Genomic DNA, 57,671 nt, shown 5'->3' on the forward strand with positions numbered 1-57,671 from the left:
CCTTCGCCATCTCGGGATGCAGCCGCTTGATTCCCAAATCCGAAATCCGTCGCCCCTCGTAGTCGGGCCGAAGCTCTTCCGCCCGCAAATCGGGTGAGGCTCGGTTGCCGTCGTGGCAGTCAACGCAATAGGCGTCGAGCACGGGTTGAACCTCGCGGGCAAAGTCGAAGCCGCGCGGGGGACCTCGCCACGGCGTAATCGGCACCGGGTCGCGCAACGCCGCCCGGGCGATGCGCTGGCGGCCTGTTTGGGCGGGCGTTTCGTGGCAGCCCACGCATGAGATCTTTTCGCCCGGCATGGCCGTGTACCAACTGCGCATCAATTGAACGGCTTTGCCTTCGGCGTCCAACGGTTGAATGGCCAAGGGAGTATTCGCGGGCACGCGGAAACAAGCCGAACCGTCTTCTTCCACCGGAACCGTGCCCAATATACGCATCACCTCCCACGGGCCGCCGAAACCGACCTTGTCGGGACCGGCCAGTCCCGGATAGCCGAAGTCGTAGGCGACGATGCGCAAGTTCTTGATCGTTCCCCGCGGCACGCCCGCCAAACCGGGGCCGTTGTACACGTCGTGAAGGTACACGACGGCGTCTTTCTGCGCGAGATCGACCCGATCGGGAATCACGGGCGGTTTCGGTTGCGGACGAATCGGAATCGGCTCGAACAGGCCCCAATCCTGTTCAATACGGATAGGAACCAGGTTGTCGAACACGTCGGCGAGGTAGATTCCCCACGGCGCGTTTGGAGCTTCCTGGCAGGCGACCAAAAAGAACTTCTCGGAAAGCGGATAGGGGTGGAGGAACTTGGGCCAGTCCTTCTGAACCAGATTGTCGCGAACGTCGGGACGGATGGGCTCCCCGCGCCCGCTGATCCGCTGCACGATGCCTTGCGCCTCGAACCAACCCTTGGTCAAATCGAGAAGGACCAGTTGCCCCATGCGGTGCGGCCCGTGGTAGCCCGACAAAATCGCGATCAAACGATTCGACGAACCGGGCAACGGTCGCGGGAAGTAAAGGGCATTGGGGTACCACGAGTTGCTGCCGTAGACCGCCCGCTGGTTCGTGCCGTCGGGGTTCATCACCATCAGTTGACGCATGAAGATGTGATTGATGCCCGTGTAATCCCAGCGGTGATAAAGTACCTGCCCGTTGGGCAGCACGACCGGGTGGAAGTTGTGATCCTGGTCGTAGCATAACCGGCGGACGCCGTTGCCGTCGGGCTCGGCGCGGTACAGGTTGGTGACCAGCTTCTGGCCATGCCAGCAGGGGACCGATTGCAGGCAGGCGGTCGAGCCGAAGACGATTCGACCGTCGGGCAAATAGCAGGGGTCCATGCAATCGACATCTTCAGGCATCGAAACGGCGACACGAGGTCGGCCGCCGTCGAGCCGCATTTCGTAGATCTTCCAGCTTTGGGCGTCGGACTTTGTGAACAAAATGCGGTCGCCGTCGAAATGCAGATCGACTTCGCCCACGTAACCGCCGTCGTCGGGGCGATAGACCGTCTGCGATTCGCCGCTTCTCGGTCGAAAGCGAATCAGGGCGTTGTCGTATCCGGTTTTCGGCAACGAGCTGTTGCACTCGTGATTCGAGGGGAAGCCGTACTCCAACCCCGGTGCGGCGGAGTAACCGATTTTCTTGTCTTTCGCGTCGGGATCGTATCGGGCACTCCGACGACGGACGGCTAGGATTTCCATGCCGCTCAGCAACGGATTGTCGAGCAACGCCTCACGTTGGAGCTGGGTCAATCGCGAGGCGGTATCCGGCTTTCCGGCCGCGTGATCGTCCTCCAGTCGGTCCAGTGCAGCGAGATATTCCTTTCCCCGGGGATAGGCATCGCCGTAACGGGCCATCAAGTCGGTGACGGCCGCCTTGGTGGTGCGAATGCGATAGGCCGTCAACGCCCGGCCTTGGTACGGTCCTGCGTCGGTGTTGGCCTGTACGTGTGTGGGAGTCGGCGTCGCCGCGAGCGATTTCATTTCTGAAGCGACGGCTATGGACAAACCGACCGCCACGGCGATCAGCATGCATGCGCGGAATACATGCGGCTTTCGACGAACCGCGCCTTCCGGCGTGGGAACGATTCGGCAAACCATGCTCGACACCTCGCGGGGATGGTGTTTCGTGCGCAAGACCGTCTCTTCTTGTGTGAGACGAATGTGAATGCGGCTGTGCTCGATTTTATCACGCTCGGCGGTTGTGTCGCCAGTTTCCGAACAGTGATCCGCGAGCCCCCGCGCGATGGATCAATGGATCAATCGGGTGCCGATTCAGCGTTTTTCGAATCGAGAGCGGTAGACCGGAAGCCCGGCCAACCGCATGCGGCGTTCGAAGTGCGTTCGGTAATCGAGATCGTGTTCCGGCTGTGCTTCCGGGACTTCGAACGGCCCGGCCAGCGACGTATGTGCGGCGATGATCTCCAGCGACTCGTGGAAGTATTCTTCGACGTCCGTCCAAAAGTGGAACTCGCCGCCGGGAACCAGCACCCGCTCGACGTCGCGAACGAACGTGTCCTTCATCACGCGGCGCTTGCGGTGCCGCTTTTTCCACCACGGGTCGGGGAAGTACACGTGAACGGCGTGCAGCGACGCGTCGGGAATGTATTCGGCGACGATCCGCAAGGCGTCACCGTGAATGACGATCGCGTTCTTCAGATCACGTTTGGCGAGGTTGGCCGCGGCAAATCTCGCGTATTTGAAGGCAACTTCGATCCCCAGAAAATCGCGGTCGGGGAACGTGGTTGCCGCACGCCGCAAGAACAGGCCCTTGCCCGATCCGACTTCGAGTTCAATCGGCGATTCACGTCCGAACAAGGCCGCTGGATTCCACGGTTGCGGAAGCTGCTCCACTGTCCGCAAGTGATACGAGAGGTCGAGGTTCGGATCGATTTTGCGGACGGCTCTGCGACCCATTGATGCTCTCGGCGAAAGAAGCGACACTCGCCCCCGGTTCCGAAGACTGCCCGTCGGCGAACGATCACGCGTCGTTCTTTTTGAGTTCGGCCGTTGCCGCGTCGACCATTTCTTTCGACAGCGGGATACCCTTGAGGACGCCTTCGCAGACCAAATTGTTGCGGACGAAGCACTCGAAGCGGCAGGTCAAAATCATCCGCTTGGCCTTCAGAAGCTGAGCGACGATGACGAACCGTTCACCGGGCGGCACGACACCGCGAAAACGGACGTCTTCCAGCCCGCCGAAGCCGATCATCTCGGCCTTGATGACCTGGTGCTTCAGCGCAAAGTAACTGGCCAGTTGAGCCGAGGCCTCGCACATGATGACACCGGGCATCAAAGGCATACCCGGCATGTGCCCGCGAATCCAGAACTCGTCGGGCGTCAAATCCTTGTAACCGACGCAAATCCCTCGCTCGACGTCTTCGTAGCAGACCGCCGTGAGTTGCTCCATCTCGAACCGTTGAGGATTGTACTTGTGAATTTCTTCGATGTCGGCGATCACGTGGTCGAGATCGATTTGCGAAGGATCGAGAATCAGCTCTTTCTTGGCCACGCCACGGTCCTCAACTGGATTGCCTTGGATTGTCGACAATACAAAGATTCACCCGTCTGTCATTCACGGCATGCAACGATCGATCGCCGCACGGTTCGATCTTCCCGGCACACGTTATGCGGGCAGAGACGGGGGAGCAAACGACGATCAGGTGCGCACCAGACGTCGTTTGGCGCGGCGCCCCTTGGCATTGGCCGGTCGCTTCCCGTGATTCGCTTTCTTGACCTTTCGATGCGGTTTGGCCATGGATCGGATTTCCTTCGAAATGGGTAGCTTCACGGTACGTAAAGGCGCGGCACGATAACGGTGCCCGCCGATGCGGTCGGTGGAAAACTACCACTATACCAATCCCCCCTTCGATTGGAAAGCCGTTCTCAGTGCAGCGCATCCCTCGGAACGGGGGTCACATGGCGTCGTCGAACAGGTCGGAGAAGAGATCGTCGTCGGGAGTCTCCGCGGGCGAGTCGCGCCACGATTCCTGCGTGACACGGCATTCGGGAAGCGATTCGAGGAAGAAACGGCCGTAGGGTTTGGTCACCACCCGCGGATCGAGGATGACCACGATTCCTCGATCGGTTCGCGAGCGGATGAGGCGACCGAATCCCTGCTTGAGTTTGATGGCCGCTTCGGGCATTTGGTAGTCGCGGAAGGGGTTGCCGCCGGCGGCCCGGATGGCTTCGAGGCGGGCTTCGGTCAACGGCCGATCGGGAACGGCAAACGGCAGTTTCGTGATGATCACGTTCTGTAGTTGATCTCCCGGTACGTCGACGCCTTGCCAAAAGCTGTCGGTTCCGAACAGCACGCCGTGCGGACTTTGTTTGAAGCGGGCAAGCAACCGCGTGCGCGGAATGCCGTCGGCTTGCGAGAACAAGTCGAAGCCGCGTTCCATCAACCAGTCGTTCAATGCGGCCGCCGTGCGCCGCATCAAATCGTAGCTGGTGAACAATACGAAGGCGCGGCCTTGCGTGCGATCGAGGTAGCGCCGGATCATCTGCACCAAGGCCTCTTCGAAACGATGCGACTCGGCGGCCGGGTCGGGCATATCGCCGACGACGATCAATTCGGCCTGACGCCGGTAGTCGAAGGGGCTGCCCAGGGCGAGCGTTTGTGCGGGCGGAGAGCCGATCCGCTTCCGGAAGTAGTCGAAATTCCCGCCGCCGACGCTCAGCGTGGCGCTGGTAAGAACGACCGTTCCGACCTCGTCGAACAACGTTTCGCGCAACAACGGACCCACGTCGATCGGCGAAGCCGCCAGCGAGACCCGCTCACCGCGGCGCTGCGGGGAAACCTCGACCCAGTAGACCATTTCGCGGTCGCGTTGGTCGAGCCACACGTTCAACTGGCCGGCCAGTTGCAACAAGCGGTCACGTGCAGCGATCAGGTCTTGGCGACGGTCGACGTCGTCGGTTTGCGAGATGAGCGCGGCCAGCGATTTGGCCGTGTTTTCAAGGCCCTCGACCAGGCTCTTGTCGAACAGTCCCGGTTCGTGAACCCGCCCGTTCCCTTTCTGCGTGTGGTACCACTCGGCGACCTTGCCGAAGAAATCATCGGCGCGAAAGGCGCAGTCCACCACGACCGACTGCTGACGGCTGCACTCGCGGTCGGCCACGAGACCGCGATGGGTTCGCTCGTTGTACAGTTTGGTTAGCACATAGCGAACCTGTCCGGCCGAAAGGTGAATGCCGAAATGCTCGGCGGCGACGGCCTCGGCGGTGTGCGCCTCGTCGATGACGACCAGATCGTAGTCGGGCAGCAGACTGGCTCCTTGGCGGCGCAACGCGAGATCGCTGAACAGCAACGCATGGTTGACGATCAGCAATTGCGCATGTTGCATGCGTCGCCGTGCCCGATAGTAGAAACAGTCGTCGTAGTGGAGGCACTTGCGGCCCAGGCAATTGCTTTGGTCGCTGGCGACTTCGTCCCACACGCGGTAGTGCGGTCGGAAGTCGAGATCCGACAGGGTGCCGTCGGTGGTTTCGGCGGCCCAGGCGGCAATGCGGGCAAACTCTTCGTCGAATTCGTCCTCGAATAAGCGTTTGCGGTTCTTCTGAGCGTTCGCCAGTCGGCGCTTGCTCAGGTAGTTGCTGCGGCCTTTCACCAACACAGCGGTGAATTCGAGCGGAATGACGCTGTTGAGAAAAGGGATGTCTTTGTGCAAGAGTTGCTCTTGCAGACTGATCGTGTGGGTGGCCACGACGGCGCGGCGGTGCCCCGCGCCTCCTTCCCCGGCGGTAGCCAAGATGAGGGGAACGAGATAGGCGAAGCTCTTCCCGACGCCCGTTCCCGCCTCGACGATCAAGTGTGTTTCCGACTCGATGGCCTGCTCGACCGCTTCGGCCATCTGGAGTTGTTCGGGGCGGTGCTCGTAGCCGGCGAGTCGACGGGCGATCGCCCCTTCGGGACCAAGGATTTCGGAAACGTGCAGCATGGATCGGTCGATTTCTGCCGAAGATTTGCCGGGTCGAGACGAATCGTGTCGACAGGGGGGCTGCCGACTCCTTTGAGGGGAGAAAAACATCACAAAAAAGATTTACCGGCCGCGTCGTTCGGGTATCATGGGGGAGGAAATTACCCCCGGGCGCGGGCCATGTGCCCCACGGTTCCATCGACGACGTGCCGAATCCTACTGTACCCGATGGTTTGAAGGCTGCCCATTGGGCAGTAAAGGAACCGGCCGATGCGAGTGTAATAGGACAGGCATCATGGCGATCGAATTCTTGTGTACGCGATGCGGTAGCAAATTGCGGGTGCCCGACGAAGCGACCGGCAAGCAGGCGCGATGTCCAAAGTGTGGAAGCGTCGAAAACGTGCCCGGCAGTTCGGCAGCCGACGCGAAACCTGACTCGGAGCCGCAAGCCGGGCCGGCGATGGACGACACTTCCCCGTTTGCGCCGGGATGGCAACCACCGCCGCGCAACGAAAATCCCTTTGCCGCACCCCAAACCGAGGCGTTCGACCGTTCCGGCGGCGGGCACGCCGTGTATCCACTGGACTATCGGAAGGTGTCTTTCGAACAGCTTTTCTCGGATACGTTCGCCGCGTTCGGTAAGACGTGGGGGCTGTTGTTGTTGGCTTGGCTGGCAATAGGAGTCGTGGGCTTCGGGATCGGGATACTGTTTCTGCCGCTCCAGATCGCAGCCGCACAGGTGGGCGAACGCGTGGTGTTGTTGGTTGACGGGATTCACCAGCTCGTGTCATTGGCCTGGACTTTCGTCAGTGTGCCTGTTTTCGCACGGTTTGCCGTACACGTCGTGCGCGGCGATCCGAACCCCGAGCGCGGGATCCTACCACCGCTCGCCGTGTTCCTGCACACTTTCTTAGCGTCGATCCTGTATTCGGTTTGCGTAACCTTGGGGTTGATCCTATTGATCGTGCCCGGGATCGTCGTTTCGTTGATGTTCCTCTTCGCCATGTGGATCACCGCCGATCGGGAGGTGAACGCGATCGACGCCTTTTCTATCTCGTACCGGGCAACCGAGGGAAACAAGCTGACGTTGTTGGCCGCGTTCCTGGTCGCCGGTTTGGCAGGGATCGTGTTGGTCGTACTGACCTGCGGTTTAGGGGCGCTCGTGGTGATGCCCTTTAACAGCCCGTTGCAAAACCTCGTTGCGACCCGCGGACAATTGTAGCGAATAGCCGCACGAAACGGCGAGAAACAACCTTTTTGTCGGCACGATGCTCGGACGTAGGAAAAGGATTTGTCCGCTGACGTTTCTCGCTTGAATGGCACAATTTCGGCTTGGGCGGCCCAAACCGCCGCCGGACCTTATTCGACCTCACACGATGCCCAAAACCCGCTTGTGCAACGGGCTGATAACGGTGGTTTTTCCTGAACGGGAGCAACTATTCTTCCTTGCGCTCTACCGTGCTGTCGTCAGATGAGGACAGTCGTTTGGCACACACGGTAGATTCCGGCTGGCGTTGATTGTTGGTTTCTAGAATGGCAAGAACCGCATTGAGCACTCGACTTTCCACATAAGCTGCTCCGAACCCCGAAAGATGGATGCGGTCGTGGAAGAGCTGGTGGCCGTGTTCGTCGCAAAAGCGGATATTTCTTTGTTCGTCCAGGAACAAATCATCCACGTGTACGACATGAACGCGCTTGGATTCCAAAGAATCGAGAAATCGGCGTGCTTTTTCTCGCTTCTCGGTGTTTCGCTCCTCCTCGCAAACCGGATGCATACCGGTTTTGCGAAAAGATGCTCGCGAAGCGTCCTTTGGAAGAATTGGTGGTTGCGAAATTAGGATGACGTGAGAGGAATACTTTAGAATCTCTTCTACAGCAACTTTTACGTTGTCTTCGAATCCAGCCGTGTCGACCCTGCTGGCCCATGCCGCAACAAACACGGTTACATCCGGTCGCGTTTCAGCGAGAAAACGAATTGATTCCTCATATTGTCGGTTTCCCGGGAATGGATTTCCACCGGCGACGCTGATGACATTCACGTTAATCCCGTACAGTGTCGCCAGTTTCTTCATGATGATGCCGTACATTGATGCTTCACTGTCGCCCATTAACACGACATGTGGCGCACGATGGGAAGTTGAAAAAGTTCGACCACCATGTGCAATTGTGTCTACGGAAGCGTTGATGTAGTTATCCATACGAACCGAATACCCTACGAGCGTGAGTGTAATTGTGGCGACAGCAAAACCGGCATATGCGAACGATCGCATGTGTGGTCGATTCAATAGCCGACGTGCTGGTTGCTCTAGGACATAATACGAGGTGGTTGAAACTAGCAGCATGAGGCAGATCTTGAGTGCCCATCGAACAGGAGGGCTTGCTGCAAATAGGTGGTAGTCCACGAAGCAAAAGATGGGCCAATGCCAGAGGTAAAGGGAGTACGACAACTTGCCGACGTAGACTAGAGCAGGGTGGGCAAGTACGCGTTCGGTGAATGGCGAGGAATCAGGATTCCAGCCGATCAGCAATACTGTGCCAATCACCGGTAGAGCGGCTACAAATCCGGGAAAAGAATTTGACTCGCGCAAGAAAGCGAAAGAAAGCAAAATCATGGCGAGCCCAAGCAGTGCCACAGAACTGTGATACCTGAGGGGAGTCTTTCTTTCAGCAACAAAAACGGCCAAGGCGGCGCCAGCCAGCAATTCCCAGGCTCGTGTCGGCAACAAGTAAAACGCCCAGGTTGGGTTGGTTTGAGTTAGCAATACGCAACCGAGAAAGCTGGCCAAGGAGATTGCGAGTAGGCTGCCTAGTACTTGTTTGGCCGTAAGCCGTGATTTCGTAGTGAGTACCAGAAAGAGCGGCAAGAATACGTAAAACTGCTCTTCGACGGAAAGCGACCAGAAGTGCAAGAACGGTTGCGCGTCGGGAGATAGCTCAAAGTAGTTGCCTTGGAGCATAAACTTGACGTTGGCGAGAGACAGGCTAGCCGCCGTGGCGACGGCGCCTGCAGAAGCAAAGTCCTGCGGGGAGTAGATGTAAGAAGCAGCAGCCAATGTGACGGCAATTGTTGCCAGTAAAACAGGAAAAATACGGGTAATTCGGCGTTGGTAAAATCTGGCTAATGAGAAAACGCCAGATTGGCACTCGCGATAAACGATGGAGGTTATCAAATAGCCGGAAATTACAAAGAAGACGTCGACGCCGACGAAGCCGCCCGGCAGGAAGGCTTTGTTGAAATGGAATAGAAGCACTCCCAGTACGGCGATGCATCGCATTCCGTCAATCGAGGGTCGATAACAGCCCGTTGTAAAACCTCTTTGCAGCCAGTGGCTGATTGTAGAAAATAGCGGCACGAACCGACAAGGAATAAGCCTCTGGGACCAAGATTCTGACGGCACGATGCTCGGACGCAGAAAAAGGCTTCGACAGCCGACGCTGTTTATCCGCCGGGATGAAATCCCCGAACCGCCGGGTGCCGCGTTCTATCGCAAGCTGAACGCGCTTCTGGCGAAACACGACTTCGACCGACGAGCAGAAGCACTGTGTGCCCCGTACTATGCCCGAACCGGCCGCCCCTCGACACCGATCGGCGTGGTAATCCGGATGCTCCTGTTCGGCTTTCTGGAAGGCATCGGCTCGCAACGCGGGATCGCCGCCCGCTGTGCCGACAGCCTCTCGGCCAGAATCTTTTTGGGCTGCGAGATCACGGAACCGACGCCGTGCCACAGCACGCTCAGCCGCACGCGGCAACGCCTGCCGCTGGAGGTCTTTTTCGAGCTGTTCGCCATGGTCGTCGAGATCGCCCGCAAAGAAGGCCTGTTGCGCGGCAAGACCTTGGGCGTCGACGCGACCTTCCTGGAAGGCAATGCGGCCTTGAAGTCGCTGCAACATAAAGAGGAAGGAGAAAGCTGGAAGGAGTTTGTCCGCAAGATCTACATGGAAGAGAACCCCGAGGCTGACGAACCGACCGACGACGAGCTGCGTCGTTTCGACCGACAGCGGCAAGACAAGAGGCTTTCGAACCGGGACTGGGAATCGCCGGTCGATCCGGACGCGAGGATCGCCAAGCTGAAAGACGGCCGGACCCACATGGCCTACAAGGCGGAGCACGCGGTCGAACTCGGATCGGGGATGATCCTGGCGGCGGAGGTGTACACGGCCGACACGCCCGACACGACAAGCATCGAACAGACGCTGCAGGCGGCGGACAAGGTCGCGATCAAGGCGGACACCGAACCGGCCGAGGAAGTCGTTGCCGACAAGGGCTATCACAAGGCGGAAACACTTTCGCGGCTGCAACACGTAAAGGGTTGGCGGACGTACATTCCGGAAAAACGTCTTCGACACAAGCGTCGTTGGACGGACAAGCCGAGCGAGCACGAGGAAGCGTATCGCGCGAACCGTCGACGTTGCCTGGGAGCCCGCGGGAAACGGCTTCAGCGGAAGCGCTCGGTGGTCTGCGAGCGGACGTTCGCGCACGTCTGCGATACCGGCGGTAGTCGGCGGGTATGGCTGCGGGGCCTGACGGAAGTCAGGAAATGGTACCTGGTGCGGGTGATGGGCTACAACCTGGCGGTGATCCTGCGCTTGCTGTTCGGCCTTGCCTCGCCGCGGAGCCTGACTCGCGTCGTCTGTCTTTTCTATTTTGTCATTGTGACTGTTTATCTTCACACCACGTCGCTATTCGGCCGATTGGGCCGCATGCTCGGCTTTGTGACGCCGGTTTGTCGATATTCCGCCTTGCGCGGTCCAAACTACCGCCGGACCTTATTCGACCTCAAACCATGCCCAAAACCGGCTTGTGCAACGGGCTGTTAACATCACGCTGTACACGATGGCGTATCTCCGGTGTACCGGGCAGCCCACCGTACTTGAGAGACAATCGGCACCGACTGCCGGATACACCGTGTAAATGGCCGGTGTGCCGTCGACGCAAGCAAACCGCGTAACAAGAGCAAAGACCGACAAGCCCGATACGAAGCCGAAGGCCGGCGTCGAGCGTACCAGGCGGCGATCGAAGCAATGAGACCGAGGGACAGGGGAGACATTCAGCAATGCCGATCGAGTTCCTTTGCCCGAGTTGCCGGAAGCAATTGCGATGCCCCGATTCCGCAGCGGGAAAGAAAGCGCGATGTCCCGCGTGCGGAACGATCGTGACGATCACCCCGGGGGGCGGTCGACCCGACGGGTCGCAAGCCGAAGCGAAAGTGCCCGTCCCGCCGATGTTGAACAGCGGCCCTCCGACCCTCCCCAAGGCAGAGGCGGGCGGGGCCTCGCCGTTCGCCGGCCCGCAAACGCCTGCCGGAGCGGTGCCGCCGCTGGGTACACCGACTGCCGGGGAGGGCCAGGCGGGCAGTCTGAACACGCCGACAGCTTATCCGACGCAACCCGCCAACCCGTATGCGGCACCGCATACGACGCCCGCCGCACCGAAGGCTTCCGAGGGGACGGGCAGCGAAGGGATGGCGATCGCTTCGTTCGTGCTGGGGTTGTTCGGGTTGTTGGCGTGGCTTTGTCCGATTATCGGATACGCCGTCGGCGGCTGTGCGCTGGGGTTCGGCATCAAGGGACGCAACAGCAATCAAAGCACGCTGGCGATCATTGGAATCATCTTAGGCTCGATTACTTTGTTTTTGAGTTTGGTCAACTCGATTCTGGGAGTCATCCTCACCGTACAGGGCGGAGGTTTTTGACTCACCACGACACCGGTTTTCCAGGCGACAATCGCGTGCAAAGGGCTGAAGAAAAGCGAAACGCGACGAAAAGACGGGGAAGCCGTCTCGGTACCGATAATCATTTAATCATTCCCGACGCGCCAAGTCCCTTTGCGGGGGGCTGTTTCAGCGGTCCGGAGAGGTGCGACCATGCGACACGTCATTTTGTTCTGCCTTGCAGGGGCGGTGATCATCGGGCATGCACGATGGGCGAACGCGGCGGAGCCGGCCCGCGGACCGTTGGTCGTCCATCCCGACAATCCCCGTTATTTCGCCGACGGATCGGGCAGGGCGATTCTTTTGACCGGGGCACACACGTGGAACAACCTGGTCGATATGGGACCGACCGATCCGCCCGTGCCGTTCGATTTCGATGCCTATCTCGATTGGCTCGAATCGCACCACCACAATTTCATTCGGCTGTGGCGGTGGGAAACGACCTCGTGGAACACCGCCGGGAATCGTGACCTCGAGCCGGTGGAGCACTACGTGGCGCCTCATCCGTGGAAGCGGACCGGGCCCGGCAAGGCGCTCGACGGTAAACCGAAGTTCGATCTGGAAACCTTCGACGAGGCGTACTTTGCGCGGCTGCGCGAGCGGGTCGAAGCGGCCGGCAAGCGCGGCATCTACGTTTCCATCATGTTGTTCGAAGGCTGGGCCTTGCAGTTTTCGCCCGGCGCTTGGGAACATCATCCCTTCCACAAAGCGAACAACATCAACGGAATCGACGGGGACGTCGATGACGACGGCAACGGCTTGGAGATCCACGAGAACAAAATTCCCGCGGTTACCGAGATTCAAAAGGCATACGTTCGCAAGGTGATCGACACGGTGAACGATCTGGACAACGTGTTGTACGAGATCTCGAACGAGAATCATCCGGCATCGACGGCGTGGCAATACGCGATGATTCGCTACATCAAGGAGTACGAAAAGACCAAGCCCAAACAACATCCGGTCGGCATGACCTTCCAATACAAAGGCGGCAGCAATGCCGTGTTGATGGAAAGCCCGGCCGATTGGATTTCGCCGAACCACGAAGGCGGGTATCGCGACAATCCTCCGCCCGCCGACGGTCGCAAGGTGATCCTCAGCGATACGGATCACCTGTGGGGGATCGGTGGAAACGTCGCCTGGGCCTGGAAGACGTTCTTGCGCGGCGGCAATCCCCTTTTCATGGACCCTTACCAAGGGAAGGTCCTCAAGAAGCGGATGAACGAACCGTGGGTCGAACCGTTGCGACGGAACCTCGGATACATACGCGACTGGTCCGAGAAGGTCGATCTCGCGGCGATGGTGCCGCGGCCGCGGCTTGCGTCGAGCGGATACTGCCTGGCCGCCGAGGGCCGCGAGTATCTCGTGTATGCGCCGGCCGAGGCCGAATCGCTGTCGGTCGAACTGCCGCCGGAAATGTACGCCATTACGCGTTGGAACATCGATGCGGAGAAAGCCGAGAAGCCGGTCGTTCTCCGCTTTGCGGGCGGTCGATGGCAACTCGACACCTCGCGGTCGGGCCAAGTTCTGGTCCATATCAAACGAGTCCGTTGATTCTTGAGGGAAACGAACGCACGGAGCGACGAAATTTCTCTTGAAATGAGACGGGAGCACGAATTCGAGCGGGTGCAGGTGCATCCGAGCGGTCGATATCGTACGCCCGACGGGGGCGACGATCGCGGAATACGTCGCGGCACACGGCAGCCGACGATGTTCGCACGGCGATCCACATTCCCAGGAGAGGTTCCTCATGCCGATCGAGTTTCGTTGTCCCGGATGTAACAAGCTTTTGCGTACGCCCGATACCAGTGCAGGCAAGCGGGCGAAATGTCCGTCGTGCGGTGGTGTGGTGACGATTCCGAGTGCGTCTCAATCGCCACGGCCGGCAGGCGGGGGACAGCCTTCGCCCGGGCTGCAAACGAAGCCGTCGCAGGCAGCCCCGTCGCCGCCGCAGGGAATGCAGCCCTTTGTCGGAACCGCAGCGGGTGGGGGGCAGGTCGCTCCACAGCAACCGGCACCCGGCAGCGTGCCCGGTTCCGGTGTCGCGGCCCCAAGTGGTGCGACACCGGGAAATCCCTTCGGCGGACCATCGCAGCCGGCGGCACCGACTGCCCCCCAATCGGCAACGCCGCAGTTTCCTCAGCCCGGCATGCAGCCGCCGCTCGCCCAACCGGTGCCCGGCATGCCGTTTCCCCAGCCGGGTGCGCCGCCGGGCACGGTCGGTTCGGCGCCTGGTTTTCCTGCGATGCCGCTTCCCAGCGGGCCGTTGCCGCAGGCCCCGGCACCGAAGGCTCCGCCCCCCAAGGCACCGAAACCGAAACCAACCAACCTGTACGCGCCACCACGCACCCGGTCGTACCAGGAAAGAGCTCGGCGACGCAGCTACGGCGGTATGGGACGGTTGCAATACTTCTTGGCGGGCTTGGGGGCAAGCTTCGGAATCGGGTTTGTTGGCGGACTGGCGGGGTCGATGATGGAAAATCCGGCACCGGCCATCTTGGGGGCGCAAATCTTGGCCGTGTTGGTACAGCTCGTTTTGGCATCGCAACGGCTTCAGAATATCGGGTGGTCTCCCGGGTTTGCGTTCCTTTTGCTTGTGCCCGTGGCGAACTTCGTGATCGGCATGTGTTTGTTGATCTTGCCCGAGGGCTACGCCGACACGAAGCGGCTGGACACCGCCGGGAAGATCGTCGGCGGTATTCTGTTGGGGGTGATCGGGCTATTTTTCTTGTTCATCGTGTTTGCGATGCTGGCTGCGTTGGGAGGCGGCTGACCGAGGCGTGCCGCTTGTGAAACGGCAAGGTGTCGGATACGCTACCCGAACAGGAAGGAAAACCGCCGGCGCCGACCGTCGCAACGACCGAGGCGCTCTTCGGTAGGTTGCACTTCGGGCGAACGAAGGAGTTTCCGACATGCTGACGACGTTGGTCAACGGTGTCGAAATGGCTGTGCGTTGCGGCGGAGAGGGGACGCCCCTGGTCTTCGTGCACGGATTTCCGCTCGATCATCGTATGTGGGATGCCCAGTTCGAGGTGTTCTCGTTACAAGCGAGGGTGGTCGTGCCCGATTTGCGCGGGTTCGGACGCAGCGAGCCCGCCGACGAGCTGGTGACGATGCCGCAATTCGCCGACGATATCGCCGCCCTCCTGCCGGCGATCGAAATCCAAGAGCCCGTCGTCCTATGCGGTTTGTCGATGGGCGGATATATCGCGCTGGAGTTCGCCCGCCGTCATCCAGGCATGCTCCGCGGTCTGATCCTGTGCGATACCCATGCGCGAGGCGACACGCCCGAAGCGGCCGAAAACCGTCGAAAAACGGCCGAGCGTGTGTTGCGAGAAGGCCCCGCGTTCTTGGCCGACGAGATGCTTTCCAAGCTGGTCGCACCCGCGACGATCGAAGAGAAACCGCACATCGTCGAAAAGATCCGCGATATGATCACCGAGAATCACGCGAAGGGGGTTGCCGCCGCCCTGCGGGGCATGGCCGAACGCGAAAAAGCCGAAGCGTGGCTCGACCAAATCGAATGTCCCTGCCGCGTGATCGTGGGCGCCGAGGATGTCATCACGCCGCCGGAGGTCATGCGCGACCTGGCCGATCGACTTCCCAACGCGGGATATGCCGAAATCGAAAACGCCGGACACATGGCGCCCATGGAGCAGCCGAAAGCGGTCAACGACGTGATTTCCGAATTCTTGAAGACGCTGAGCTGACGCGCCGATCCGGATGCGGCGGTGCGCGGGCAGGACGAGAATACTGCCGAGGCGAATCGCTTCTTATCGCACCTTACGGCAAGCGGATGACCGTCTCGCTCTTCACCAAAGCGAAATCGTCCGGGAAAGTATGAAACGCCTGGATGAGCAGGTGTTTCGAACGGGTTTCGGTATAGATGAAGCTGACCGCTCCGCACGGCATCCGTCCGCTGGAACCGAACTCGCAGTATAGACCTTGCCCCGGTCCGTCGTGCGCCAGGTGCTCTTGGAACACACGGAACAGTTCGGCCGGAACGGTTTCGAGTTCGAATTGCGTTTCGTAGACGATACCGTTGCGACATTCGATGCGTTCGCGGTGTTGCCCTTTGATCGTATGCGACATGAGCCGCCGTTTTTCGGGCAAGGGATGGTTCGCCGTGGTGGAGACTTCGGTAAGCGTGACGTTCTCGTGCCGCCAGGTGATGACATGCCCGGCGCTGGTGATGTCGATTTTCGCCTCGTAGTTGCCGCGAGTGATCTTGCGAGTCGCATGCACCTCGAACAATTCGGGGTGAATGGGACGTCCGTACAAGCGGAAGATCAACTCGGCAGCCTTGGGGCGAACAGTCAGCACGATGCCGTTTCCTTCTTTAACGAACCTGCGAACGCATATGGAATTCAGCGGAGAAAACCTCCGGATGAGTCTCTCGAACGACGTCGAGTGAGTCTATTATAAGCCAAGCCGCAGGCGGCGACAAAGATCGTTTTCTCGAGGATACGATTTCGCCTTCCTGAAGCGAAGCCGTTTCGATCGGTGTTCTTGGTTTTCGATCGACCGTCCCGCAGAACAACATGAAAATTCCGCCCGCGCGTGCGGATGGTATCGACGACCTTTGTTTGCGGCACGAGCTTTGCACCGCGCTGCATACCGTGTGCCGAAACCGACCGATACGCGCACGACGGTTACACCAAGCCCACCAACAGGTCGTATGCGGCGTGCGCGCCGGCGGCGATCCCAAAACCGCGCACGCAATACAGCACCGCGAAGAACATCCCGGCCACGAACCGGAACAAGAACGTGAACAACAAGAACGGCTCGCCGTAGGGGCCGACATAGTGCGCCGCCGAGAAGATCAGGCTGCTGCCGATCGCTCCTAACCACAACGCGGCGCGGGCCTGCAAACCGGCTTGTCGGGCGATCAGGTGCAGGCCGTTGAGCAGAATCAGGCGAAAGACGAGCTCTTCGTACACGCCCGCTCCGACGTAGGCGACCGCCATCGTGAGCATCGAGCGGGCTTCGTCCGACAGCGCCGCCGGGACCGGTCGTAGCGCGATCGTCACCGCTTCGAACACCACGCTTTGCACGCTCAGCAATAGTCGCAAGCAAATCGCCAAGGCGAGCGATTCGACGAGCATGCCCCACAGCACGCGGGAAGGTACGTACCACTTCGCGCGGGTCAGGTAATGCTGGCCCAACAGGAGACACGCGGTGGCCACCGGCAGCAGGAAGTACTGTCCGAAACCTACGCGACCGAGCAACTCGCGCAGCCACATTTCGGCCCCGTTGCGAACGGCCTCGGGCCCGAGCAGAATGACGCCCGCCTCGTAGAACACCAGAAGCGGCGCGACGAACATCAGCGAGGCCAAGGGGCGTTGCGACGCGTCCCAGTACAATTCGCCTTCGGCAGGTGCGGAAATCGAGGTGTCGCCAGCGTTCGATGCCATGAGGGTGCTTGCCCGTTCTTACCGGTGGATCGCGTGCGGCGGCGCTCGTGGGAATCCCGGCGCAGACCGCTACAATGGATGCTATCGGCAGGTCCGAACCCGACCTCGAAGGGAAATCGCCGCAGAAAAGAAACGGCGGTTCGTTCCCGTCGGCCCGGGGCGGGACTGTGTCGAGATTGCGGATTGCACAAACTGAACGGCATCGGGAGCGTGGTTGCAACATGGCTGTTGCGTTGATGGATGTGTATCGGCGGTTGTTCGAGGCCTACGGGCCGCGACACTGGTGGCCGGGGGAAACCCCGTTCGAGGTCACCGTCGGTGCGATACTCGTCCAGAATACGAACTGGGCGAACGTCGCCAAGACGATCGACCGATTGCGGGAAGACGGACTCCTTTCGCCGCGCAAGCTGTACGCGCTTCCCGAGGAAGAACTCCAAGAGCGCATTCGTTCGTGCGGCTACTTTCGCCTGAAGGCAAAACGCCTACGCAATTTGTTGCGCGTGTGCGTCGAAGAATTCGACGGATCGCTCGAGGCGATGTTCGATCAGTCGATCGAGTCGTTGCGGGAAACCCTGTTGGGCATCAACGGAATCGGACCCGAGACGGCCGATTCGATCATTCTCTACGCCGCCGAAAAGCCGACTTTCGTCGTCGATACATACACCCTTCGCGTGCTGGCACGACACGGATGGATCGAGCCTGAGGCCGATTACCATACGTTGAAGGCTTTTTTCGAAGAGCGATTGGAGCCCGACGTCGCGTTGTACAACGAATTCCACGCCCTGTTCGTCGAGGTCGGCAAGAATCATTGCGGAAAGCGCCCGCGCTGCGAAGGATGTCCCCTGGGCGAAATGTTGCCCGAGGGCGGCCCGTACGAGGCCCTTCGATGAAGTGAGGCGGTACGTTTCACGACCGAGGAAAAACCGGCCATGTCGTTGTTCGAAGCGAGTGAATCGGAACGACGTCGCAAGGCGCAGCCGTTGGCGGCCCGGATGCGTCCACGCTCGCTCGACGAGTTCGTCGGCCAAGAACATTTCCTCGGCCCGGGGCGGCTGCTGCGCCGCCTGTTGGCCGCCGATCGCTTGGGATCGGTCATCTTTCACGGCCCGCCCGGCACAGGAAAGACGACGCTCGCCCGCCTGTTGGCCGTCGAGACGAAAAGCGCGTTCCGGCAGATCAGCGCCGTGACCGCGGGCGTGAAGGAACTGCGCGAGGTGCTTTCCGAGGCATGGGAGCGGCTTTCGACCGAGGGCCGGAAAACCGTCTTGTTCGTCGATGAAATCCATCGTTTCAACAAGGCACAACAAGACGTGTTGTTGCCCTACGTCGAAGACGGCGTCGTCGTGCTCGTCGGGGCGACGACCGAAAATCCCTATTTCGCGATCAACAGCGCGTTGATCAGCCGCAGCCGGTTGTTTCAGTTTCAGCCGCTGACGCCCGAACACATCAAGACGATTCTTCGACGGGCATTGGCCGACGAAAGCCGCGGCTTGGGGCGATATGCCGTCGAAGTCGAAGACGACGCCCTGGATTTTCTGGCGGCGGCCAGCGACGGCGACGCCCGCGCGGCGCTTTCCGCCTTGGAAGTGGCCGTCCTTTCGAGCCACGAGCCGGGGAAGCCCGTCCGGCTTACGCGGGCGCTTGCCCGCGAATCGATGCAGAAAAAAGCCCTGGTCTACGATCGCGACGGCGACGCCCACTACGACACGATCAGCGCGTTGATCAAGTCGATCCGCGGCAGCGATCCCGACGCAGCGATCTATTGGTTGGCCAAGATGCTCGAAGGCGGCGAAGACATTCGCTTCCTGGCCCGGCGATTGGTGATCCTGGCCAGCGAAGACGTCGGAAACGCCGATCCGGCCGCGTTGCCGCTTGCCGTGGCGGCGGCCCAGGCGTGCGAACTGGTCGGCTTGCCCGAATGTCGTTTGACGCTTGCCCAGGCGGTGACGTACCTTGCGTGTGCGCCCAAATCGAATGCGGCCACGGTCGCCATATCCGAGGCCCAAAAAGACGTGCGCGAGGGGCGATTGTTGCCCGTGCCCGTCCACCTGCGCGACAGCCATTACAGCGGCGCAAAACAAATGGGGCATGGCGAAGGCTACCGCTACGCGCACGACGAAGAAGGCGGCGTCGCGGAACAAGATTATCTGGGTGTCGATCGCGAATACTATCGTCCCGTCCCACGAGGTTTCGAACAGGTGCTCGCCGAACGTCTGGCGGCCGTGCGGGCGCGACTGAAACGCGCCAAACGGGGCGCGGTGTCTGCCGGTTCCACGACGGGCGAAAAAAAGAGAAAGCCGCGGCAAAGCAATGCCGACACGGTCGAGCATAACGGCGACATCGAAAACGCATCGTCAGAGGATCACGGGCCGAACGCGAAACGATGAACGACCCCCGGAAAACGCGCCTGGCGACGAACGAAAGCAGCGCCGAAGCGAAAATCGTCGAAATCGGTGTGGCGGTGGTCGTCGATCGGGGAAACGTGTTGGTCGGCCTGCGGGACGACGAGGCGCATCGCGGGTATTGGGAATTTCCCGGCGGCAAACTTCTGCCCGGTGAATCGCCTTTCGAAGCGGCGATCCGCGAATGCCGTGAAGAAACCGGCCTCGACGTGCGCCTGTTGCGCGAATTGACGACGTCGGAGTACGCCTACCCGCATCGCACGGTTCGCTTGCATTTCTTTCTGGCCGTTCCGGCAACACGGCAAAGTCGACAGAAACCGGCGGCCCCGTTCACATGGCGGTCGGTCGATGAGTTGAAGACGTTGCCGTTTCTGCCCGCCAATGCCGAAGTCGTCGAATGGTTGGTCGGCCACGTTCCCCTCGCCGAGAGCTGAACGCGGAAAGCCGGTGCGAGGGGCCAAGGGAACATCACTCACCTTGTCTTCGACCAGGACACTCTCCTAAGATGCAATATCCCGCCTGCGATTTCCTCGCCGAGCCGGCGAACATCGGTTTGTCGGCCGGTCTTTTCCCGCACGGCCGGTAGATTCCGCTTCGTCGGCAGATTGCTTGTCAACCGAGAAAAGCTGCGCAAGCTGCAAAAGCTGGAGTCGGCAGGGAGTACGGCCGAGGCTAAACGTGATACGATTCCGGCCGAAGACGCCTAGGGAGAATCGCCCGGGTTACGCTACACTAGCGTTTTTCCGCCCGGGTGTTCACGTGCCTTGCAAGGGGTTAGGATAGGCCGCAGATCGAAACAAGCGAACGTAATCATTTGGTCGTTTCGACGACCCACCGAGTTGAAAAGGACATCGATGAATCCTGAAATTCACGAAATCTTATCGCAAGTGGTCGAGCCCATGGCAAGCTATCGCGACTATCAGCGCCAGCGGCAGATGACGCTGGGGGATTTGTTGCTGGAGAACCGAATCATCCTGTTGCAGGGGGTGATTCACGACGGCAACGCAAACGAGATCATCATGAAGCTGTTGTACTTGCAGAGCGAGAACCGCCGCAAGGACATTCACTTTTACATCAACACCCCCGGCGGCAGTGTGAGTTCGACGTTGGCCATTTACGACACGATGCAGATTCTGTCGTGTCCTGTTGCCACGTACTGCGTGGGACTGGCCGCCAGCGGCGGAGCCGTGTTGTTGGCCGGCGGTGCCAAAGGGAAGCGATTCGCCTTGCCGCACTCGAAGATCATGATCCATCAGCCGTACGGGCAAGTGGGCGGCCAGGTTTCCGACATCGAGATCCAGGCCCAAGAGATCCTCAAGACCCGCGAAGTCTTGAACCAAATTCTGGCCGAGCATACCGGCCAGCCCATCGAACGGATCGCCAAAGATACCGATCGCGATTTCTACATGAGCGCCGAAGAGGCCAAAGAGTACGGGCTTGTCGACGACATTCTCCGGAAACAATCCGTTGAAGAATCGGAAGACGAATAGGACTCGCCGCCGACGAAGCCCGTCGACGAGGGGCCTTTCGGATCGGCGCGTCGAAGCGATAGGACATATTTGCCGCAAAACATTGACCAGCTACGAGGGAGGTCGACCTCCATGCCGCTGATTCCTTACGTGATTGAGAAAAGCGGGCGAGAAGAGCGGGCGATGGACATCTACAGTCGCCTGCTGAAGGACCGGATCGTATTCATCGGCTCGGCGATCAACGACGAAGTCGCCAACGCCGTCGTCGCCCAGCTTCTGTTCCTCCAGTCGGACAACCCCGACGCCGACATCCACGTGTACATCAATTCGCCCGGCGGGGCCGTGACCGCCGGACTGGCCATCTACGACACGATGCAGTTCGTCCGCTGCGACGTGGCCACCTATTGCATCGGACAGGCGGCGTCGATGGGCGCCGTGCTGTTGGCCGCGGGAACCAAGGGCAAACGCTTCGCCCTGCCGAACTCGCGCATCATGATCCATCAGCCCTTGGCCGGGACCGAGGGAACGGCCACCGACATCATGATCCACGCGAAGGAATTCGCGAAGATCAAGGAACGTTTGAACCGGATTCTCCTGAAACATACCGGCCACCCGATCGAAAAGATCGAGCAGGATACCGACCGCGATCGTTTCATGTCGGCCGAAGAGGCCAAAGAATACGGCCTGGTCGATCACGTGATCGAAACGGCAACCGACGCGTCGAGCAAGACCAACGGCGACGCCTGACGCACGGCTCGGAAACCTGATCACCCACGAAGTTCGAACGCCCGACGGAGACGCGAAAGCGTTTCTCCTCGGGCGTTGTGCGTTATTCAATCGGGAAGATCGTCGCGGGATCAGTTGGATTCGCGAATACCGTCGAAATACTCGCGGGTATGCTCTCGGTACGGTGCCGGAACCGGTTGCGTCGCCAGCGGATCGATCGGCTCTTCGCGGAGTCGCTCGATTTCGCCGCGGATGGCACTGACGGCGCCGGTTCGCAAGTTCGGGCCGCCCGCCGTGCCCGAGACGACGAGGCCTCCCGGTCCCACCTTGGCCGGGGCCTGCGAGTCGCGGAACTTGACGTCGTCCTCGGCGATGGGACGCGGCCCGTGGCCTCGGCCTTCACCAAGACCGGAGCCTGTTCCATTGCCGTTACCTACACCGCAGCAAGCGGCGCAGCCCCTGCCGTTGCATTGCTTGCAATTCATTTGATTTTGGAGTTGCTTGAGATCGGCAAGGGCCTGGTCAAGCAACTTCCCCCGGCCGGCTTGCCGGGCAAGTTGTTCCAGTTGTTTTTGTGCCTCGGCGAGAGCTGCGCCCGCATTCCGGCAATCTCCCGCCTTGGCGCACTGCGAGGCCTGTTTCAACTGTTCGGCCAGTTTCTGTAAGGCTTCGGCCTGATCGGCGTTCTTGGCCATTTGGTCGAGTTGTTTGCGCAGTTGCTCGGCCAGCTCACGATTTCCCGCGGCTTCCGCCTGGGCAAGTTGCTGCGCCAGTCGGCGTTGGGCCTCTTGCTGTTTTCGGGCGATCTCTTCGAGCGACTTTTCGATTTGCTCGAGTTGGTTGGCCAACGCCTGCTGCGCTTGGGGGTCGAGTGCGTTTTCTTCGAGCTGTCGCCGAAGGTTTTCGAGTTCACGATTGATCTGTTCGGGATTGCCGCGACGCAAGGCGTCGGCCAGCTTGTCGGCGGGGCCGCGATCGATGTTCGCCAATTGCTTCAATTGCTGTTCCAGTCGGTTCGGATCGGCGAGTCGCTCTCGCTGTTCCGCCAGCTCTTTCCGAAGTTCGTTCAATTCGACGAGGGCTTCTTTGCGGTTCTCTGTGGCCAATTCAGCCAGTTTTTCGCGGGCTTCAAGCAGCTTTTGCTTGAGGATTTCCAAGTCTTCGTCGGTGCTTGGTGGTGCGATGAGCTGCTTCCGGACCTCGCGGACCGGTTCAATCGTGTTCGTCGTGGCAGTCGACGGCGGTTGTGCCGATCGAGAGCGGCCGCCCACCGGCGAGACGAACAGGAGCACCAGCAGCAAAGCCCCCGCAGCGGGAAGCGGCCACAGCAATCGTCGAGACAGACGCACCGGGAATCGCGAGGAAATATCGACGCGCTGCAACCGTTGCTCCGTATCGCGCAGCAGTGCACTTCCGGCAGGTTGCCGTCGCTGGTCTTCCGACAGGCTGATCGCCGACGCCAGGCGGTCGTCGAGAGCAAAACGACGGTCGATCAGGTAAGCGGCGTCCAACAATTGCGGACGCGTCCACCACGCCCATCCGCCTGCGGCCAGAACGGCTAGACCGAGGCTGATGGCGACCATCCACCCGATGTCGAACGAGAGAAAACCAAGGCGTTCGAAAACGCTTGCGGCCGCTGCGAACAACAGAGCCGCGGCCATTACCGGTCCCAGGATTTCGAGAAACCGCTGAACGATCAGCCGTCGCCGTGCCGCTTCGATCGATCGGTGGAACGTGTCCATACCTTGCCTCACAGCGAAGAGTAGACACAACGAACTGTCGGCTGCCGTCCGAACTGTGCGAACCGCGCCAAATTGCCTCGCGACGGCAACGATTCGGCAGAGTATTCGCTCCTGCACCCGCATTATAGCCGTTGGACGAGCAGAAACGAGACGGAAAGTTCTATCCCCCCCTGGAAGAGAGGGGTTGCGCGATCGGCGCCGAATGCGCTGGCTGGCGAAGGCTGGCCCCGATTCGGTTCGGCGCTGGCATGTTCCGACCTGCTGTGTCACAATGACATCTTAGAGCAAGGGTGTCGATCGACGTCGCCGGGCCGGGCCGCAGGTTGCTGTGACAGAAAAAAACGGCAAAAAATGCGCGTGTCGAGGCGGCGCGGTCTTCATTGGAAGGGGAGCGAACCATGCGAGGAAAGGCACACACCGGCTTCACGTTGGTGGAATTGTTGGTCGTGATCGTCGTCATCGCGATGCTGGTGGCGTTGACCGTGCCGGCCATTCTTTCGGCCAGAGCGAGAGCACGTCAAACGACCTGCACCGACCGCCTGCACAATCTGGCAAATGCCATACACGAGTACGAGTTGGCAAAAGATCAGCTCCCCGGCTATGTCGATAGTTTCGGTGGTGTGGGTAATTTGAGCTGGGTGCTCATGATTTTGCCCTATACCGAGCACACCGACGTCTGGCGGAACGTGCGGCAGGGGAATCTTCCTACGCCGCCGGACGAGTATGCCGTACCCGAATTCTTGTGCCCCGTGGGCGAGCGGACGGACTCGTTTTGTCCGCTGAGCTACGTGGTCAATTGCGGGATTCCCGACGGGACGACGTTCGACGTCAAGGGAGTTCCCACAAACGAAGGGACGCAGTTCGCCCTGTTCTTCAACCACGACACGGTGAATTTCCCCAACCTGGCTTCCACCCGCATCAAGGTCAAGCTCGACAAGATTCCCGACGGGCAGCAGTTCACCTTGCTTTTGGGCGAGAATCTTCAGGCGACCTATTTCGTACCGATAGACGCCGCCGGTACGTTGCGGCCGGTACGCGAAGCCGACGTCGGCATGCTTTTCACCCAAACGCCGGGGGCGTGCGGTTCGGCCGACGGAAACGTCGTTCCGCCGAACATGTGCACGACCGACCTGGTGCCTTTCCCGCGGGACAATCCGCCGGTACGTTACGCCCGACCGTCGAGTCTGCATCCCGGCGGATTCATCGTCGCGTACGCCGACGGCCACGCCGCTTTCGTGGGAGACGACATCGACTACCAGTTGTATCAGCAGCAAATGATTCCCGACGACGTGACCGCGGGAATTCGCTGAAGCGGTAGCCCTTCGCCCGCTTGCGGAGCCAAAACCGTTCAACCGGCCGATAGCCCCGTACGCCCGGCGGTGTGACAGGGACGGCCCGCCAGGGACGATCAATGTCGATTCGCGTGTCGGTTTGCAGCGGTCGCCTTGGGGCTGAAAAAACAGCTTGCGATGTGTCGCCTGAACGATGTAGCTTGGCCGAAGACAGCCCTCCCGTTCCAAGGCGGAAAGGCGAACGGCGGCTGAGCGACGACGGTACAGGGAGAAGGTCATGAACGCGCACCTGCGACACATCGTGTTGGTTGCCTTTGCGGTCGTTACGGGGCCGATCGCTTCGCATGCCGAAATCCGCTCTGCGGCTCCTGTTCCACGATTGGCCGGTGCCTATGTGAATGTCTACAAGCCGGCCGGAGACGTCTTTCCCGGTCCCGACGAAGGCGAGTTGATCGCGGGCAAATTCTATCGTGAGTGGGTGCCCAACGATCACTGCTTTGTGCGCGATGAAAACGGAGTGTGGCACGCGTTCGGGATCACGCATCCGCGGACCGATCTTGACAACGTTCACTTGGGCGAGAATTTGTTGTTTCACGCGGCCGCACCGCCTGGGACGTTGCGCGAGGTCTTGAAGCCCGAAAAGTGGCGCGATCGGCCGAAGGTGCTTCCACCGGCCGAACGGCCCGATGAGATTCGCGCGATTCACGCACCCACCATCGTACGGCACGACGGTTGTTACGTGATGATCTACGGCCCCACGCCCATGCGGTCGGCGGTCTCACACGACCTGGTTCATTGGAAGCCGACCGGGCCGTTGGAAGGGGCTCCGGCGGGGCGCGACCCGAATGTCCTGCGCGACGGTGATCGCTACTACATGGTCGTCTGCGGCGACGGCGCCGTGACCGCGGCCGTCTCGCGCGACTTGCGGAAGTGGACGCCGCGGGGACGCATCCTCGAAATGCCCGAGGGCGTCGATCCTGAGTCGCCGTTTCTCGTTCGATACCGCGACGCCTACTACTTGTTCGTGTGCGGATGGAACGGCGTGTGGGACCGCAAAGACCTGCAAGGGGCCTATCAGCATGTCACCTACGTGTACCGATCGACCGATCCGTTGCACTTTGGGCGGGATGACCTGGTGACGACGCTCGACGCGCACGCCCCCGAGGTGTTTCAGGACGAGGCGGGCGACTGGTTCATCTCCAGCGCCGAATGGCCCTATCGCGGCGTGAGCATCGCACCATTGCGATGGGAATGACAAGCGAGCGATCGAGCGGCGTCAGCCGGAAAGGGTATCCAGCCAGCGGACGGCCTCTTTCGCCCAATAGTTGATGACGATGTCGGCTCCCGCGCGGTGGATGGCCAGCAGCGACTCCAACGCCGTACGGCATTCGTCGAGCCAACCTTTTTCGGCGGCGGCCTTGATCATGCTGAACTCGCCCGACACGTTGTACGCCGCCAGCGGCACGCCGGGAAACCGATCGCGGACGAGTCGGATGATGTCCAAGTAGGGCAAGGCCGGTTTGACCATGATCATGTCGGCCCCTTCGGCCAGGTCGAGTTCGACCTCGCGCAGGGCCTCGCCCGGTGCGGCGGCCGGGTCCATCTGGTAACTGCGGCGGTCGCCGAATTGCGGCGCGCTTTCCGCGGCATCGCGGAAGGGACCGTAGAAACTGCTCGCGTACTTCGCGGCGTAGCTCATGATCGGCACATGCGCGTACCCGGCTTCGTCGAGCGCCGTGCGAATCGCCCGGATCATGCCGTCCATCATGCCGCTGGGGGCGACGACGTCGGCTCCGGCGGCGGCGTGCACGACCGCCTGCCGGCCCAACAGCGGCAGCGTGGCGTCGTTGTCGACGTCCGTGCGGCCCGTGCACTCGCTCAAGGGACCGCAGTGCCCGTGGTCGGTGTATTCACAGAAACAAACGTCGGTAATCACCAGCAGATCGGGAACGGCGGCTTTGATTGCGCGGACGGCGCGGGCGATGATCCCCTTTTCGCTGACCGCATCGCTGCCCACGTGGTCTTTCTCGGCGGGAATGCCGAACAACAAGACGCCGCCTAGGCCGAGCTGCTTCGCCTGGCGGGCTTCCTGCACGAGTGCATCGAGCGACAGTTGCGCATGGCCCGGCATCGAGGCGATCGGCCGCCGCGATTCGTCTCCGGCATGCACGAACAGCGGCAAGATCCATCGCCGAGGAGAAAGCTCCACCGATCGAACCAACCGCCGCACCTGCGGATGATACCGCAATCGCCGCATTCGCACCGTGGGAAAGTTGCCGTTTTCCGCCGGTTGCATGGTCTGTTCTCGCACCTTGAAATGGTCGTGGAATCGCAAAAAATCGACCGACGACCGCCCGAAGCGTTCTCACTGCGGGCGGTCGCCGGGGAGTCGTTACACCGCTTCACGGCTCATTTGCGATAGGGTGTTTGCCCTATCAGAATTCGACATCGACGACGCCGACGGCCTCGGGGGTCGCGTCGAGTTCAAGGGTCTTCCAGGTGTTCGTGTCGGGTTCGCCGACGACCACCTTGTAGCGCCCTTCGGCAAAGACTTTCGGTCGCATGTACGGACCGCGGTTGCGGATGGCGTAGACCAGTTCGCCTTCGGCGTCGAACACCTTGACGACCGGGTTTGCGATCCCGTGCACACGCAACATCGGCAACCAGGCGACCGCCTTGCGACCGTAGTTGTCGTTCTGGATGATCGTCCGCGGCCAGCCGGGGTATTGCGTATCGGCGGGGTTCGCCGGGTCGGCGTAGCGCGGCCAGCATTCGACGGTGATCGTGCGGGCATAGCGATTGCAACGGAGGATGCCGTAGCCGGGCATCTTGTCGTGCAGCTCGGCCGGTTCGCGACCGGTCGACCAATCGGGGTTCGTGGCAGCGTACATCGTGACGCGGTTCTTCATGCCGTCGAAGTGACGACCGGTCCATTCGGGATAGCCCGGGATGCGGTTTTCACCGGGCACCGGCGGCTTCCACATCCGCGGATAGAAATTCGCGATCGACGGCACGGCAAAGGACCAGCCGGCATCTTCCCAATCGTCGATCCCGTGGTGCACCAAGGTCGCCAGGTGCTGGTCACCTGCCAAGTGGAAGGCGAACGCCTTGCGCAACAGATCGACCGCCCGCTTGCGGCCCGATTGCGGCCAGCCGTTCGAATCGAAATCGGCGATCAGGTATTGCAAGCCGGCGCCGTGGTGGGTCGCCAGCCCGGCGAACACGGTTTGCGAGAAGACGAGTTTCATATCGGCGCCGGCCCAATCTTCGGCCCATTCGCGCAGAAACTTCTCTTGCCGTTCGCCCAGCAATTGCAGGCCGGGTACGTCGGCCGACATCACGTCGTAATCGGGATTCACGACATGATCGGCTCGGCTGGCACCGCCGGGCGGAACCCGCCCGTTGCATCCCGACTTGAACTTGCGGTCCTCGATGATCGCGATGCTCAAGCGTCCCCAATTCATCGAGGTGTAGTACACCCCGATGCCTTGCTCGATGGGGGTGGGATCGTACGGGTCGGGAAGGTTCGTCGTCTGCGTCAGCTCGACCATCTTGACGAACTCGGCGGGATGGACATAGCCGCCCTTGTCGTCCTTGTCGATCGGGCGGCCGCCTTCACCCCACAGGTTCCCTTGATACACGTCGTGATCGTCGGGAATGCTGATCGTCGGAATGTCTTTCGCCAGGTCGCGGTATGCCCAGCACCACAAGTACCACTTGTACAAGTAATCGAGCTCGATGTTTGCACGATCCGGGAAAGTCGGACTGCCCCCCTCGTAGACCTGGTCACCCGAGAAGAACAGAAGGTCCGGATCCTGCTTTTGCACGTGATCGCACAAATCTTCGTGGGGGAACCAGACTTCCCGTTTCCACGAAAAACCGGGGCGCCCGATACGGTGCGAGTTGTTGTGGTTGCCCGTGAACCCGGCGACGTTCACCACCGGCTTTTCGACCGGGTCGTGGCGGATCGTCCCGCCGAAGGAAAACTCGCGCATTGCGTCGCCGACGGCCGCTCGGTAACGCACCCGGTACGGCGTATCGCGGGTATCGTCCCAGTCCGGCACACGGAAGGTGGCCACGAAGCCGGGCACGACGATCGGTGCCTCGGCGATCTGGCGCCAGGTGCCGTCTTTCTGCACGTCGAGGGCGACGGTGCCGGTATCGCCGTTTCCTGCCGCTTCCCAACCGATTGGCAACAACTGCGCCGAAAGCTTGAGCACCTTGCGGCTGAGGGTGTACTTCGTGCAGGCGATCGGGCCGAAGGTACGGCCTTCGTCGGCGTCGATCTTCGTGCCGGAGACCTGCAAACCGGTGAAGGCGAACTTGCCCGAGGTGTTCGCCTGCTTGTTCCCCGGATCGGCGGCCAAGGCGATCGAGCCGACGACCCGCTCGTCGGCGACGGTGGTTTCTGCACGGCTCAGCTCGGTACCCGCGGCGTCGGCAACGACCAGCGTCAATTGATAGCCGCCGTCGACCGGCTTGCCTTCGAGGGTCAACTGCAAAGGCCGCGGTTCGCCCATTGCCGCGGGCGGTTGGACTTGTTCCTTTTCGAAGTCGGCGAAGAAGGCCTTTCCGTCGGGGGTGGCGGCGGCTACCAGACCGGCCCCTTCACCCGGAAAGGCGTGGACCAGCACGACCCGTCGGTAATCGACGCCGGGACCGCCGATCCCGATCAACAATCCGCTGAAGGCCCCTTTGCTGGGCTGAGTGCCCTCGTCACCGTTCCACTGGGTGTTCACCGTGATGCGGAACGTCCCGTCGCCTTCGGCCAGGCGATGGGTGAGCAGATGCAACGTCCGCATGTTCAGCCGGGTTTCGTCGGCGATGCACAGAATCTTCCCGTCGGCCAGTTTCCAATCTTGGGTGCGGTTGGCCCAGAATTCGGGGCCGATCCACGAGCGTTCGACGCCCGCGGGCAGCTTCAACGTGTACTCGGCGGCGGAAGCCGAAACGGCCGTCGCCAGTGCGGTCATCAAGGCACCGCAGAGCAGGACACTCCGCAAACGCTTCATCGTGGCGTTTCCTCCATGTTGGGTGTTCGGGTTGGAGAGACCATCTTGCCGATTCGAGGGACATCGCAACCGATGCCCGGCACAACACCGCGCAAGCCTCACACCGCCTGTGCGCGCGTTTCACGTCGCAACCGACCGATCGCAGCGCCCCGGCGGGGGCTCCCTCCCATTCCGTTTCGCATAATCCCACCTTACCCATTCGAATGTCGAGATTCCACCATCCGCACGCTTTGAAGCGGTTGGAATCGTCAGCTAGAGTTCAATCGGGCATTCCCGTAAATGCGGCCGGTTTTGCAGATCGCGCCAAAGCTATTGAATGTTCGCATTGTAGGTGTTTTGCGCAAAACAAAGGGCGACGAGTCGGTTCGCACCGCAAGTCGATTTCCCGTGCAGGAACCAGCAGGATGACGGATTCCGCGTCGATCATTGATCGCATTGCAGCACGTGCCGGAGAGCTGTATACCTTGCCCGCGGTGGCCATGGAGGTCCTCGATCTGACCGAGCGGCCCGACGTCGACGCGGCGGCGCTGAAACGCTGTATCGAAAAAGACCCCGCCTTGACCGCCAAGGTGCTGCGGGTGGTGAACAGTTCGTTGTTCGGCCTGCCTCGCTCGGTGGCCGACTTGAACCAGGCCTTGGCCCTATTGGGTATCAAGCCGCTGAAACTGTTGGTGTTGGGCTTCAGCCTGCCGCCCGAGCTCTTCCAAGGTGTCACGCCGACGACGCTGGAATTCTATTGGCGGCACACGTTGACCAAGGCGGTCGCCGCCCGCGAATTGTGCGAACAATTCTGGAAGCGTTCCGGCGACGAGGCCTTCATCGGCGGTCTTCTTCAAGACCTGGGAATGCTCGTGCTCATCCGCCAGTTGGGCGGTGCGTACGAACAATTCGTCGAGAAACTGATCGACCGCGGCGACGACATTCTCGCCCGCGAAGCCCAGTCGATGGGCTTCAACCATACGCAGTTGACGGCGCGGTTGCTCACGCAATGGGGCTTGCCCGGCACGCTGGTCGAGGCGGTTTCGTATCCTGCCGACAAAGAACAGATTTCAGCCTCGGCCCGCATGATCGCCGAGATCCTTGAACTTGCCGAAGCCGCCGCCTGCTTCTTGGGCGACGGGAAGCCTTCGGCGCTTTCGCAAGTGGTCGAGGCGGCCGCGAAAGCGCAAAACATCGACCGCGACACAATCGAGGCGTTCCTAGCGACACTGGACGAGAAGGTCTCGCAGTTGGCCGAGGTGTTCTCGGTTCGCACCGACGACCTGCCTTCGGCGCAAGAGCTGCTCGCCCGGGCGCACCAACAACTGGCGGTCGTCGCGGCATCGGCGGCGACCGAGATCGTCCGTCAGGACGAAATGCCCGAGGAACGCCTACAGGAAGAGGACGAGCTGGCCGCGGTGATGGACGCCTACATGGACGACGACTTCCGGCCGTCGCCGCGACTGGTGGCCGCATCGAGCGGCAACGCCCCGATAGCCCCGGTCACGATGTCGGCTGAAACTCCCGCCGCGACGGCGACCGTGGCCGAACCCGAAATCGACCCCGGCTTACTGGGCAACCTCTCGGCGGCCGTCCTTACGTGCCGGCAAAATCACTGGGCATTGTGCCTGGTGCTTTTGAGATATCATTCTCCCGACACGATGGCCATGCAACTGGGGCTGGATAACCTCGAAAAGCTCGTCCGCGTGTTGCATTTGGCCTGCGAGCGGTTGGAGCACCCGGCCGCCGTCGTGCAGCCTTACGGCGATGCCGGTTGCGCCCTTGTCTTGCCCGACTGCGAGCGAAAACAGGCCGTCGAGTACGGGCATTACCTGGTCGATACGATTCGTTCGCTGCCGATCGGCAAAGGCGGGCTGGCGCAAGGGATTCTTACGCTCGACGTGGGCATCGCCGAGGTCGACGTGCCCTCGCGGAACTTCGAGCCGCGCCGACTGCTCGAAGCCGCAGCCCGATGCCTGAACGCATCGCACGCCTCCGGCGGCGCGGTCGTCAAGAGTATCGAAATCTACTGAGCCGCCGGCACACCCATTCGATCGGGCTGAAGAACGACGGCACGCCTGCGAGACCGGCGCGATCAAAGCCGCGAGCTGCCGCGCCGTTTTGCGAGCACGCGACGCACGGCCGAAGTGGGCAATTCGAGTCGGGCGGCAATCTCCGAGGTTTCGAACCCGTAATCGGCCAGCGTAATGACCTCGTCGATCACGGCGGCGGGCAACTCGTCCGAAGCACTCGTCGCCGGCTCGGCGATCGTCGTCGTGGAGGAAGATTCAGCCGCATCGCCCGTCGCGGGTTCCGTTCCCCGTCGCGTCGACGGGACGGAATCGACGTTTTCCTCACCGGTCGGCGTCTCCTCGAACCGTTCCGGTGGGGGCGAGGGGGTGGTGTCTTCTTCGGGTACGAGCGAGGCCGAGACGAGGCCCGCATCGTCGTCTTGTTCCGGTTTGTCGGACGACTGCGACTGGAGTTCGCGAAGCTCCTCCGGGAGCGCCATGTTCAAGGCTTTTTCGAGTCGGGCTGCCGCCCGATCGGCCTCGCGAATCAGGTTTTCCAAGAGAGCGATCTTGGTGTCGAGTGTTCCCTCGATTTCGCGGAAGCGTTCTTCCAACCGCACGTGCGCCTGGTCTTCGTTGGTGGCGAAGGGACCAAGCGGCTTGCCCGCGACTCCGTCGAGCATGGCCTTGATCGTATCGCCGCGACTTCCCCACGAGGCACGTCGCTTGTTTTTCTTGGCGGCGTTGCGGACGGAGAGGTAGACGACCATCACGACGAAGGCCAACACGAACAATCCGAACAAGCTGCTTTCGGCCAGGAGAAACATGGAATCCATCCTTTTCCCTTGGGGGTGGGCGGTCAGGACTGGTAGTCCGACCTCCACTTGGAGTAAGAGGGCCCGCGAACCCCCAGGATTGTATACGATATGCAATCTCAGCGCGCACGCCGACCTACCGGAATCTACCATATATCTTCGCCGATAAGATGGCGATCTTGCCGTGTGTGCCCCAATGAGGCAGGCCTTCGTCGCTAGAACGACCAGGTTTCGGGGGCGTCGCCGGCGAGTTGTTCCGGTCGGAAGGCCGAACGGGCCTGTTCGTACACCTGACCCAGCGATACGCCCGCCGATTCGGCAACCTGACGGCACGATTCGAACTCGGGGGCAAACCGCAACGAGCCGTCCGGCAGCCGAGCGACTTTGCCCGCCACGGGGCCCCAGGGGGTTTCGACCTCGAAGGCTCGCCGGGGTAGGGTGTGTCGCTCCACCGGCATCCGCCGTATACCGAGGGTCGTCGTTTCGCGGAAAATCGTTGCTTCGACGCGGGCGAGATCGGGCTCGCGACACAAGACGGTGAGCGTCACGGCGGGACGATTCTTCTTCATTTGGATGCCCACCGTGTACACGTCGAGCGCCCCGGCCTCCCACAACTTTGCCGCACAGTAACCGATCATCTCGCCGCTGGCGTCGTCGAGGTTCGTTTCGACGACCCAAATGCGGTCGGTTACGGGTCTCGGCACACCATCGGACACCGTCCCTAAGAAGCAACGCAGCACGTTCGGTTGCGATTCGATGTCGCGCTCGCCGGCCCCGTAGCCGATCCGTTCGATCGTCATCGCCGGTAGTGCGCCGAACGACTCGGCGACGGTCGCCAAGATCGCCGCACCCGTGGGGGTGGTCAATTCCATAGGGATGTCGCTTGCCGCAATGGGAATGCCGCGCAACAGTTCGGCGGTGGCGGGAGCGGGCACGCTGCACGTACCGTGGGCAATGCGGATCTTGCCCGTCCCCGTCGGAACCGGTGAGGCCGCTACCTTCGCCGGATCGAGATGACACAACCCGACCGCCGCGCCGACGATGTCGGCAATCGAGTCGGCCGCGCCCACCTCGTGGAAATGGACCTTCTCGATCGTCGTGCCGTGCACCTTGGCCTCGGCCTCGGCCAAGCGGCGGAAGATGCGCTCGGCCAGTTGTCGTTCGGCGTCGGTGAGCGTCGAACCGTCGATCATTTTCAAGATGTGCGACAAGTGTCGGTGCGCGTGTTCTTCGGCTGCCAAAACGCGCACTTGCGTCGCCCGAAAGCCGCGTTTCGTGGTTTCGGCGGCCTCCAATCGGCAATCGGGAAGCCCCAGCGAGCCGATCCGTTCGTTCAGCAGGTCGAGGGGAACTCCCAGATCGACCAGGGCGCCCAAGGTCATATCACCGCTGATACCTGATAGACAATCGAAGTAGAGAATCGTCGGCATGGTTTCTTCTGCTGCTGCAACTTGCGCGGCGCGTGAGGTGGGATATTCGACGTCTCCAGTATGGCCGAACCACCGTCGGTACACCAGCGACGAGCCGCGCGACAACCGATCACCCAGCAATTTGACGCAGCCGCGAACGCCGGGGGGCGAGGATGCTGCGAAGGCGGTTCATGCGTCGCGGGCGGGGATCGTTTCCGCGGCGAACAGGTCTTCGTAGCTTTGTCGTTTGCGAACCAAGTAGGGCGTCCCGTCCTCGATCAGCACCTCCGCGGCGGTGGGTTTCGAGTTGTAATTCGAACTCATCACGAAGCCGTAGGCTCCGGCGCATTCGATGACCAAGAGATCGCCGGGGGCTGCAGTCGGAAGCGAACGGGTGACGACGAATCCGCCCTCTTCCTGCGTGAAGATGTCGCCCGATTCGCACAGCGGTCCGCCCACGATCGCCGGAACCATCGGCCGTCGCGTATCGCCGTCGCTCGGTACGATCGAAATGGGATGGTACGCGCCGTACAGGATCGGTCGCGCCAGGTTGTTGAAGCCTGCATCGACCAGGTAGAACAGGTTCTCGCCTTGGGTCTTCACCGCGCGAATCTCACAGATGAGATACCCGCTTTCGGCCGAGAGATACCGTCCCGGTTCGATTTCCAGCCGAACGGCATGCCCGAAGGCGTCTTCCAGGCGTTTTCGCGTTTCGTCCCACAGCTTGAAATACGCATCGAGGTCGATCGGCTCGTCTTCATCGCGATAGGGGGTCGGCAAGCCGCCGCCGGCGCTGATCGTGCGGACGTTTCTGCCCGCCTCGAGCGCCGCTTTTTCCATCGCCCGGCACACCTGCGCGAGATGTTCCAGATCGGTCCCCGAGCCGATGTGCATGTGCAGCCCGGTCACGCCCAGTCCGTAATGTTCGGCTTCGACCAAAGCGTCGTGAAGCTGCTCGTGCCAAATGCCGTGTTTCGACAGGTCGCCGCCGGTGTTCGTCTTGCGGCTGTGTCCGTGGCCGAAGCCGGGATTGATGCGCAACGTGATGTCGCGCCCCGGCGCGACGGCCCCGTACTGGTCGATCATGTCGCGCGAGCCGCAATTGACGTGGATGTTCTTCTCGACGACCAACGCGAGCGCGTCGCGATCGAAAATATCGGCGGTATAGACGATCGGGTGCGGATCACCGGTCGGCTCGTATCCGGCAGCGAGCGCCCGATGAATCTCTCCGGCACTGACGGCGTCGACCATCGCACCTTCACGGCGCAGCAAGTCAACCACGGCCAGGTTGGAACAAGCCTTTTGGGCGTAGCGGACGACATCGAACCGCCGCAGTTCGGCCATGCGTTTGCGGATGACTGCGGCGTCGTACACGTAGGTGGGCGTTCCGAATTCCTTGGCCAGCTCGACCACCGGCAAACCGGCGATCTCGGTACGGATGGGAGAAAAACGTGGCTGTGTCATCGTCGGAGAAAACTCGTCTTGCTCGCTTTTCGTTTTCAAAACACGAAGGGCAATTCGACCGGGCCGCCTCAGTTGCCCGCCAGTTCGGCGTGGCCCAGCGGCTTGTACACAGGCCCTTCGGGCTGCAAATCGCTCGAATAGACGACGACCTCGTCGACCGCCGTCATGCCGACTTCGTATCGTTCGTTCTTGCGAAGCATGTCGGCGAGGAACCGAATCGCTCCGCCGCCCCCGCGGACACGCCCCAGCGTGATGTGCGGACGGAACTTGCGGGCTTCACGCCGGAACCCCAGCGGAACCAGCGCCTGTTCGACGCGATCGGCCAACTCGATGAGCTGGGGACCGCCTTCGGTGATGCCCATCCACACGACGCGCGGCCGATCAAGCGTCGGAAACGCCCCCAACCCGTCGACCTGGACGGTAAACGGCGGCAATTCGGCAACCGCTTGTTGAACGGCCCGACACACGTCATACACGTCGCGGGCGTCTACGTCGCCGAGGAACTTGAGCGTCAGGTGCATGTTCTCGGGACGGACCCATTTGACGTCGGCGCCGCTGGTGCGCAGGCGGGCGATCGCCCTGCCGGCGCCGTCGACGATCGCCGGGTCCAAGTCCACGGCGACGAATGTGCGGATGCGATACTTGCTCATCGTTTGCCGAATCTGCGATGCCGTTTGTGTTACCGTCGATTACTCGGGAATCTCGATGCCTTCGGGCAGTGAAATATTGGCCGAGGGGGCTTCTTCCGGCTCGGGAGGCGGTTCGTCGTTTTCCTGTGTCGCTTCGGGGGCGACCGCCGCGCCGGGATTCCATTGCGGCGCCTCTTCCGGCCCTCCCATGTCGCTTACATCCAATTGGAGCCGCTCGCTCGGCGAGTCGATGACGACCGTCAGCGTGGTGATGCCCCATTGACCGCCGATCTTGCGTGCGACGACGTTGACCAGTGCCGTCCCCTTCGGCCCCTTCACCTTGAAGTTGAGGTTCGCCGAGCCGCTGTCTCCCGCGTCGGAGAACTCGCCGGTCGGCAGGAAGCTAGCGGGTTCGATCGGCTCGCCCAACCGCTCGATTACCGCGGGATCGTTTTGAACCTTTGCCAAGGCCATCGTGTAGGGGGGCGATTTTTTCAGCATGAATACGCCCAGGCCGGCAAACCCGCCGCACAATCCGCAGCAGCCCAACAGCAGCACGAGCACGATCAGCAAGACGATGGTCGTCGTACTGCAACCGCGTTTTTTCTCGACCGGCTGTTCCGGACCGGTCGCGCCCGCGACCAGCGGGTTCGCCTCACTGCCGAACGAATCGTCGGTGAACGAACCGTGACCGAACTGGTCTTGATTGAAAGGGTTGTCGCCGCTCATCACACTCTCCCGCGTTTTGAGGCATTTTCGGGGCATTTCGCCGAACGATACACAGGCGTAGGGGCATTATGGCCGCTTTGTCCTGCCCCGTGAAGAAGAAAGGCGGCTCGAAATCCGACCCTTTTCCACGAATCGGTTGACCGCTTGTGCCTTATCGCGACGATCTTGCCGGGGCGGAAACCCGGGCTACCGCGGACGGTTTGCCTCGTCGCAATGGGCTCGGCTGCTCCAGCGTACACGATAGCCCGCCTGTTCGAGCCACGCGACGACCTCTCCGATCGGCCGGTGATCGCATACCGGAAACTGCTCGCCGGGACCGGCCAAGGGCAGGTCGCTGTCGTCTTCATAACCGCCGGGAACGGTCGAGCTGCCTGCGCTGATCCGCGTGACGCAAAGATCGACCAGCTTGCCCCGCAACTCGGGAAGCTCGCGCGTCGACAGGACCAGCTCGGCTTGCGGAAACGCCAATCGCAAGCCGCAGTACAACCGCACGAAGGTTTCGTCGTCGACGGGAAACGGCACGGTGAATCCGGCCGGGGCTTCGTGAATCCGCGGCAGGCTGAATGCCAGATGCGCATCGGGAAATCGTTTTTCCAGGTACGCCGCGTGACGCACCATCGCGCGCACGTCCTCGACCGGATTCGCCAGCCCCAAAAGCACCCCCAAGCCGAACTTGCGGATTCCCGCCTCGCCCACGCGATCGTGGCCTTCCAACCGCCACTCGAAATGTGCCTTCGGCCCGCGCGGATGATACCCGCGGTACAGCGATTCCTGGTAGGTCTCTTGATACAGCGTCACGCCTTCGACGCCGTGTGCGGCAAGTTCGGCATATGCCGAAGTCGATTGCGGGGCGATTTCGACCGAAAGCTCGACGTCATCAAACTCGCGGCGAATCGCGTCGCATACCGAAGTGTAATACGCAACGCTGGTCATCTTCGGAAAGTCACCGGCGACCAGCAGCAACCGGCGCATTCCCCGCGCGTACAAGAATCGAGCTTGTGCGACGGCCTCGGTTTCGTCGAGATGCCTGCGCGGAATGTTCTCGGTGTAGCGGAATCCGCAGTACGTGCAGTGATTCACGCAATGGCTCGAAAGGTAGATCGGCGCGTACAGGTCGATGTCGCGAATGCCGTCGCGCGCCGTCGCCTGCCGCGCACGCACGGCGACTTCTTCGAAGTCGACTCTCGGATCGACCGCCCATTCCAAGGCGGCCACACGATCGGCGGCGAAGGTTTCGGAAAACACGTGGGCGCGGGCTTCTCGGCCCGTCCGAGTTTCCCGGCCGACCAGCGCCGCGTAGATGTCGTCCAACACGGCGGCAGCCCGACGGTCTTCCTCGCTTGCGGTACCTTCCTTTTCGGCCAACCACTGGTAACGCCACCGTTCGATCTTTTCGGCCGTTTCCGAGGCGTCTTCCGAGCCGCAAAGGGCATCCTCGACGCGATCGAGCAACGCGCGATGTACCTCGGCATGGGCATCGTGCGCGTCGATGTACCCGCGGAGAAAATCCCAGTCGATCTTCAGTTCCGAAATCGGAATACTCATGATTTGTTTAACGAGTGTTGAAGGCGGACGTTCGACCGTCCGCCGTGAAGGGAATGCGATAGCTCGTTCGAGGGGGTCGGCAAGCAAAAGGCGTCCACGAACGTCGCGTTGCCGGGTCGCGTCCTTATTATCTTACCGGTTTGGGCGAGGGAATAAATGGTACAGCGACGGACGAAGATTCATCGAAACCCCCTGTCTGGTGGATATTTCTGCCGATGAATTGATCTGGTCTTGGCCGGGCGAATGCGGTATTCTACGCGCGGGTTCGGGTTCCGCGGCACGGCTGCGCGGTCGCCCCGAGGAGGCACCTCTTTTCGACAATCATCCGGATGCGTCAGGGAGGACGATCATGGAGACGGTGAAAACGCTGGGCGTTGTCGCCGTTTTGGGCGTGGTGGGCTACTTGGGCTACGTGACGATCACCAGTCAGCCCGCAACGACGCCCGCAACCGACGGAAACGCTCCCTGGTCCCAGCCGCAGACGGCCGCAACCGAAAACGCCGCCCCGTCTTTCGAAGGGACGACGGCTGCGATCCGGCCTCCCGTCGCCGGATCGTTGGATGTCGAACTCGGCCGCGAGGTGTCGGCCGATTCGTTGGGGTTAGGCAGCGATGCGGCCCCGGTCGCGGCGTCGGGTACCGCTGAAGCACCCGTCCCCGGAGTCGGCGAGACGACCGCTTCGCCCGTCGGGGCGCCTTCCGCCGATCCCCAACCCGCGCCGCAGGAACCGCACGGCATTCGTCCCGAGTTTGCCGGGTTCCTTGATGCCGTGCGTCGCAAGCTCGACGCGGGCGAGTTTTCCACCGCCCACGAAGTCTTGACCACCTGGCACCGCGATGAGCGAATCACGCCCGAAGAACGCGCCGCACTGCTGGATTTGCTCGACCAGGTCGCCGGAACGGTCATTTTTTCGCGGCAACATCTGCTCGAGCCGCCGTACACCGTCCAACCGGGGGAAACGCTCGGCCGGATCGCCGAACGGTATGCCGTCCCGTGGGAATTGCTGGCCAAGATCAACGGAATTCGCGATCCCGACCACATCCCGCCGGGAACGCAGTTGAAGGTCGTCCGCGGGCCGTTCGATGCGATTGTCCGCCTGCAAGAACGCGAACTGACGCTGATGCTCAACGGGAAGTACGCGGGCAGGTTCCGGATCGGCGTGGGCACCGACGTCGAAAACCTGGTGGGCGAGTATCGCGTCTGCGAGAAGCGGATGCACCCGATCTATTACGGCCCCGACGGGACGATTATCGACGCCGACAATCCGAACAACCCGCTGGGCAAGTACTGGATCGGGCTGGGAGGACGCATCGCCCTGCACGGTACGAACGATCCTGCGAACTTCGATCGTCCCGACGCCAAGGGCACGATCTTCCTTGCCGATCGCGACATCGAAGACCTGTACTCGATCCTCTCGATCAACTCGCACGTCACGATCGAGCCCTAGCAGCCCGTTGGAAGAACGCCTTGCAGACGGCGGACGGCTGTAGAGAACAACGCCACCCAACCGCGCAAAACCGCCTTTTCATAGCGAGACCTGCTGCACGCCGGAGCAGCTTCGAGGAAGCGACTCGCAGGCCCACCCGAGGGCGACGCAGCATCGTCCGCCGCGGTACCGCATCCCCAAGATATTTCGGCATACGGGCGCGCCCGCGATCGCAAGGATGACCGTGGCATACCCTACCTGATTCACGCCAACTCAAGCCGCGTGTTGCTGTTATTCAACCTCAGACGATCTTCAACCCCGGCTTGTGGAGCGGGTTGTTAATGGGGCCGGTTCTTCGATCAGAAGGGAAGCGCACATCTTGCGTGGCACGGTTTTGGGGTGCTCGGCTGCGTGCGCCGCGAGCGGGGCGTCAGAGCGTTTCTTCGGCGACGTCGCCTTGGGGGGAGACGGTGACGACGCGGATGGGCACTTGCGAGCCGGATTCGGTCCGGGCGGCTTGGGCCAAGCGAACGATCCCGCCGCAGCACGGAACGGTCATCCGCACGACCGACAACTCCCGAATGCCGCCGAACTGCATGATCGCCGCGAGCTTTTCGAGATAGCCCGCGGTCGTGTCGAGTTTCGGGCACGCCGTCAACGCCACGTTGCCCGCCAAGAACCGCTCGTCGAAATCGGCCACGGCGAACGGGGCGCAGTTGGCCGCCAAGAGAACCGATGCGTCTTTGAAAAAGGGTGCGTTCGGCGGTGCCAGGTGCAACTGGATGGGCCAGTTGCGCAAGACGGCCTTTTTCCCGGTGCCTGCTTCGCGTCCATCGCCTGCGGGGGGAAGGTCGCTCGTCGGCGCGGGGCCCGCAGCGATCGGCAAGGTGGGCAAGGCCATCGGTCGGGTTCCGGGGCACGCGCCGCCGGAGGCTCCCTTCACGTGGGCCTCGACGGCTTGTTCGTCGAACGGTTCGGCCTCGCGTTCCTCGATCGTGATGGCACCTTGCGGACAATGTCCCAGGCAAGCTCCCAGCCCATCGCAATAGACCTCCGAGACCAGCCGGGCTTTGCCGTCGATGATTTGAATGGCCCCCTCGGCGCACGAGGGCACACACTGTCCGCAGCCGTCGCACTTCTCTTCGTCGATTTTGACGATCTTCCGCCGAATCTTGGCCATGATCACCTCGCCGGTATGCTTTCTGAAGATTGGGTTCAGCACAAACCCCCGCCGGTTGGGGAATGGTACGCGATGACCCGGCCGCGGAAAAGTGTCACGTGGCAGTTGCGACGGCGGGTAGGATCGTCGCAGGCGGTGGGCTTCTTACGATTTTCTGGACTCTTTGGGATGTACGGCCGATGACAAGCTAAAGAAGTGTGTCGTGTTGGCGGATGATCGACCGCTCTAGAAGGGGGGCGGTGATTCTGCCGTCTTCGTGCTCTGCACCGCCTTCGGCGACGTCTGGTCGCGTCGTCACCGCCGAAGGGTGGTTCGGAGGAGCCTGCGGTTCGGGCAAGGACCGTCCGACATCGAAAGGAATCACCGAAAATGAAACAAGTACTCTGTGTGACGGCGTTGATCGCCGGTTTGGCGATCCTCTCCGGCTGTAGCTCGCATGCCGTCCAGCACCGTCAAGGCGGTATCGGGCTGACCGGTCTGGTACACGGTAGTTGCGCGGCGGCTCCCGAAACTTGTCAAGATTGTTCAGTGCCCGCGGTTTGTCCGCGGTGCCGGGCGGGCGCGCCGTGTGCTTTGCACGGCCTGCGTCAGCCGCCGATGATCGATCCCGGTCCGCCGACCGCCGCCGTCACGTATCCGTATTACACGATCCGCGGTCCGCGCGACTTCCTGCAATCGGAACCGACACCGATCGGACCGTGACGTTTTCGAGGGAACCGTCTGCGACCACGGAGGTCGCAGTTCAATTCGTAACCCGATGTCGTTGATTCTTGGATGAAGGAGTAACGACTTCGATTGCTTCATGCGGCCGTCTTCGGTATGTCCGAAGACGGCCGCTTCCCGTGTGTGCCGAGCATGTTCGACGGCTTGAGGGGGCAGCTCCGTTGTCCAACTCGATGGAGGTGAAAGAGCCGAAACGGCGGATTGCACCGAAGACGCTCTTGCGGTTCAAGAAGCGGGACAGGGAGCGGACCAAACGGAACCGGGGCGTCGGTCCGGGGCGGATGGTCGAGCAACTGAGCCGAAAGCGAATCGGCCGGCGGAATGAGGACAACGACCCGGCGGTCCAAACCGCCGGCAGTCCGCACGGGCCGTGGCATTTCTGCCGCAGCACGGCCCTCTCGGTCGCTATGCCCGATGCTTCCCTCGGCTCTTGCGGCATCCTCCACCGCAACGGCGTCAGAACCGTTTTACCAGCCGAACCACTGTGGCGTAGCCCCGTTACTCCCGGTGGTGTGATCGGAACAGCCCGCGAGGTCCCACCCGTGCGATTTCTTTTCGAGTCGGACGTTCGGTCGAGCTGCGCCGTTTGAGGTCAACGAAGCGGATTGTCCGATTTGCCTTCGTTGCCCTCGTTCGCCTCGGCTGCATTTTCAGCGGGTTGGGGCGCGGCCGGGGCTTCTTCTTCGGCCTCGGCGGCCGGTTGCTCATTGTCCGCTTCGTTTTCGGACGCTTCCGCGGGAGCGGGTTCTTCATCGCCCGATTCGCCCTCGGCCGGTTCGGCGCTTTCTTCGTTTGCCGGAGCGACCGGCGTCATGTTCGCACCGCCGAAATTGGACGATTCGCCTTCCGGCAACGGTTCGGCAGAGGTGTCGTCGCCGGAATCTTCCGGCTCCTTGTCCTTCAAGATCGCATCACCGGTAAGGTGAATGTCTTGATAGGTCTCATCGGAGACGATGTAGTACCAGTCGGCGAAGCGGGCGTTCAGTTCTTTGACCCGCTCTTGGGCTTTTTTGACTTTTTCGTCGTATTCCTCTTGCTTGCGTTTGTTTTCCTTTTCGATCCGTTCGCGTTCGGCCTTGATGTCGTCGGCGTTCGATTTCTCGTCGCTCGATGCCTCGTCGGAGGAGGCTTCGCTGTCGCCGTTCTCGGCGGCTTCATCCGATCCGGCGTTTTCGGCGGCGGCCTCGGCCTCATCGGCCGGAAGTTCGGGCAACGGGTCGAGTTCCGGCTTGGGAATCAAGGTCGGGTCGTACTCGGCCATCACCATCACGTAGCGGTTGACGCCGCCGTCCGATTCGTCGTCTTTTTTGCCGCGGGCTTCGGCCACGGTGCCGAACCGCAGCACGTAACGCACGCCGTCCTTCATGCCCACGCGAACTTCACCCTCGGAGCTGATCAACTCGACGGGGCGTTTCAGCTCCGAATCGTCGGAAGGCGGGAAGAATCGGAAGTACTGCAACGCATTGACCATGTAGAACCCGCGTGAGGCGAGCGATTCGGCCGTTTCTTGATCAACCTTGATTTCGCCTGCGGCGAGCGACTCGCTGACGGCCTGCGGCTTACGGCGCACGTCGATGATCTTCAAGTCGTCGAGAGCCGTTCGCATGGCGTCGAGCTTCGAGGTGTCGAGTTCTTTGCCCTCGGGAATGGACGTGTCGACCCATTGGCCGCTCGATGCGTCGAAGGTCTTCCATTCGACGACCGACCAGCGAGGATCGCCCATGTCGTTGTAGTCCAGCCGGATCCTCGCCCGCGGATTCAGGGCGCTGCTGACGGCATCGAACGAGTAGTCGTTCAATCGAATGTCGTCGATGTCCCAAGGATTGAGTTGCAGCAAGTCCTTCTCGATCCAGTCGCCGAAGTCGGAGCTCAGTTCCGAGGGGTCGAGCTTGACGACGTAGATCGGTTCCTCTCCCGTCACGCGGACGTAGCGTTGATCGTCGGAGCCGGGCACTTCGTTGCCGATGATCAAGTCGGCCAGCGTGTTGCCTTGTGCGTCCCGCATGATCACGCGTTTGCCGACACCGGTGGCGCCGACGGTGAGTTTCTCGGCGTTCGGCTCGACGACACCGAACTCGGCTTGTTTCTTTTGTCCGGCCGATTCGGTGACGACGTCGAGGACTTTCAGGCCGATCAATGAGGTCGCCGCGGCGGCCAGGTGATCTTTGGCGTCGGCGGGGTAATTCTCGTGACTGGGGATCGACCACTTACCGTCGATCTGAGCCACCTTGAAGGGAATGATGGCGGCGGTGTCGGGATCGAACTCGATGATTTCGAGCTCGGCGGCATCGAGCGCCCTTTGAAACTTCGGGAACAAGGTCTTGTTCCGCATGGTTTCGGCACCGGTCAGTTCGGGGGCCGGCGCGGAAAGCTTATAGGCCGTTGCGGTAATGCCGACGGCAACCAGGGCCGCCACCGTGAATACAGCGGTTCGCAAGGTTTGGGTCATGACGCCGAATCTCCTTGCCGTTTATCGTCGGGTCGGTTGTTTTTCGTACGGTCTAACAAGTCGATGCTTTGCGATCACTTTCGCGAACGACGACGACGCTCGGAAACCCCTTGGAGCTCACCGGCTCGTCGCCAGGCGAAGACGATCACCGCCAACGCCAAGGGGAACAGCGGCGGTACGAACACCGAGACCATTTTGTAGATCCGCTGCGTGCGTTGCACTTGCAACGCCAGCTCCGTTTCGATGCGATCGATTTCGGCCTCGATTCTCGCTCGCTCTTGTTCGACCTTGACGGTCTTGCGTCGTTCGGCGTCGCGCTGGGCAATCGCCACGCGGCGAACGATTTCGTCGACCGCCACTTGTTTCTTTTCCAGTTCGGCGCGGATCTTTTCGATTTCCTTTTCGATCTTCTCGTCTTCTTCCTTTTCGATTGCGTCGAACCGTTCACGCAATTCGGCGATGCGTTTCGCGGTTTTTTCACGGGCGTCTCGCGTGGCCACGTCGATCGCCTTGAGCGTGGGGTAGTTCGGACGCCGTTTGCGGATTGCGATGAAACGCTGGTCGCCGGCCACGTGATCAATCGCGTTGAGAATGAACTCGACGTTGCCGAAGTTCATGTCGAAGCCGGCTTCCGGCGGTAGTCCCTGCCGTCGCAATTCGAAGAACGTGTTTTGGAGTACGTCGCTGTCGGCGACGAGAACGACCCGCACGTCGTGCTTCTTGTCGGGCACGTCGGTCGCGGTGGGTTGGTCAGAAGGCGCGTCGCCTTCCGGCTCCTCGATCTTCTGCTCGGGCAAACGGCCTTCGATGTACGCCGCGAGGATGTACGGTTCATTCTTCATCACTCGCCGCGGATTCGGATTGAGCTGGGACGGTCCGCCGAAGAAGTTCGGGATGACGATCTCGCTGAACGGCACGATTCCCGTGTTTTCGTTGCCGGTGCGGATCAGCGGCGTGACGGTCATGTCCGTCGCGTTCTTCTTCTCGATCCATCCCGGGAATGGGAAGAGCAACCGCGGCAGTTTGCTGGTGATCGGATGATCGGCCAGACCATCCGGGATTTTTTCACTGTCGACAAAGACGAATTCGGGGCGTTCGTCGAAGATCGACAACCGCTTGATCGGGTTGTACCGCTGGTAGACACACGATTCACCGTGGAAGGTGACCCCCAGTTTATCCCACAACGGTGAAATGTCGCCCTTGGGAGGCGGCGAACCGCCGAACATCGGGTTCGGGGCTTGACGCGGCTCGGTCGTGCCGGGCACGCCGCGGCCGAACAGGGCGAAAGGATCCTCGCAGATCACCATCGGCTGGCCGTAGCTGATCGCCGCGATGAACCGGACCATGTCTTCCGGCGAAAGCGACGACGGTTGCACGGCCAAGATGACGTCGTAGAGGCCTTTCTTGCGGGCTTCTTCTTCGACTTTCTTGCGGCATTCTTCTTTTTGCTCGTCGGAGAGCTTGTCGACGGTGGTCTCCAGATTCAGCAGTTCGATGCCTTTGCGCAGGATGTCTTCGTCGCTTGGTTCTTCGTCCAAGCCCAAAGCCTTATAACCTGCCTTGAGACGTTCTTCGTCGTTGGTGACCAGGTCGTTCGGCGTTACGCGGGAAACGTCGTATTGCTTTTCCAGCTCTTCGACGATCGCCCATCGATCGCCGCCGCCTTGGAAGCTGAATTGACCGAACAGGTGGGCGTCGGTTTCCAGGATGCCCAATCGTTTACGCTCGGCCTGCGTTACCGTGCCGATCGAACGGATCAGCTCGTATTCGACCGGCGTGCCGCGGTCGACGAAGGGAATGACGACCTTTTGCAGGCCGTTCTTGACGACCAGACCCATGAAAATCTCTTTGTCGATATACCGCCCCTGCTGTTGTGAAGTGACCCGCCGGGGCGTGATGTCGAAGCTCTCGTTTGCCCGCATTGCCTCGGCCGAATGCAATTCCGTGTCGTTGATCAACACGCGAATTTTCGGGCTCCGGGCGTCGAATTCACGAAGCGTTTCGATCAGGCCTTGGCGCGTTTGAACGTACTCTTCAGGCACTTCGGGGCTGATGAACGCCTCGATGACGATGTTGGCGTCGTCGGGGAGCTCGGCCAAAAGCTCACGTGTATCGCGGGACAACGATGCCAGTTGCGCCTCGGTCACGTCGATGCGGACATCGAACAGGCGCACCAGCCCCACCAACGAGGCCGCGACGACCAGCAAGGTCGCCACCCGCAAAATGAAGTGTCCCGGCATGAGCGACCATTGACGCGGAAAACGCCACCACGCGGCTACCCCGCCGATGATCAGCAACGCCCAGATCGCCAGCATCACAGCTTGGGTGACGTCGGTCCAGTTCCCGGCCTTTTTGAGCACGATGATGCCGATCGTCCAGGCCAGCACCAGCACGACGTGGACGAGCGGAATGGCCATATGGGGCGCGGTGATCGGTCGGCGGTTCGGAGTGACCGACCACAGCCACAACAGGGCGAGTTGGACGATCAGGTATCCGAGCACGAGGACCGTGCTGAACGTGACCGGGTTTTCGAGGAATTCCCGCAGCACGATACCGCCGGCGGCGAAGGTGAAGATCCAGCACAAATGCAGCAGCACGTACACGACGCTCGCCGGAAATCGGGATTCACCGGTCGGCCAGTGTCGCCGCCCGATGAGAACCATTGCGAGGTAAATCATCACCGCGGCGATCAACGCGAAGTAGAACAGGCCCGAAAGGGTGAGCAGCCCGCGGGTGAACGGTTCGAGCTGCCACGAGATGCTCCACGACTTGATCGCCATGGCGGTTTCGACCGGCAACAACACGTCGGAGAACGCCAAGAACACCAGCGGCAGGTTGAACAGGACGCCCAAGATGTAGGCGACCGTCAGGTTGCCCGTCAGGAACGAAGCGATCATCCCGATCGCCAACATTGCGATTCCGACCAACCAGTAGCCGACGTACGTGCCCACGATCAGGCCCAAGTCGGCGCCGCCGAGTGAAATACTTTCGAGGACGGCCGCGTTGCAAACGAAGGAGAACAGCAGCGACACGGTGAAAATGGCGACCGCGGCGAGGTACTTTCCGATGACGATTTCGAGGTCGGCTGCCGGCTGGGTGAGCAGCAGTTCATCGGTGCCTTGTCGCCTTTCGTCGGCCCAAATGCCCATCGTGACGGCCGGGATGAAGATCAGCATCACGTAAGGCAGATACTTGTTCAACTGGTCCAGAGTCGCCAGGTTGGCCGAAAAGAACTCGTTCGGCCAAAACGCGGCGACCGTGCTCATGGCGACGAACACGCAGATGAACAAGTAGGCAGTGGGGCTGGCGAAGTAGCTCAGGAAGTTCCGCTTCAGAACCGAAAGCAAAACCTTGGTGTTCATGGTTGTTGCCGCTGTTTACGGGTATTTATGGTCGGGTTGGTTCGCACATCGAAAAACCGAAGACGACGCCGACGAATCCACGAATCACTCGACGGCCGCGGCGCTCAGCTCGCGGAACCGTTCCTCGAGCGTCTTGCCGCTTTCCGCGAATTCGTTTACCGGCCCGTCGAAGACGAGTCGGCCCTCGCTGATGAACAACACCCGCGAGGCCATCGCCTCAACCTCTTGCAAGATGTGCGTGGAGAGCAGGATCGTCTTGCCTTGCGTCTTCAGCTTGTGGATCGTTTCGCGGACCTCGTGGATTTGATTGGGGTCCAAGCCGGCGGTCGGTTCGTCGAGAATCAGCACGCTCGGCTCGTGCAAAAGCACCTGGGCCATTCCGACACGTTGCCGATAACCGCGCGACAGCTTGCCGATCGGCTTTCCGACGACGTCCCACAGGTTGCACAGGTCGAGCACGGCGTTGATTCGCTCGGTCAGCGCGTTGCCCGTGTAGCCGCGAAGTTCACCGAAAAACTTCAGCAGCGCCCGCGGGCTCATGTCGGCGTACAGAGGACCGTTTTCCGGAAGGTAGCCGAGATGCTGCGAGCCCAAAAGTCGCTGTTCGGCCATGTCGTAGCCGGCGATTCGGGCGACACCCGAACTCGGGGCCAGATAGCCGGTCAGCAGCTTCATGGTGGTACTTTTCCCGGCGCCGTTGGGGCCGAGAAAGGCGACCACCTCACCCTTGCGGATCGAGAAGTTGACGTTTTCGATCGCGGCGAAATCGCCGTAGTACTTGGAGAGGCCGACCGCTTCGATCATGACCTCGGTTTGAGGGCTTTGATTGCTGGTGTACTCGGCATTCATCGGAATCGGCTCCCAGGATGGTTTTCCACGCGATGTCGTCGAACGCCGGCGCAAAGGCTTCGCCGTGAAGGCGGCCCCCACGTTGCCGACACCCAACCGGCGATACCGCACTACGTCGCGGCATGTCGCGACCGTATCGAATCGGGATGACCGGTCCGTCGTCCAAGAATTCCAGCCCGATCAAGGGGCGGGGCACGGGCCGGGTCGCGACCCACAACCGGCGCTTCCGCAGATAATGTGACTGTCACCCCGCATGATTTCCGGTAGGATAAATCGCCATTATAATCCGGCGACCGGGGGACACCAGCCACTAAAGAGTCGCCGCGCGGAAACGCCGCGTTGTGATACCATGTTGCCGAAGCCGACGTTTTGTTGCACCGTTTTGGGGCGTTTTGCCTATCGTCGGCACTGCTTTGTTGACGGAATTGTGGATTTAGACAGACAAAGGTGTGAAAACTGCTTCGGTTTGGGTACAATACCCGTTCTCTCTAGCCGGTGCTGGGCGACGCCGACAGGAGAGTTTCATCGGGGGGATTGAGAATCGTCACCGATCGGCTTCCAATGAAAGTTTTCCCTTGTCGAGGCGCGTATGCCCCTTGTGAGGGGAAAGCCGAAGTCGACGCGCGCGGCGCGAGCAGATACGTTGTTCATTACACAGGTTACGAATCAAGGAGACATGGTTCATGGCGCATGAGGTTACCCTGATCACCGGCGACGGCGTGGGACCCGAATTGGCTGAAGCGGCTCGCCGCTGTATCGACGCGACCGGCGTGGAAATCAACTGGGATGTGCAGGAGGCCGGAGTCGACGTGATGGAGCGGACGGGCACGCCGCTGCCCGACTCGGTGATGGAAAGCATTCGACGCACGCGCTGCGCCTTGAAGGCCCCCATCACGACGCCCGTGGGAACCGGGTTCCGCAGCATCAACGTCCACTTGCGCCAAGCCTTGGGCCTGTACGCTTGCGTGCGGCCGTGCAAGTATTATCCCGGCGTCCGCAGCTTCTTCAGCAGCGTGCCGGTCGATTTGGTGATCGTGCGTGAGAACACGGAAGACCTGTACGCGGGGATCGAATTCGAGCGCGGCCAAGAGGCCACCGGCGAGTTGATCGACACGATCAATCGGCTTTCGCCCGATCGTCCGATTCGCACCGGTCGCGACGAGACAGGCATTTCGATCAAGCCGATCAGTGTGTCGGGGACCGAGCGGATCGTGCGATTCGCATTCCGCTACGCACAGGAAAACGGCCGCAAGAAGGTCACTGCCGTCCACAAGGCCAACATCATGAAGTATTCCGACGGGCTGTACCTCGAGGTCGCCCGCAAAGTGGCCGAAGAGTTCCCCGACATCGAATTCGAAGATCGCATTGTCGACAATATGTGCATGCAGCTCGTCCAAAAGCCCGAGCTGTACGACGTGATCGTGTTGCCGAACCTGTACGGCGATATTCTCAGTGACTTGGCGGCGGGACTGGTCGGCGGTTTGGGGGTGGCCCCAGGCGCGAACATCGGGGAAGACGGAGCCGTCTTCGAAGCGACCCACGGCAGCGCGCCCAAGTACAAGGGCCAGAACAAGGTCAACCCGACGGCATTGATCCTCTCGGGGATGCTGATGTTGCGGTACCTCAAAGAAAATGAGGCGGCCGACCGGCTCGAGAAGGCAGTCGCCGCCGTCATCGCCGAGGGGAAGGACGTCACCTACGACATGAAGCCCACCCGCGACGATCCGACGGCCGTCGGGACCCAAGAGATGGCCGACGCGATCTGCCGTAAGCTGCAAGAGGTGTAAGCCCCACTCACTTTGCGGCAACACGGCTGTTGCAGCGGGTGATGAAACGACGCACGGCGGTTTTCGATCGAAACCGGTCGAAAGCCGCCTTTTTTACGCGCGCACACGACGCGTCGTCCTCTTCCAAATCTTGATTGCAAGCCACGCGGTCAAGACGAGAGCGAGTCCCGGGGCCGACTCGATCAGCAAACGCCATTCGGGAATGAGCCAGCCGCCTCCGGCGATTCCGCACAGCGTCCACGCTCCGACGAACAACAAGGCGAGTGTATCGTGTTCGCGGAAGATCGCCTGCCGCAAAGAAAAGGGGCAGTCTTCGGCCGGGCGTCGTCCCACCGAAAAGCGACAAAGTTTCATCACTTGCGGAAGGAATCGAGGTACGCGGCGGCAGTATTCGCGATAAGCCGCCCCGAAGCGTCGACGCAGGAAGTCTTCCTCGGCGATCAGCATCAACCGGTACGCGGCCAGGACGAACAATGCCGTGGGAAGGACGGCCCAGGATGCCCGGGCGAACAGGCATCCCGCCGACCAGAGCATCGCGTTTGCGATGTACAGCGGATTGCGGCAGACGGCGTACCAGCCATCCGTGACCAGGCGTTCGGCGCGAAACGAGCGGCCGCGTCCGCAACTGTCGGGGAGCACGCGTCCGGCACAGCCCAAGCGAATCGTGGCCGCGAGCACGGCGAGTCCTGCGCCGAGTGCAAACCCGATCACATCGACGTGCGTGCACGGAACGGTTCGCGATGTCCATGCGAGGTAAAAATGGGCGCAAGCAAGCGGACCGAAAACCCAATTTCGGTAGGCAAACAGCCCGCGGCCGAACGAAAGTATCCACCTCGGGGGCGAAGATTCGCGGGAAAACGGTATGTCGTGCGGTAACGCGGCTAATCGCATGGGTGTCTTCGTTGCGAAAGATAGGGCGACTACGTCTCTCGGCGACCCAGACGATGTTCGATGTCTTGCCACCAGCGACTTTGCAGGGTGATGTTTCGATGGATGACGCCGATCAATAAGCCCACGGCGGCACCGGCCAACACGTCGCTGGGATAGTGCGCCGAGCAATCCAATCGCTGGCACGCGACCAGCCAGCCGAGGACGTAAAACCACCAGGCGCCCCGCGGATAGATCGAGGCCAGCGAAACAGCCAAGCCGAACGCGGTGGCCGTGTGTGCCGAGGGGAAACTGTGACCGTGCACGTCGGCATAGACGACCGGCAACCAGCCGGTGAACGTGTCCCACACCGATTGAACGGCCGGTTGCCCGGCCGCAAGAAGATCTCGCGGCCGAATGCGACCGATGAGCGACTTGAGTACATCGGCCGCCAGGCCGGCAACCCAAGCGCCTGCCAACAATCGCGGTAAGGCCCAACGGTGTCGCGGGTCGAGCGCCCAAACGCTCGCCGCGATCAGCACGACCCCCAGGCCGTGCCCGAACACTTCCGACAGGGCGAACAGCTCGCGAAAGGGCTTGGGCATGTTTCCGGCGTGGAACCACGTCGCGGCGGGCAGGTCGATCGAAAAGGCGATCGGGGCCGCGACCGACAACGCGAGGATCCAGGCCCACACGGCGCGCGACATCTTCGGCTCGACAAAGCGAGGCGTGTCGGGCGAGACGACGGTGTCAGGGCTCGTGTGCGACGATTTTTCGGCCATACGCGGGTGGTAGATTGGACCGCCGCTTGTGTCAAGAGAGGTTCGCAAGTTGCCGGCCGACGATCGGCGCCGCCTCAGGGCGGCCCGGTGATCGGTTTCGCTTGTCGCAAGAGGGAATTGATATTGGGTAAAGTTTGGCGGTGCGCTAAACTGCAATGCCCAGGAGGGCTGCGAAAGTTGCAGGCGAGACCAACAGTGAACAGGAGCGACGGAGCGATGCGGGAGCGCGCGTGGGACTGGGCATGGATTGCCGTAATCGGCGGTATCTTGTTTTTCACGAACCTGGGCGGGCCGGGATTGTGGGACGAGGACGAGCCGATCTACGCCGCCTGCGCAAGGGAAATGATCCAGCGGAACGATTGGGTCGTCCCTCGCTACAACGGCGAGATGTTTCCCGACAAGCCGCCTTTGATGTTCTGGATGATGATGGCCGGTTTCGGACTGTTCGGCTACTCTGAGCTGGGGGCCCGATTTCTTTCGCCGATTGCCGCCGTCATGGCCGCTTGGGCGACCTACGAGCTGGGGCGTCGCCTGTTTTCCCGCCGGACCGCCTTTTGGGGCGCAGTCATGGCGATGTCGAACTTGCTGTATGTCGTTTCGGCCAGGGCGGCGACCGTCGATGCCGCGCTCACGCTGCTGACGGTCGGGACCATGCTGGCATTCGTCGTCGGGTACGGTCCGATTCTCGGCTTGGGGAAACATCACACCGGCGGCACCGGGGAAAAAGAAACCGAATCGCCCGCTCGCCCTGTAATGTGGGCGGTATGGGCAATGTGGGGGTGTATGGCTCTGGCTATCTTGGCGAAGGGGCCGATCGGATTGTTGTTGCCCGCGGCGGCGATCGGCCTGTTTTTGATGATCGTCGGACGGGCGAACCGCGACCAGCCGGCGCGCGGCCCGTGGATGTGGCGGGCGATGGTCACGACGGCGCGCGTGTGGGATCCCCGCAACTTCGCCAAGGCGTTTGTGCAGATGCAACCATGGTGGGCGTTCCCGGCGGTGGCCTTGTTCGCCTTGCCGTGGTTCGTGTGGGTCGGTTGGCGGACCGACGGGGCATGGCTGCGCGAGTTCTTCGCGATGTACAACCTGCGGCCGTTTACGCAGCCGATCCAGGGGCATCAGGGGCCGGTGTGGTATCACGTCGCCTCGCTTTTGGGCGGATTCTTTCCGTGGTCGGTCTTCATCGGGTTGGTATTTCACGACGCCGTTCGGCGGATCGCGCGCCGTGACGAAGCTCGGGACGGGTTGATTTTTTGTTTCACGTGGCTTGGGATCTGGTTCGTCTTCTGGTCGATTTGCAGCACGAAGTTGCCGCACTACCTGCTGCCGGCCTTTCCGGCAGTGGGACTGTTGACCGCCGCCTTCTTCGAACGCTGGTGCGAGGGCACGTTGCCCGTCCGCCGTTGGGAAGTCAATACGGCGATGGGAATCGCGATGGCCGTCGGAGTGGGAATCATGATTGCCGTGCCCCTGGCGGCCGCGAAGGTGGGGTTGCCGGGACTTGGATGGACGGGCGGTCTGGGCATCATCTTGGTTGCCGGGGGAATCGCCGGAATCCTCCTCGGGCCGAATCGGCCGCGGAAGCTGCGGCTGGTCTATGCCGTTACCTCGGTCGCTGCGTTGACCGCCGTATTTGCCGGTGCGGCGCAGGTGGTGGCCGATCACCAAAACGCTGCGCCCATGCTGGCCGAGATTCGGGCACGTTGTCGCGCGACGCCCGCGTTGATCGGATTCCGGTACCTGCAAGAGAGCGTCGTCTTTTACGCGGGCGAGCCGGTTCGCTATCTCGATCGCTACGATGCGCTGGCCGAGGCGCTCGATGCCGAAACGTCCGAAGTCGTCATGACCTATGAAGACCAGCTACCCGGCTTGCGAAAGGAATTCGGGGATCGGCTGATCGAGCTGACGCGGTACAATAACTTCATGAAGAGCAAAGAGGTCGTCGTCCTGATCGATCGGGAAGACGTTTCGCGGTTCGCACCGCCGCAGAACCGCGAACTCGAGACCGCGTCGGCCCGTCGCCCGACCGTCGCGCCGGATTTCGCCTCGGTGACGGCCGATGCGAACGACGGCGTTCCCGAAAGCGCCAAACCGGTCCGCGATTCGACCGAATCGGACAAAGAAAGTTGAAACCGTCTCCATCTTGCGAGGAAATCATGTCGGACAAGCTGCGTGAAGAACTGTACGCCTCGTACAAGAACCGGGCGCATATCTACCATCAGATGTATCTGGAGTTGGAAAAAGAGCTGGGACCGGAAAAGGCCGAGGAGACGATGAAGCGGGCGATCTATGCCCGTGGAGCCGAGATCGGCAAGAAGTTTGCCCGGTTCGCGCCCTCGGACTTGCAAGGGCTCGAAGAGGCATTCTTAGGCGGCATTCCCGACGACGGCAAGATGTTCGGTCCCGAGGTGTTGCGCAGCGACGAATCGGCGTTGGATATCAAGTTCCACGCCTGCCCGTTGCGGGACGCCTGGCAAGAGGCCGGACTGTCCGACGAGATGATCGCCAAACTCTGCCGCATTGCCGCGCGCATCGACAACGGCACGTTCGAGTCGGCCGGCTTTCGGTTTTGGGCCGAAACGTGGCAGCCCGGCGGTGACGGCTGCTGCGTGTTGCACGTGCGCCCCGGTGAGGCGTAAGAGGATGTTCGGTCAAACGTCGGACCTCTAGGTGTTTTTGGGGAGGCGGCGTCAAGGACCGTATCGCTCTTTCAACCATTGCCGGTCGGCCTCCGAGAGCTTTTCTTGTTCGACGACGATGGGTTGGCCGTCCTTGGTGCGCAGGTACACCTTGCCCATCGCCATTTTTTCGAAGCGGGCTTCGATCGAGAATCGTCCGCTCGCGTCCGTCCACGTGCGGAATTCACCCTCGGGAGGTTCGGCGTTTCCGTTTGCCCCGGTGTTCGGGGGACTCGCCGGTGGAGCCTTCGGTGGTTGAGCGGGTGGGGGGGCGTCGGCGGTCGTTCCGTTGTTCGGGCCGTTGCTGCCGGTCGTCTCGGGCTGAGGCGGCGCGTTTTCGGTCGGTGGGGGTTTCAGTTCGGCGATCGGGATGCGCAAAGTCCGCTGCTCGCCGTCGGCGTCGACATTCTCGCCCGGGAGTTTCAGGAACAAGGTGTTTGCTTGCGGAATCGGCGGCTCGAAAACCAAGATGTCGACCAAGGAATCTCCCGGATTGATCATGTCGTGATCGACGTAGCCGACGGGATGCGTATCGAACCCGAAGTCGATCCGCCGCAGGACGTTGTCGTGTTCATCGCGAAGCGAGGCGAACGAGTCGAATACGGCAAAGTCGCGTCCTTGCCACGAATCGAAATTCAGCCGTTTTGTCGCCGAGGTGTTCGTGACCTGGATGCGGATCTCGAGATAGTCCTCCGACGATGTAAACCGATCCAGCATCGTGCTCTTCAGCTCGACCGGCCCGATTCTGGCCGAGACGATGTGAAGGCGGGCATCTCCCATTTGGAACGGTTCACGCCACGGCAAGACCCCGGTGGTGTCCGCCCCGTCCGACCCGGCCGGCGGTGGTGACGGGGAGGTCTCCGGCGTGCCGGAATCCGCGCCGTTTGCCGAAGAGCCGCTTCCAGCATCCTTTTCCTCGGCGTGTTCGGCGGCTTCGCGCGCGGCATCCGCCGCACCGAAAATGGTCGCCGTCCCGATCGCCATGCCGGCCATGCCGAAAACGAAGAGCGGAATGGTCACCACGCCGTTGATGACCAAGGCTGCGATTGCAAATCCAAGGCCGGAATTGTGTTGAATCCCGACGATCAAGCCCACGATCGCCAAAAGAAACCCCAGGATCATCACGGGGATGGAGATGAACGGGACGCAAGCGAAAACCAACGCAATGCACCCCAAAACGAAGCCCGCAATCGCAAAGCTATTCGATCCCGAACCGTTCATAGCTGCCCCTTTCGTTCGAGAAGTGTCGCCCCTTTTGATTGCAGTCTAATACTGCCTGTCGAGTGAACAAGACCCGACAGGGCCTTTTCATCGTGAGGTTGGTCGCAGTCTGTCCAGTCTGCGGAAAAAGGCGGAGAGAATCGCTTTCGGGGCGGTCGATTGCCTCAAAAGAAGCCCGGGCTCACCCGGCCGAGGCGGAGGACGTTTGCCTCGCAATCGGTCCCGCGGCACCGCGAGGATCGAACGAAACAAGAAGTCTCGAAATCGGCCAGAATTACTTGTAACGCCGTTTCGGGGTGGAGCATCTATGCTTTGAGTGTGCGTAAGCAAAAGAGCCGATCGGCATGGCCGAGGGACGGTCTCTGCTGGCCGGCAATCGCTTTTGCGTTTTTTTAGAAACAAATATTGCACATTTGGCCAATACAGCAAGAAAACCGTGCGTTTCATGTGGTGACATGGGTGTGAGGTGGGCCGTTTTCGGCTCCCTCGTGCGTTTTCAGGTTGAAAGGAGCATGCGATGATCGATCCGAAGGCGTATCTAGAGGCAGGGATGGCGTTTCACGGTCACAAGTGTCCCGCAATGCCGATGGGGCTGCGCGTGGGGGCCGCTGCGATGAACAAACTGGGGGTCGACAGGGCAAAAGACGGGCAATTGGTTGCGCTGATCGAAATCGGGGACGACCATTGTGCGACTTGTTTCGCCGACGGCGTTCAGATGATTACCGGCTGCACGTTCGGCAAAGGCAACATCAAGAAGTTGCACTACGGCAAGTGGGGCGTGACGCTGATCGACAAGAAGACGGGGCGAGCCGTTCGGGTTTCGCCGCGGGCGGAGGCGATGGCCGCCAACAAGAAAACGCCTTTCTTCCAGGAATACCGAATGAAAGGGGTGCCCGCCTCTCAAGTGCCCGACGAAGTGGCTCAACCTCTCGTCGAAAAGGTCATGTCGGCCCCCGAAGAACAGATCATGCTGGTGGGCGAAGTGTTCGAATACCACTGGCAAGACCCGCCGCACTCCTTTGAGAGCTTTGTCTGCGATCTGTGCGGGGAAATGGTCGTCGAGCCGTACGGTCGGTTGTTGGGCGACAAAAAAGTGTGTATCCCCTGTCGTGAGCAGGCGACCAAGGTTGAGTGAACATCCTCGATGGCCTGCCGGTCGAAGGTTTCCGGTCCACGACCTGGATTTTGGGCATTGCCTTTCCGTGTTGAAAACGCCCCGGAGGAGGCCGAACCATGTTGATCGTGCTGGGCGCGTTGATGTTTCTTGTCGCGATCGTCTTTTCGATGATCGGGCAGGGAGGCGGTGTCCTCTACACGCCTATCCAGGTGTGGGCCGGAATCGATTTTCACGTAGCGGCCACCACGAGTTTGTTTCTGATCATGGTGATGTCGCTGTCGGCTTCGCTCGTGTTTCGTCGGGCGAAGAAGATCGACTGGGCGATGGTCTTGGTGTTGGAGTCGAGTACTACCTTGGGCGGTTTCGCGGGCGGATTTGCCTCGGGAGCCGTCTCGGGAAAGGTGCTTTCCGTATTGTTCGCGCTGCTGGTGGCGATCGCCGCGTTTTTCATGGTTCGCGATGTAAAAGTGCCGCATTCGTGCGAGGAGGGGCGTTCCGGTTTCCTTCGGTGGCAGCGGCGCCTGGGGGACCAAACGTATTGTTTGAATCTTGCGCTCGCGCTGCCGATCTCGTTCGTGGCCGGGCTGGCCAGCGGAATGGTCGGCGTAGGCGGCGGAATCCTCAAAGTGCCGATGATGGTTTTGTTGTTCGGCATCCCGATGGATATCGCCGTGGGATGCAGCGCGTTGATGGTCGGGATTACCGCCGTCGGCGGGTTCGTCGGCCATGTCGCAAGCGGCCACTGGGACTGGAAAACATCCCTCGTGCTGGCTGCGGCCGTCTTCCTCGGCGGCCAAATCGGCAGCCGGATTTCGATCGGCCTCGACAAGCAGAAGCTCAAAAGAGGGTTCGGCTGGTTTCTGTTTGTGCTGGCGGGAGTGATGATCGCGCGGCTGTGGTGATCGGCGCCCACCTGCTGCGCAGACGATCAACGAACCGAACCCGAAGTTGCCCGCCGTTTCCGCGTTCC

General features: G+C 61.2%; 45 protein-coding genes (1 of these 45 cut by a window edge). 21 read left to right on the top strand and 24 right to left on the bottom strand.

Annotated features, from left to right (window positions below):
• From ACYQ2I_RS03235 to ACYQ2I_RS03255, 5 genes are all read right to left on the bottom strand, one after another.
• On the bottom strand, positions 1 to 2,095 hold the 5' portion of the coding sequence (locus tag ACYQ2I_RS03235) for an SUMF1/EgtB/PvdO family nonheme iron enzyme (protein ID WP_460165553.1). It extends 1,307 nt beyond the left edge of the window; the window shows 2,095 of its 3,402 coding nt (coding positions 1-2,095); it begins with the start codon at positions 2,093 to 2,095; its stop codon lies off the left edge, out of view.
• A 174-nt stretch (positions 2,096 to 2,269) separates the two neighbouring features.
• A complete protein-coding gene (gene trmB, locus ACYQ2I_RS03240) occupies positions 2,270 to 2,911 on the bottom strand; it encodes a tRNA (guanosine(46)-N7)-methyltransferase TrmB (protein ID WP_460165554.1) in 642 nt (213 codons plus the stop codon).
• A 64-nt stretch (positions 2,912 to 2,975) separates the two neighbouring features.
• A complete protein-coding gene (locus ACYQ2I_RS03245; protein WP_460165555.1) occupies positions 2,976 to 3,506 on the bottom strand; it encodes a 3-hydroxyacyl-ACP dehydratase FabZ family protein in 531 nt (176 codons plus the stop codon).
• Between the two features lie 147 nt (positions 3,507 to 3,653).
• Positions 3,654 to 3,752, bottom strand: coding sequence for a 50S ribosomal protein bL37 (locus ACYQ2I_RS03250; protein ID WP_460165556.1), 99 nt, complete (start codon positions 3,750 to 3,752; stop codon positions 3,654 to 3,656).
• Between the two features lie 157 nt (positions 3,753 to 3,909).
• A complete protein-coding gene (locus ACYQ2I_RS03255) occupies positions 3,910 to 5,934 on the bottom strand; it encodes an ATP-dependent DNA helicase (RefSeq protein WP_460165557.1) in 2,025 nt (674 codons plus the stop codon).
• A gap of 274 nt (positions 5,935 to 6,208) precedes the next feature.
• Between ACYQ2I_RS03255 and ACYQ2I_RS03260 the strand changes: the two genes are divergently transcribed.
• The gene (locus ACYQ2I_RS03260; RefSeq protein ID WP_460165558.1) at positions 6,209 to 7,135 is read left to right on the top strand and encodes a hypothetical protein; all 927 of its coding nucleotides are present in this window, start codon (positions 6,209 to 6,211) and stop codon (positions 7,133 to 7,135) included.
• Between the two features lie 214 nt (positions 7,136 to 7,349).
• Here the strand turns inward: ACYQ2I_RS03260 and ACYQ2I_RS03265 are convergent, their stop codons facing one another.
• Positions 7,350 to 9,311, bottom strand: coding sequence for an acyltransferase family protein (locus ACYQ2I_RS03265; protein WP_460165559.1), 1,962 nt, complete (start codon positions 9,309 to 9,311; stop codon positions 7,350 to 7,352).
• Between the two features lies 1 nt (position 9,312).
• On the opposite strand from ACYQ2I_RS03265, the gene ACYQ2I_RS03270 reads away from it, so the two are divergent.
• The 5 genes from ACYQ2I_RS03270 to ACYQ2I_RS03290 all read left to right on the top strand — a co-directional run bounded on the left by ACYQ2I_RS03270 (position 9,313) and on the right by ACYQ2I_RS03290 (position 15,331).
• Complete coding sequence (locus ACYQ2I_RS03270; RefSeq protein ID WP_460165560.1) at positions 9,313 to 10,731, top strand: transposase; 1,419 nt, start codon at positions 9,313 to 9,315, stop codon at positions 10,729 to 10,731.
• Positions 10,732 to 10,967: 236 nt separating this feature from the next.
• Complete coding sequence (locus ACYQ2I_RS03275; RefSeq protein ID WP_460165561.1) at positions 10,968 to 11,606, top strand: hypothetical protein; 639 nt, start codon at positions 10,968 to 10,970, stop codon at positions 11,604 to 11,606.
• A 171-nt stretch (positions 11,607 to 11,777) separates the two neighbouring features.
• Positions 11,778 to 13,175: a DUF6298 domain-containing protein gene (locus ACYQ2I_RS03280; protein ID WP_460165562.1), complete on the top strand. Its 1,398-nt coding sequence runs from the start codon at positions 11,778 to 11,780 to the stop codon at positions 13,173 to 13,175.
• A gap of 196 nt (positions 13,176 to 13,371) precedes the next feature.
• A complete protein-coding gene (locus tag ACYQ2I_RS03285) occupies positions 13,372 to 14,394 on the top strand; it encodes a hypothetical protein (protein ID WP_460165563.1) in 1,023 nt (340 codons plus the stop codon).
• A 139-nt stretch (positions 14,395 to 14,533) separates the two neighbouring features.
• Positions 14,534 to 15,331 (top strand): alpha/beta fold hydrolase, encoded by a 798-nt coding sequence (locus ACYQ2I_RS03290; protein ID WP_460165564.1) that lies wholly within the window; start codon positions 14,534 to 14,536, stop codon positions 15,329 to 15,331.
• A 73-nt stretch (positions 15,332 to 15,404) separates the two neighbouring features.
• On the opposite strand, the gene ACYQ2I_RS03295 is transcribed toward ACYQ2I_RS03290, so the two are convergent.
• Complete coding sequence (locus ACYQ2I_RS03295; protein WP_460165565.1) at positions 15,405 to 15,944, bottom strand: DUF2617 family protein; 540 nt, start codon at positions 15,942 to 15,944, stop codon at positions 15,405 to 15,407.
• 329 nt (positions 15,945 to 16,273) lie between these two features.
• Positions 16,274 to 17,035 (bottom strand): CPBP family glutamic-type intramembrane protease, encoded by a 762-nt coding sequence (locus tag ACYQ2I_RS03300; RefSeq protein ID WP_460165566.1) that lies wholly within the window; start codon positions 17,033 to 17,035, stop codon positions 16,274 to 16,276.
• Between the two features lie 221 nt (positions 17,036 to 17,256).
• Here ACYQ2I_RS03300 and ACYQ2I_RS03305 point away from each other — a divergent pair, with 221 nt between their 5' ends.
• The 5 genes from ACYQ2I_RS03305 to clpP all read left to right on the top strand — a co-directional run bounded on the left by ACYQ2I_RS03305 (position 17,257) and on the right by clpP (position 21,653).
• Positions 17,257 to 17,925, top strand: coding sequence for an endonuclease III domain-containing protein (locus ACYQ2I_RS03305; protein ID WP_460165567.1), 669 nt, complete (start codon positions 17,257 to 17,259; stop codon positions 17,923 to 17,925).
• Between the two features lie 39 nt (positions 17,926 to 17,964).
• Entirely contained in the window at positions 17,965 to 19,422 is a 1,458-nt protein-coding gene (locus ACYQ2I_RS03310) for a replication-associated recombination protein A (RefSeq protein ID WP_460165568.1), read from the top strand.
• A complete protein-coding gene (locus tag ACYQ2I_RS03315) occupies positions 19,419 to 19,871 on the top strand; it encodes a (deoxy)nucleoside triphosphate pyrophosphohydrolase (protein WP_460165569.1) in 453 nt (150 codons plus the stop codon). The genes ACYQ2I_RS03310 and ACYQ2I_RS03315 overlap by 4 nt, the downstream gene beginning before the upstream one ends.
• Before the next feature lie 420 nt (positions 19,872 to 20,291).
• Positions 20,292 to 20,927, top strand: coding sequence for a ClpP family protease (locus ACYQ2I_RS03320; protein WP_460165570.1), 636 nt, complete (start codon positions 20,292 to 20,294; stop codon positions 20,925 to 20,927).
• Positions 20,928 to 21,038: 111 nt separating this feature from the next.
• Positions 21,039 to 21,653: an ATP-dependent Clp endopeptidase proteolytic subunit ClpP gene (gene clpP / locus ACYQ2I_RS03325; RefSeq protein ID WP_460165571.1), complete on the top strand. Its 615-nt coding sequence runs from the start codon at positions 21,039 to 21,041 to the stop codon at positions 21,651 to 21,653.
• A gap of 110 nt (positions 21,654 to 21,763) precedes the next feature.
• Here clpP and ACYQ2I_RS03330 read toward each other — a convergent pair whose 3' ends face one another.
• The gene (locus ACYQ2I_RS03330) at positions 21,764 to 23,374 is read right to left on the bottom strand and encodes a coiled-coil domain-containing protein (protein WP_460165572.1); all 1,611 of its coding nucleotides are present in this window, start codon (positions 23,372 to 23,374) and stop codon (positions 21,764 to 21,766) included.
• A gap of 398 nt (positions 23,375 to 23,772) precedes the next feature.
• Here ACYQ2I_RS03330 and ACYQ2I_RS03335 point away from each other — a divergent pair, with 398 nt between their 5' ends.
• Together ACYQ2I_RS03335 and ACYQ2I_RS03340 are read left to right on the top strand one after the other, a co-directional pair.
• Positions 23,773 to 24,684, top strand: a complete 912-nt coding sequence (locus tag ACYQ2I_RS03335) for a DUF1559 family PulG-like putative transporter (protein ID WP_460165573.1) — start codon at positions 23,773 to 23,775, stop codon at positions 24,682 to 24,684.
• 259 nt (positions 24,685 to 24,943) lie between these two features.
• Complete coding sequence (locus ACYQ2I_RS03340; RefSeq protein WP_460165574.1) at positions 24,944 to 25,921, top strand: family 43 glycosylhydrolase; 978 nt, start codon at positions 24,944 to 24,946, stop codon at positions 25,919 to 25,921.
• Positions 25,922 to 25,942: 21 nt separating this feature from the next.
• On the opposite strand, the gene hemB is transcribed toward ACYQ2I_RS03340, so the two are convergent.
• A complete protein-coding gene (gene hemB, locus ACYQ2I_RS03345) occupies positions 25,943 to 26,962 on the bottom strand; it encodes a porphobilinogen synthase (protein ID WP_460165575.1) in 1,020 nt (339 codons plus the stop codon).
• Positions 26,963 to 27,101: 139 nt separating this feature from the next.
• Entirely contained in the window at positions 27,102 to 29,678 is a 2,577-nt protein-coding gene (locus tag ACYQ2I_RS03350) for an alkaline phosphatase D family protein (RefSeq protein ID WP_460165576.1), read from the bottom strand.
• Between the two features lie 404 nt (positions 29,679 to 30,082).
• On the opposite strand from ACYQ2I_RS03350, the gene ACYQ2I_RS03355 reads away from it, so the two are divergent.
• Positions 30,083 to 31,690 (top strand): HDOD domain-containing protein, encoded by a 1,608-nt coding sequence (locus ACYQ2I_RS03355; protein WP_460165577.1) that lies wholly within the window; start codon positions 30,083 to 30,085, stop codon positions 31,688 to 31,690.
• A 62-nt stretch (positions 31,691 to 31,752) separates the two neighbouring features.
• Here ACYQ2I_RS03355 and ACYQ2I_RS03360 read toward each other — a convergent pair whose 3' ends face one another.
• The 6 genes from ACYQ2I_RS03360 to ACYQ2I_RS03385 form a co-directional block, all read right to left on the bottom strand.
• On the bottom strand, positions 31,753 to 32,505 hold the full coding sequence (locus tag ACYQ2I_RS03360; protein ID WP_460165578.1) for a hypothetical protein: 753 nt from the start codon (positions 32,503 to 32,505) through the stop codon (positions 31,753 to 31,755).
• Positions 32,506 to 32,699: 194 nt separating this feature from the next.
• Positions 32,700 to 33,914, bottom strand: a complete 1,215-nt coding sequence (larC, locus tag ACYQ2I_RS03365) for a nickel pincer cofactor biosynthesis protein LarC (protein ID WP_460165579.1) — start codon at positions 33,912 to 33,914, stop codon at positions 32,700 to 32,702.
• A 168-nt stretch (positions 33,915 to 34,082) separates the two neighbouring features.
• The gene (gene lysA / locus ACYQ2I_RS03370; protein WP_460165580.1) at positions 34,083 to 35,357 is read right to left on the bottom strand and encodes a diaminopimelate decarboxylase; all 1,275 of its coding nucleotides are present in this window, start codon (positions 35,355 to 35,357) and stop codon (positions 34,083 to 34,085) included.
• A gap of 68 nt (positions 35,358 to 35,425) precedes the next feature.
• Entirely contained in the window at positions 35,426 to 36,007 is a 582-nt protein-coding gene (thpR, locus tag ACYQ2I_RS03375; protein ID WP_460165581.1) for an RNA 2',3'-cyclic phosphodiesterase, read from the bottom strand.
• 39 nt (positions 36,008 to 36,046) lie between these two features.
• Positions 36,047 to 36,715: a cytochrome c oxidase assembly factor Coa1 family protein gene (locus ACYQ2I_RS03380; RefSeq protein ID WP_460165582.1), complete on the bottom strand. Its 669-nt coding sequence runs from the start codon at positions 36,713 to 36,715 to the stop codon at positions 36,047 to 36,049.
• Positions 36,716 to 36,901: 186 nt separating this feature from the next.
• Positions 36,902 to 38,260, bottom strand: a complete 1,359-nt coding sequence (locus tag ACYQ2I_RS03385; protein ID WP_460165583.1) for a radical SAM protein — start codon at positions 38,258 to 38,260, stop codon at positions 36,902 to 36,904.
• A 349-nt stretch (positions 38,261 to 38,609) separates the two neighbouring features.
• On the opposite strand from ACYQ2I_RS03385, the gene ACYQ2I_RS03390 reads away from it, so the two are divergent.
• Positions 38,610 to 39,707, top strand: coding sequence for a LysM peptidoglycan-binding domain-containing protein (locus ACYQ2I_RS03390; RefSeq protein ID WP_460165584.1), 1,098 nt, complete (start codon positions 38,610 to 38,612; stop codon positions 39,705 to 39,707).
• Positions 39,708 to 40,116: 409 nt separating this feature from the next.
• Here the strand turns inward: ACYQ2I_RS03390 and ACYQ2I_RS03395 are convergent, their stop codons facing one another.
• Complete coding sequence (locus ACYQ2I_RS03395) at positions 40,117 to 40,866, bottom strand: ATP-binding protein (protein WP_460165585.1); 750 nt, start codon at positions 40,864 to 40,866, stop codon at positions 40,117 to 40,119.
• A 369-nt stretch (positions 40,867 to 41,235) separates the two neighbouring features.
• Here ACYQ2I_RS03395 and ACYQ2I_RS03400 point away from each other — a divergent pair, with 369 nt between their 5' ends.
• Positions 41,236 to 41,568: a hypothetical protein gene (locus tag ACYQ2I_RS03400; protein WP_460165586.1), complete on the top strand. Its 333-nt coding sequence runs from the start codon at positions 41,236 to 41,238 to the stop codon at positions 41,566 to 41,568.
• A 613-nt stretch (positions 41,569 to 42,181) separates the two neighbouring features.
• On the opposite strand, the gene ACYQ2I_RS03405 is transcribed toward ACYQ2I_RS03400, so the two are convergent.
• The 3 genes from ACYQ2I_RS03405 to ACYQ2I_RS03415 form a co-directional block, all read right to left on the bottom strand.
• Entirely contained in the window at positions 42,182 to 44,038 is a 1,857-nt protein-coding gene (locus ACYQ2I_RS03405; RefSeq protein ID WP_460165587.1) for a DUF4340 domain-containing protein, read from the bottom strand.
• 74 nt (positions 44,039 to 44,112) lie between these two features.
• Positions 44,113 to 47,400: a Gldg family protein gene (locus tag ACYQ2I_RS03410; protein ID WP_460165588.1), complete on the bottom strand. Its 3,288-nt coding sequence runs from the start codon at positions 47,398 to 47,400 to the stop codon at positions 44,113 to 44,115.
• Between the two features lie 84 nt (positions 47,401 to 47,484).
• Positions 47,485 to 48,249: an ABC transporter ATP-binding protein gene (locus tag ACYQ2I_RS03415; protein ID WP_460165589.1), complete on the bottom strand. Its 765-nt coding sequence runs from the start codon at positions 48,247 to 48,249 to the stop codon at positions 47,485 to 47,487.
• Between the two features lie 683 nt (positions 48,250 to 48,932).
• On the opposite strand from ACYQ2I_RS03415, the gene ACYQ2I_RS03420 reads away from it, so the two are divergent.
• Positions 48,933 to 50,036: an isocitrate/isopropylmalate dehydrogenase family protein gene (locus tag ACYQ2I_RS03420; protein WP_460165590.1), complete on the top strand. Its 1,104-nt coding sequence runs from the start codon at positions 48,933 to 48,935 to the stop codon at positions 50,034 to 50,036.
• Between the two features lie 93 nt (positions 50,037 to 50,129).
• Here the strand turns inward: ACYQ2I_RS03420 and ACYQ2I_RS03425 are convergent, their stop codons facing one another.
• Both ACYQ2I_RS03425 and ACYQ2I_RS03430 read right to left on the bottom strand, forming a co-directional pair.
• Positions 50,130 to 50,927 carry a methyltransferase family protein gene (locus ACYQ2I_RS03425; RefSeq protein WP_460165591.1) on the bottom strand — a complete coding sequence of 266 codons (798 nt, stop codon included), beginning with the start codon at positions 50,925 to 50,927 and terminating at the stop codon, positions 50,130 to 50,132.
• A gap of 29 nt (positions 50,928 to 50,956) precedes the next feature.
• Complete coding sequence (locus ACYQ2I_RS03430; RefSeq protein ID WP_460165592.1) at positions 50,957 to 51,610, bottom strand: phosphatase PAP2 family protein; 654 nt, start codon at positions 51,608 to 51,610, stop codon at positions 50,957 to 50,959.
• A 291-nt stretch (positions 51,611 to 51,901) separates the two neighbouring features.
• On the opposite strand from ACYQ2I_RS03430, the gene ACYQ2I_RS03435 reads away from it, so the two are divergent.
• Both ACYQ2I_RS03435 and ACYQ2I_RS03440 read left to right on the top strand, forming a co-directional pair.
• Positions 51,902 to 53,815 carry an ArnT family glycosyltransferase gene (locus ACYQ2I_RS03435; RefSeq protein ID WP_460165593.1) on the top strand — a complete coding sequence of 638 codons (1,914 nt, stop codon included), beginning with the start codon at positions 51,902 to 51,904 and terminating at the stop codon, positions 53,813 to 53,815.
• A gap of 26 nt (positions 53,816 to 53,841) precedes the next feature.
• The gene (locus ACYQ2I_RS03440) at positions 53,842 to 54,324 is read left to right on the top strand and encodes an L-2-amino-thiazoline-4-carboxylic acid hydrolase (protein ID WP_460165594.1); all 483 of its coding nucleotides are present in this window, start codon (positions 53,842 to 53,844) and stop codon (positions 54,322 to 54,324) included.
• Between the two features lie 51 nt (positions 54,325 to 54,375).
• Here the strand turns inward: ACYQ2I_RS03440 and ACYQ2I_RS03445 are convergent, their stop codons facing one another.
• A complete protein-coding gene (locus ACYQ2I_RS03445) occupies positions 54,376 to 55,584 on the bottom strand; it encodes an SHD1 domain-containing protein (RefSeq protein ID WP_460165595.1) in 1,209 nt (402 codons plus the stop codon).
• A 517-nt stretch (positions 55,585 to 56,101) separates the two neighbouring features.
• Here ACYQ2I_RS03445 and ACYQ2I_RS03450 point away from each other — a divergent pair.
• Together ACYQ2I_RS03450 and ACYQ2I_RS03455 are read left to right on the top strand one after the other, a co-directional pair.
• Positions 56,102 to 56,719 (top strand): FmdE family protein, encoded by a 618-nt coding sequence (locus ACYQ2I_RS03450; RefSeq protein WP_460165596.1) that lies wholly within the window; start codon positions 56,102 to 56,104, stop codon positions 56,717 to 56,719.
• A 98-nt stretch (positions 56,720 to 56,817) separates the two neighbouring features.
• Complete coding sequence (locus tag ACYQ2I_RS03455; protein WP_460165597.1) at positions 56,818 to 57,603, top strand: sulfite exporter TauE/SafE family protein; 786 nt, start codon at positions 56,818 to 56,820, stop codon at positions 57,601 to 57,603.
• Positions 57,604 to 57,671 lie beyond the last annotated feature (68 nt).

Source organism: Thermostilla marina, from assembly GCF_054657455.1.

Coding starts and splice junctions, on each gene's coding strand:
- trmB (WP_460165554.1), bottom strand. CDS start 2,911: ATGGGTCGCAGAGCCGTCCGCAAAATCGATCCGAACCTCGACCTCTCG.
- ACYQ2I_RS03250 (WP_460165556.1), bottom strand. CDS start 3,752: ATGGCCAAACCGCATCGAAAGGTCAAGAAAGCGAATCACGGGAAGCGA.
- ACYQ2I_RS03255 (WP_460165557.1), bottom strand. CDS start 5,934: ATGCTGCACGTTTCCGAAATCCTTGGTCCCGAAGGGGCGATCGCCCGT.
- ACYQ2I_RS03260 (WP_460165558.1), top strand. CDS start 6,209: ATGGCGATCGAATTCTTGTGTACGCGATGCGGTAGCAAATTGCGGGTG.
- ACYQ2I_RS03270 (WP_460165560.1), top strand. CDS start 9,313: ATGCTCGGACGCAGAAAAAGGCTTCGACAGCCGACGCTGTTTATCCGC.
- ACYQ2I_RS03275 (WP_460165561.1), top strand. CDS start 10,968: ATGCCGATCGAGTTCCTTTGCCCGAGTTGCCGGAAGCAATTGCGATGC.
- ACYQ2I_RS03280 (WP_460165562.1), top strand. CDS start 11,778: ATGCGACACGTCATTTTGTTCTGCCTTGCAGGGGCGGTGATCATCGGG.
- ACYQ2I_RS03285 (WP_460165563.1), top strand. CDS start 13,372: ATGCCGATCGAGTTTCGTTGTCCCGGATGTAACAAGCTTTTGCGTACG.
- ACYQ2I_RS03290 (WP_460165564.1), top strand. CDS start 14,534: ATGCTGACGACGTTGGTCAACGGTGTCGAAATGGCTGTGCGTTGCGGC.
- ACYQ2I_RS03300 (WP_460165566.1), bottom strand. CDS start 17,035: ATGGCATCGAACGCTGGCGACACCTCGATTTCCGCACCTGCCGAAGGC.
- ACYQ2I_RS03305 (WP_460165567.1), top strand. CDS start 17,257: ATGGCTGTTGCGTTGATGGATGTGTATCGGCGGTTGTTCGAGGCCTAC.
- ACYQ2I_RS03310 (WP_460165568.1), top strand. CDS start 17,965: ATGTCGTTGTTCGAAGCGAGTGAATCGGAACGACGTCGCAAGGCGCAG.
- ACYQ2I_RS03315 (WP_460165569.1), top strand. CDS start 19,419: ATGAACGACCCCCGGAAAACGCGCCTGGCGACGAACGAAAGCAGCGCC.
- ACYQ2I_RS03320 (WP_460165570.1), top strand. CDS start 20,292: ATGAATCCTGAAATTCACGAAATCTTATCGCAAGTGGTCGAGCCCATG.
- clpP (WP_460165571.1), top strand. CDS start 21,039: ATGCCGCTGATTCCTTACGTGATTGAGAAAAGCGGGCGAGAAGAGCGG.
- ACYQ2I_RS03330 (WP_460165572.1), bottom strand. CDS start 23,374: ATGGACACGTTCCACCGATCGATCGAAGCGGCACGGCGACGGCTGATC.
- ACYQ2I_RS03335 (WP_460165573.1), top strand. CDS start 23,773: ATGCGAGGAAAGGCACACACCGGCTTCACGTTGGTGGAATTGTTGGTC.
- ACYQ2I_RS03340 (WP_460165574.1), top strand. CDS start 24,944: ATGAACGCGCACCTGCGACACATCGTGTTGGTTGCCTTTGCGGTCGTT.
- hemB (WP_460165575.1), bottom strand. CDS start 26,962: ATGCAACCGGCGGAAAACGGCAACTTTCCCACGGTGCGAATGCGGCGA.
- ACYQ2I_RS03350 (WP_460165576.1), bottom strand. CDS start 29,678: ATGAAGCGTTTGCGGAGTGTCCTGCTCTGCGGTGCCTTGATGACCGCA.
- ACYQ2I_RS03355 (WP_460165577.1), top strand. CDS start 30,083: ATGACGGATTCCGCGTCGATCATTGATCGCATTGCAGCACGTGCCGGA.
- ACYQ2I_RS03360 (WP_460165578.1), bottom strand. CDS start 32,505: ATGGATTCCATGTTTCTCCTGGCCGAAAGCAGCTTGTTCGGATTGTTC.
- larC (WP_460165579.1), bottom strand. CDS start 33,914: ATGCCGACGATTCTCTACTTCGATTGTCTATCAGGTATCAGCGGTGAT.
- lysA (WP_460165580.1), bottom strand. CDS start 35,357: ATGACACAGCCACGTTTTTCTCCCATCCGTACCGAGATCGCCGGTTTG.
- thpR (WP_460165581.1), bottom strand. CDS start 36,007: ATGAGCAAGTATCGCATCCGCACATTCGTCGCCGTGGACTTGGACCCG.
- ACYQ2I_RS03380 (WP_460165582.1), bottom strand. CDS start 36,715: ATGAGCGGCGACAACCCTTTCAATCAAGACCAGTTCGGTCACGGTTCG.
- ACYQ2I_RS03385 (WP_460165583.1), bottom strand. CDS start 38,260: ATGAGTATTCCGATTTCGGAACTGAAGATCGACTGGGATTTTCTCCGC.
- ACYQ2I_RS03390 (WP_460165584.1), top strand. CDS start 38,610: ATGGAGACGGTGAAAACGCTGGGCGTTGTCGCCGTTTTGGGCGTGGTG.
- ACYQ2I_RS03395 (WP_460165585.1), bottom strand. CDS start 40,866: ATGGCCAAGATTCGGCGGAAGATCGTCAAAATCGACGAAGAGAAGTGC.
- ACYQ2I_RS03400 (WP_460165586.1), top strand. CDS start 41,236: ATGAAACAAGTACTCTGTGTGACGGCGTTGATCGCCGGTTTGGCGATC.
- ACYQ2I_RS03405 (WP_460165587.1), bottom strand. CDS start 44,038: ATGACCCAAACCTTGCGAACCGCTGTATTCACGGTGGCGGCCCTGGTT.
- ACYQ2I_RS03410 (WP_460165588.1), bottom strand. CDS start 47,400: ATGAACACCAAGGTTTTGCTTTCGGTTCTGAAGCGGAACTTCCTGAGC.
- ACYQ2I_RS03415 (WP_460165589.1), bottom strand. CDS start 48,249: ATGAATGCCGAGTACACCAGCAATCAAAGCCCTCAAACCGAGGTCATG.
- ACYQ2I_RS03420 (WP_460165590.1), top strand. CDS start 48,933: ATGGCGCATGAGGTTACCCTGATCACCGGCGACGGCGTGGGACCCGAA.
- ACYQ2I_RS03425 (WP_460165591.1), bottom strand. CDS start 50,927: ATGCGATTAGCCGCGTTACCGCACGACATACCGTTTTCCCGCGAATCT.
- ACYQ2I_RS03430 (WP_460165592.1), bottom strand. CDS start 51,610: ATGTCGCGCGCCGTGTGGGCCTGGATCCTCGCGTTGTCGGTCGCGGCC.
- ACYQ2I_RS03435 (WP_460165593.1), top strand. CDS start 51,902: ATGCGGGAGCGCGCGTGGGACTGGGCATGGATTGCCGTAATCGGCGGT.
- ACYQ2I_RS03440 (WP_460165594.1), top strand. CDS start 53,842: ATGTCGGACAAGCTGCGTGAAGAACTGTACGCCTCGTACAAGAACCGG.
- ACYQ2I_RS03445 (WP_460165595.1), bottom strand. CDS start 55,584: ATGAACGGTTCGGGATCGAATAGCTTTGCGATTGCGGGCTTCGTTTTG.
- ACYQ2I_RS03450 (WP_460165596.1), top strand. CDS start 56,102: ATGATCGATCCGAAGGCGTATCTAGAGGCAGGGATGGCGTTTCACGGT.
- ACYQ2I_RS03455 (WP_460165597.1), top strand. CDS start 56,818: ATGTTGATCGTGCTGGGCGCGTTGATGTTTCTTGTCGCGATCGTCTTT.